General features: G+C 31.1%; 56 protein-coding genes and 1 tRNA gene (2 of these 57 cut by a window edge). 50 read left to right on the plus strand and 7 right to left on the minus strand.

Annotated features, from left to right (window positions below; translation table 11 throughout):
- The 11 genes from A7L45_RS01385 to A7L45_RS01435 form a co-directional block, all read left to right on the plus strand.
- Positions 1-74, plus strand: a tRNA-Trp gene (locus A7L45_RS01385); it begins 2 nt to the left of the window's first position.
- Between the two features lie 121 nt (positions 75-195).
- Positions 196-1,176 (plus strand): NAD(P)/FAD-dependent oxidoreductase, encoded by a 981-nt coding sequence (locus A7L45_RS01390; protein WP_071611110.1) that lies wholly within the window; start codon positions 196-198, stop codon positions 1,174-1,176.
- Positions 1,177-1,712: 536 nt separating this feature from the next.
- Complete coding sequence (cysK, locus tag A7L45_RS01395) at positions 1,713-2,624, plus strand: cysteine synthase A (protein ID WP_071611111.1); 912 nt, start codon at positions 1,713-1,715, stop codon at positions 2,622-2,624.
- A 150-nt stretch (positions 2,625-2,774) separates the two neighbouring features.
- Positions 2,775-3,359: a serine O-acetyltransferase EpsC gene (gene epsC / locus A7L45_RS01400; RefSeq protein ID WP_071611112.1), complete on the plus strand. Its 585-nt coding sequence runs from the start codon at positions 2,775-2,777 to the stop codon at positions 3,357-3,359.
- A gap of 13 nt (positions 3,360-3,372) precedes the next feature.
- Positions 3,373-4,365 (plus strand): tRNA epoxyqueuosine(34) reductase QueG, encoded by a 993-nt coding sequence (queG, locus tag A7L45_RS01405; protein ID WP_071611113.1) that lies wholly within the window; start codon positions 3,373-3,375, stop codon positions 4,363-4,365.
- 38 nt (positions 4,366-4,403) lie between these two features.
- Positions 4,404-5,111, plus strand: coding sequence for a lysophospholipid acyltransferase family protein (locus A7L45_RS01410; RefSeq protein ID WP_071611114.1), 708 nt, complete (start codon positions 4,404-4,406; stop codon positions 5,109-5,111).
- A 23-nt stretch (positions 5,112-5,134) separates the two neighbouring features.
- Positions 5,135-5,770 (plus strand): endonuclease III, encoded by a 636-nt coding sequence (gene nth, locus A7L45_RS01415; RefSeq protein ID WP_071614817.1) that lies wholly within the window; start codon positions 5,135-5,137, stop codon positions 5,768-5,770.
- A gap of 349 nt (positions 5,771-6,119) precedes the next feature.
- Positions 6,120-6,710 carry a DUF1836 domain-containing protein gene (locus A7L45_RS01420; protein ID WP_071611115.1) on the plus strand — a complete coding sequence of 197 codons (591 nt, stop codon included), beginning with the start codon at positions 6,120-6,122 and terminating at the stop codon, positions 6,708-6,710.
- 30 nt (positions 6,711-6,740) lie between these two features.
- The gene (gene pepT, locus A7L45_RS01425) at positions 6,741-7,967 is read left to right on the plus strand and encodes a peptidase T (protein WP_071611116.1); all 1,227 of its coding nucleotides are present in this window, start codon (positions 6,741-6,743) and stop codon (positions 7,965-7,967) included.
- Positions 7,968-8,157: 190 nt separating this feature from the next.
- Positions 8,158-9,462 (plus strand): S1C family serine protease, encoded by a 1,305-nt coding sequence (locus tag A7L45_RS01430; protein WP_071611117.1) that lies wholly within the window; start codon positions 8,158-8,160, stop codon positions 9,460-9,462.
- 131 nt (positions 9,463-9,593) lie between these two features.
- Positions 9,594-9,785, plus strand: a complete 192-nt coding sequence (locus A7L45_RS01435; protein WP_071611118.1) for a hypothetical protein — start codon at positions 9,594-9,596, stop codon at positions 9,783-9,785.
- Positions 9,786-9,898: 113 nt separating this feature from the next.
- On the opposite strand, the gene A7L45_RS01440 is transcribed toward A7L45_RS01435, so the two are convergent.
- The gene (locus A7L45_RS01440) at positions 9,899-11,890 is read right to left on the minus strand and encodes a fructose-bisphosphatase class III (RefSeq protein WP_071611119.1); all 1,992 of its coding nucleotides are present in this window, start codon (positions 11,888-11,890) and stop codon (positions 9,899-9,901) included.
- A gap of 308 nt (positions 11,891-12,198) precedes the next feature.
- Between A7L45_RS01440 and A7L45_RS01445 the strand changes: the two genes are divergently transcribed.
- The 10 genes from A7L45_RS01445 to glgP all read left to right on the plus strand — a co-directional run bounded on the left by A7L45_RS01445 (position 12,199) and on the right by glgP (position 24,086).
- Entirely contained in the window at positions 12,199-13,215 is a 1,017-nt protein-coding gene (locus A7L45_RS01445; protein WP_071611120.1) for a MarR family winged helix-turn-helix transcriptional regulator, read from the plus strand.
- Between the two features lie 250 nt (positions 13,216-13,465).
- Positions 13,466-14,035, plus strand: coding sequence for a LemA family protein (locus A7L45_RS01450; RefSeq protein ID WP_071611121.1), 570 nt, complete (start codon positions 13,466-13,468; stop codon positions 14,033-14,035).
- An 88-nt stretch (positions 14,036-14,123) separates the two neighbouring features.
- Entirely contained in the window at positions 14,124-14,921 is a 798-nt protein-coding gene (locus tag A7L45_RS01455) for a TPM domain-containing protein (RefSeq protein ID WP_420912638.1), read from the plus strand.
- 293 nt (positions 14,922-15,214) lie between these two features.
- On the plus strand, positions 15,215-16,990 hold the full coding sequence (locus tag A7L45_RS01460) for a proton-conducting transporter transmembrane domain-containing protein (RefSeq protein ID WP_071611123.1): 1,776 nt from the start codon (positions 15,215-15,217) through the stop codon (positions 16,988-16,990).
- A 12-nt stretch (positions 16,991-17,002) separates the two neighbouring features.
- A complete protein-coding gene (locus A7L45_RS01465) occupies positions 17,003-17,932 on the plus strand; it encodes a respiratory chain complex I subunit 1 family protein (RefSeq protein ID WP_071611124.1) in 930 nt (309 codons plus the stop codon).
- Between the two features lie 12 nt (positions 17,933-17,944).
- On the plus strand, positions 17,945-18,556 hold the full coding sequence (locus A7L45_RS01470) for a hydrogenase (RefSeq protein WP_071611125.1): 612 nt from the start codon (positions 17,945-17,947) through the stop codon (positions 18,554-18,556).
- A gap of 11 nt (positions 18,557-18,567) precedes the next feature.
- Positions 18,568-20,025 (plus strand): proton-conducting transporter transmembrane domain-containing protein, encoded by a 1,458-nt coding sequence (locus A7L45_RS01475; RefSeq protein WP_071611126.1) that lies wholly within the window; start codon positions 18,568-18,570, stop codon positions 20,023-20,025.
- An 11-nt stretch (positions 20,026-20,036) separates the two neighbouring features.
- Positions 20,037-21,473, plus strand: coding sequence for a hydrogenase large subunit (locus A7L45_RS01480; protein ID WP_071611127.1), 1,437 nt, complete (start codon positions 20,037-20,039; stop codon positions 21,471-21,473).
- Positions 21,474-21,484: 11 nt separating this feature from the next.
- The gene (locus tag A7L45_RS01485; protein WP_071611128.1) at positions 21,485-22,219 is read left to right on the plus strand and encodes an NADH-quinone oxidoreductase subunit B family protein; all 735 of its coding nucleotides are present in this window, start codon (positions 21,485-21,487) and stop codon (positions 22,217-22,219) included.
- 247 nt (positions 22,220-22,466) lie between these two features.
- Positions 22,467-24,086, plus strand: a complete 1,620-nt coding sequence (glgP, locus tag A7L45_RS01490; RefSeq protein WP_263496304.1) for an alpha-glucan family phosphorylase — start codon at positions 22,467-22,469, stop codon at positions 24,084-24,086.
- Positions 24,087-24,157: 71 nt separating this feature from the next.
- Here the strand turns inward: glgP and A7L45_RS01495 are convergent, their stop codons facing one another.
- The 3 genes from A7L45_RS01495 to A7L45_RS01500 form a co-directional block, all read right to left on the minus strand.
- Positions 24,158-25,186 (minus strand): branched-chain amino acid aminotransferase, encoded by a 1,029-nt coding sequence (locus A7L45_RS01495; RefSeq protein WP_071611129.1) that lies wholly within the window; start codon positions 25,184-25,186, stop codon positions 24,158-24,160.
- Positions 25,187-25,457: 271 nt separating this feature from the next.
- Positions 25,458-25,583 carry a hypothetical protein gene (locus tag A7L45_RS24015; RefSeq protein WP_257786560.1) on the minus strand — a complete coding sequence of 42 codons (126 nt, stop codon included), beginning with the start codon at positions 25,581-25,583 and terminating at the stop codon, positions 25,458-25,460.
- Positions 25,584-25,710: 127 nt separating this feature from the next.
- On the minus strand, positions 25,711-26,349 hold the full coding sequence (locus A7L45_RS01500; protein ID WP_071611130.1) for a RusA family crossover junction endodeoxyribonuclease: 639 nt from the start codon (positions 26,347-26,349) through the stop codon (positions 25,711-25,713).
- Between the two features lie 287 nt (positions 26,350-26,636).
- On the opposite strand from A7L45_RS01500, the gene A7L45_RS01505 reads away from it, so the two are divergent.
- From A7L45_RS01505 to A7L45_RS01555, 11 genes are all read left to right on the plus strand, one after another.
- On the plus strand, positions 26,637-27,455 hold the full coding sequence (locus A7L45_RS01505) for a sorbitol-6-phosphate dehydrogenase subunit (RefSeq protein ID WP_071611131.1): 819 nt from the start codon (positions 26,637-26,639) through the stop codon (positions 27,453-27,455).
- 16 nt (positions 27,456-27,471) lie between these two features.
- Positions 27,472-29,169, plus strand: coding sequence for a BglG family transcription antiterminator (locus A7L45_RS01510; RefSeq protein WP_071611132.1), 1,698 nt, complete (start codon positions 27,472-27,474; stop codon positions 29,167-29,169).
- 33 nt (positions 29,170-29,202) lie between these two features.
- A complete protein-coding gene (locus tag A7L45_RS01515; protein ID WP_084647315.1) occupies positions 29,203-29,649 on the plus strand; it encodes a transcriptional regulator GutM in 447 nt (148 codons plus the stop codon).
- A 49-nt stretch (positions 29,650-29,698) separates the two neighbouring features.
- Entirely contained in the window at positions 29,699-30,745 is a 1,047-nt protein-coding gene (locus A7L45_RS01520; RefSeq protein ID WP_071611133.1) for a glycerol-3-phosphate dehydrogenase, read from the plus strand.
- Positions 30,746-30,814: 69 nt separating this feature from the next.
- Positions 30,815-31,360: a PTS glucitol/sorbitol transporter subunit IIC gene (gene srlA, locus A7L45_RS01525; protein WP_071611134.1), complete on the plus strand. Its 546-nt coding sequence runs from the start codon at positions 30,815-30,817 to the stop codon at positions 31,358-31,360.
- A gap of 13 nt (positions 31,361-31,373) precedes the next feature.
- On the plus strand, positions 31,374-32,378 hold the full coding sequence (srlE, locus tag A7L45_RS01530; protein ID WP_071611135.1) for a PTS glucitol/sorbitol transporter subunit IIB: 1,005 nt from the start codon (positions 31,374-31,376) through the stop codon (positions 32,376-32,378).
- A 24-nt stretch (positions 32,379-32,402) separates the two neighbouring features.
- Positions 32,403-32,765, plus strand: a complete 363-nt coding sequence (locus A7L45_RS01535; RefSeq protein WP_071611136.1) for a PTS glucitol/sorbitol transporter subunit IIA — start codon at positions 32,403-32,405, stop codon at positions 32,763-32,765.
- 15 nt (positions 32,766-32,780) lie between these two features.
- Positions 32,781-33,440, plus strand: coding sequence for a transaldolase family protein (locus A7L45_RS01540; protein ID WP_071611137.1), 660 nt, complete (start codon positions 32,781-32,783; stop codon positions 33,438-33,440).
- Between the two features lie 321 nt (positions 33,441-33,761).
- Positions 33,762-35,114, plus strand: coding sequence for a glucose-6-phosphate isomerase (locus tag A7L45_RS01545; protein WP_071611138.1), 1,353 nt, complete (start codon positions 33,762-33,764; stop codon positions 35,112-35,114).
- A 229-nt stretch (positions 35,115-35,343) separates the two neighbouring features.
- Complete coding sequence (gene tsaD, locus A7L45_RS01550) at positions 35,344-36,366, plus strand: tRNA (adenosine(37)-N6)-threonylcarbamoyltransferase complex transferase subunit TsaD (RefSeq protein WP_076605246.1); 1,023 nt, start codon at positions 35,344-35,346, stop codon at positions 36,364-36,366.
- 19 nt (positions 36,367-36,385) lie between these two features.
- Positions 36,386-37,093 (plus strand): YoaK family protein, encoded by a 708-nt coding sequence (locus A7L45_RS01555; protein WP_071611140.1) that lies wholly within the window; start codon positions 36,386-36,388, stop codon positions 37,091-37,093.
- Positions 37,094-37,132: 39 nt separating this feature from the next.
- On the opposite strand, the gene A7L45_RS01560 is transcribed toward A7L45_RS01555, so the two are convergent.
- The gene (locus tag A7L45_RS01560) at positions 37,133-37,432 is read right to left on the minus strand and encodes a hypothetical protein (RefSeq protein ID WP_071611141.1); all 300 of its coding nucleotides are present in this window, start codon (positions 37,430-37,432) and stop codon (positions 37,133-37,135) included.
- A gap of 279 nt (positions 37,433-37,711) precedes the next feature.
- Between A7L45_RS01560 and A7L45_RS01565 the strand changes: the two genes are divergently transcribed.
- From A7L45_RS01565 to A7L45_RS01585, 5 genes are all read left to right on the plus strand, one after another.
- Positions 37,712-38,809, plus strand: coding sequence for a hypothetical protein (locus A7L45_RS01565; RefSeq protein WP_071611142.1), 1,098 nt, complete (start codon positions 37,712-37,714; stop codon positions 38,807-38,809).
- Positions 38,810-38,941: 132 nt separating this feature from the next.
- Complete coding sequence (locus A7L45_RS01570; protein ID WP_071611143.1) at positions 38,942-39,349, plus strand: hypothetical protein; 408 nt, start codon at positions 38,942-38,944, stop codon at positions 39,347-39,349.
- A gap of 12 nt (positions 39,350-39,361) precedes the next feature.
- Entirely contained in the window at positions 39,362-39,613 is a 252-nt protein-coding gene (locus tag A7L45_RS01575; RefSeq protein WP_071611144.1) for a cysteine-rich small domain-containing protein, read from the plus strand.
- Positions 39,614-39,911: 298 nt separating this feature from the next.
- Positions 39,912-41,162 (plus strand): lysine 2,3-aminomutase, encoded by a 1,251-nt coding sequence (gene kamA, locus A7L45_RS01580; protein ID WP_071611145.1) that lies wholly within the window; start codon positions 39,912-39,914, stop codon positions 41,160-41,162.
- A 138-nt stretch (positions 41,163-41,300) separates the two neighbouring features.
- Positions 41,301-42,572, plus strand: coding sequence for a M14 family metallopeptidase (locus A7L45_RS01585; protein ID WP_071611146.1), 1,272 nt, complete (start codon positions 41,301-41,303; stop codon positions 42,570-42,572).
- A 105-nt stretch (positions 42,573-42,677) separates the two neighbouring features.
- Here the strand turns inward: A7L45_RS01585 and A7L45_RS01590 are convergent, their stop codons facing one another.
- A complete protein-coding gene (locus tag A7L45_RS01590) occupies positions 42,678-44,603 on the minus strand; it encodes an ABC-F family ATP-binding cassette domain-containing protein (protein WP_071611147.1) in 1,926 nt (641 codons plus the stop codon).
- 264 nt (positions 44,604-44,867) lie between these two features.
- Between A7L45_RS01590 and A7L45_RS01595 the strand changes: the two genes are divergently transcribed.
- The 12 genes from A7L45_RS01595 (at position 44,868) to A7L45_RS01650 (ending at position 56,624) form a co-directional block, all read left to right on the plus strand.
- Positions 44,868-45,506 (plus strand): redox-sensing transcriptional repressor Rex, encoded by a 639-nt coding sequence (locus tag A7L45_RS01595; protein ID WP_071611148.1) that lies wholly within the window; start codon positions 44,868-44,870, stop codon positions 45,504-45,506.
- Between the two features lie 143 nt (positions 45,507-45,649).
- Positions 45,650-46,429, plus strand: coding sequence for a short-chain-enoyl-CoA hydratase (locus tag A7L45_RS01600; RefSeq protein WP_071611149.1), 780 nt, complete (start codon positions 45,650-45,652; stop codon positions 46,427-46,429).
- Positions 46,430-46,493: 64 nt separating this feature from the next.
- The gene (locus A7L45_RS01605) at positions 46,494-47,633 is read left to right on the plus strand and encodes an acyl-CoA dehydrogenase (protein ID WP_071611150.1); all 1,140 of its coding nucleotides are present in this window, start codon (positions 46,494-46,496) and stop codon (positions 47,631-47,633) included.
- 11 nt (positions 47,634-47,644) lie between these two features.
- Positions 47,645-48,427: an electron transfer flavoprotein subunit beta/FixA family protein gene (locus tag A7L45_RS01610; RefSeq protein ID WP_071611151.1), complete on the plus strand. Its 783-nt coding sequence runs from the start codon at positions 47,645-47,647 to the stop codon at positions 48,425-48,427.
- A gap of 20 nt (positions 48,428-48,447) precedes the next feature.
- Complete coding sequence (locus tag A7L45_RS01615) at positions 48,448-49,455, plus strand: electron transfer flavoprotein subunit alpha/FixB family protein (protein WP_071611152.1); 1,008 nt, start codon at positions 48,448-48,450, stop codon at positions 49,453-49,455.
- A 141-nt stretch (positions 49,456-49,596) separates the two neighbouring features.
- On the plus strand, positions 49,597-50,445 hold the full coding sequence (locus tag A7L45_RS01620) for a 3-hydroxybutyryl-CoA dehydrogenase (RefSeq protein ID WP_071611153.1): 849 nt from the start codon (positions 49,597-49,599) through the stop codon (positions 50,443-50,445).
- A gap of 254 nt (positions 50,446-50,699) precedes the next feature.
- Positions 50,700-51,866, plus strand: a complete 1,167-nt coding sequence (locus A7L45_RS01625) for an iron-containing alcohol dehydrogenase (RefSeq protein WP_071611154.1) — start codon at positions 50,700-50,702, stop codon at positions 51,864-51,866.
- 268 nt (positions 51,867-52,134) lie between these two features.
- On the plus strand, positions 52,135-53,004 hold the full coding sequence (locus A7L45_RS01630; RefSeq protein ID WP_071611155.1) for a sulfide/dihydroorotate dehydrogenase-like FAD/NAD-binding protein: 870 nt from the start codon (positions 52,135-52,137) through the stop codon (positions 53,002-53,004).
- Positions 53,004-54,386, plus strand: coding sequence for an NADPH-dependent glutamate synthase (gltA, locus tag A7L45_RS01635; protein WP_071611156.1), 1,383 nt, complete (start codon positions 53,004-53,006; stop codon positions 54,384-54,386). Before A7L45_RS01630 ends, gltA begins: the two co-directional genes overlap by 1 nt.
- Positions 54,387-54,506: 120 nt before the next feature.
- Complete coding sequence (locus tag A7L45_RS01640; protein WP_071611157.1) at positions 54,507-54,926, plus strand: C-GCAxxG-C-C family (seleno)protein; 420 nt, start codon at positions 54,507-54,509, stop codon at positions 54,924-54,926.
- Between the two features lie 15 nt (positions 54,927-54,941).
- Entirely contained in the window at positions 54,942-55,823 is an 882-nt protein-coding gene (locus tag A7L45_RS01645; RefSeq protein ID WP_071611158.1) for a DNA-3-methyladenine glycosylase family protein, read from the plus strand.
- Positions 55,824-55,910: 87 nt separating this feature from the next.
- On the plus strand, positions 55,911-56,624 hold the full coding sequence (locus A7L45_RS01650) for a TVP38/TMEM64 family protein (RefSeq protein ID WP_071611159.1): 714 nt from the start codon (positions 55,911-55,913) through the stop codon (positions 56,622-56,624).
- 20 nt (positions 56,625-56,644) lie between these two features.
- Here the strand turns inward: A7L45_RS01650 and A7L45_RS24255 are convergent, their stop codons facing one another.
- Complete coding sequence (locus A7L45_RS24255) at positions 56,645-57,652, minus strand: TIGR01906 family membrane protein (protein WP_084647316.1); 1,008 nt, start codon at positions 57,650-57,652, stop codon at positions 56,645-56,647.
- Here A7L45_RS24255 and groES point away from each other — a divergent pair.
- Positions 57,645-57,671 carry the start of a co-chaperone GroES gene (gene groES, locus A7L45_RS01660; RefSeq protein ID WP_071611160.1) on the plus strand. 261 nt of this gene lie beyond the right edge of the window, so 27 of the gene's 288 nt are visible here — the first part of the coding sequence; the start codon lies at positions 57,645-57,647; the stop codon falls past the right edge of the window. The genes A7L45_RS24255 and groES overlap by 8 nt on opposite strands.

Here is a 57,671-nt window from a genome sequence, read left to right on the forward strand (position 1 = left end):
GGGTATGGCTCAATTGGTAGAGTAGTGGTCTCCAAAACCATTGGTTGTAGGTTCGAGTCCTACTACCCCTGCCAGATAAAACCTGTGAAATTATTTTCACGGGTTTTTACGTTTTAATAACATGAATTATTAAATTTAATATTAGTTTTACAAAAATAAGAAACAGGTTAAGATGCCTGCAACCGGAGGTATATAATGCAACTATATGACATAGTAGTAATTGGAGGTGGTCCAGCGGGCCTTGCAGCTGCTATTTCAGCTAAAGAACATTATGAAGGAAAAGTTTTGATTTTAGAAAGAGAGAAACAATTAGGTGGAATCTTAAATCAGTGTATTCATAATGGATTTGGTAAAAATATTTTTAGTGAGGATTTGACGGGGCCAGAATTTGTTCAGAAGTTTATAGATAAAATAAAGAAACTAAATATTTCATATAAATTAAACACTACTGTTTTAAATTTAAGTGATACTAAAGAAATTAATGTTGTGAACTCTGAGATTGGAACTTTCAAAATTTGTGCAAAAACTATAATAATTGCTACAGGATGCAGAGAGAGGCCAAGGGGATTTTCAAATCTGCCAGGTAGCAGATGTGCAGGTATTTACACTGTAGGGTGTGCACAGAAATTTGTAAATATTGAGGGCTATATGCCAGGGAAAGAAATAGTTATATTGGGCACAGGAGACATTGCATTAACAGTAGCGAGAAGGCTAACAATTGAAGGTGCTAATGTTAAGGCAGTAATTGAGAGTAAAAATGTTATTGATGCAGTTGATAAAAAATTATGTGATTCACTAAAGGATTTCAATATACCATTAAAAATGAGGCATAAGATTGTTGATATTCAAGGGAAAGGTAGAATCGAAGGTATTACTTTAGTAAAGATAGATAGTAATAATGAAGTTATAAATGGCAGTGAGGAGCGTATTTCTTGTGATGCATTGCTTTTATCAGTAGATTTATATCCTGATAATGAACTGGCAAAGCAAGCTAGGATAGTAGTTAATTCATCAACAGGACGAATTAAATTGAATGAAAATTCACAAACAAATATAGGTGGTATTTTCGCGTGTGGAGGGGTAGTTCAGGGGTATAATTTTCATGAAAGTGTGGTAAAACAAAGCTATGCTATAGGCGAAAGTGCATCACTATATGCAAACAACTCTGAGATTTAATAAAACAACAAAAATACTATTGACATATTTTAATCTTAAGAATATAATAAAGAAAAGTAATTCATACTGAAATACTAGGAAATACTAAGAAGAAGGAAAGTAATATAGGAAGAATTTACAGAGAGAGAGTCCAAAGTTGAGAAGACTCTTATAGGAAAATTATATGAAGTGCCCTTTGGAGTTATGTACCGAACAAGTCATGCAATAGTCTATAACAAGTAAAAGATGTTGTTATTTATTATTGAATGCCTCTGGTAGGCTGCATCGGGACTCACCCGTTATAGTGATAGAGCATAACGTTGTGCTTGAAAAAGTGGCGTTATAATCATTTTGGTGATTATAACTTAGAGTGGGACCACGAAGTAAAACTTCGTCTCTAATAATAGAGGAAGTTTTTTTTGTACCCAAAAACATATGAAATATTACAAAAATAAACAAATATGTGTCACTTTTTCATATTATGAGATTATACAAATGCGAAAATATGGATAGCTTTTAAAGGAAAATTATTTAGTTTAAATTGGAGGGGTATTATTATGATGTATAACAATGTTTTAGATATGATAGGTGGAACACCAGTTTTAAAGTTGAATAAACTAGTGAGTGTTGACACGGCCGATGTATATGTGAAATTAGAAAAATATAATCCAGCTGGAAGTATAAAAGATAGGGCAGCTCTTGGTATGATAGAAAAAGCTGAAAAATTAGGATTACTAAAGGAAGGTTTTACGATAGTTGAACCAACTAGTGGCAATATGGGAATAGCTTTAGCAATGATTGGTAGAATTAAGGGATATGATGTAATTATTGTAATGCCAGATAGCATGAGTGTTGAAAGACGTAGCTTAATAAAAGCATATGGCGCACAACTTGTCCTTACGGATGGTTCAAAGGGAATGAAGGGTGCTATAAATAAAGCAAAAGAAATATCAGACGGAGATTCTAAATTCTTTTTACCACAACAATTTGTTAATATAGCAAATCCAGAAAAACATTATGAAACTACTGCAGAAGAAATTTTTAGTGATATATCAGATTTAGATGTTTTTGTAGCAGGAGTCGGAACTGGCGGAACAATTACTGGAGTAGGAAGAAGATTAAAAGAATTTAATAAGGAAATTAAAATTGTTGCAGTTGAACCAGCAAAATCCCCAGTATTATCTGGTGGCGAACCAGGACCACATAAAATCCAAGGTATAGGAGCAGGTTTTACACCAGATATTTATGATAGTAGTGTTATTGATGAAATAATGCAAATAACTGATGAAGAGGCTTTCGATATAGCAAAAAGGCTTGCAAAAGAGGAAGGTATATTAGTAGGAATTTCAACAGGAGCTAATGTTGCAGCAGCAATAAAAATTGCTAAAAAATTAGGCAAAGGCAAAAAAGTTGTTACAGTTGCTCCAGACGGCGGAGAAAAGTATATTTCAATGGGTATTTATGACTAATTAGGGTAAGATCTAAACATTTATTTCTACTCTATAGATAAAAAGCACATAGAAATAGACTAATGTGAGGGTTTAAGAACATAGAAATTCATATTTTAAAATATGGATTTCTATGTTTACAAACTATAATTCTATAGGAGGAATTAATGTATGTTTAAAACTTTACGATATGATATAAATAATATATTAGAAAAGGACCCAGCGGCTAAAAATTGGGCTGAAGTAATATTATTATATCCATGTATTCATGCTGTAATAATATATAGAATAGCCCATATGTTATATAATCATAAAATATTTTTTTTAGCTAGAGCTATATCTCAAATAGCTAGATTTTTTACTGGAATAGAAATTCATCCAGGGGCTAAGATTGGAAAAGGATTTTTTATAGATCATGGAACGGGAGTAGTCATCGGGGAAACTACGGAAATTGGAAACAATGTAACTTTGTACCAAGGGGTTACTTTAGGTGGAACAGGTAAGGACACTGGTAAAAGACATCCTACTTTAGGAAATGATGTTATAGTTGGCGCTGGTGCAAAGATTCTTGGTCCCATTAAGATCGGTACAGGGAGCAAAGTTGGTGCAAATGCTGTAGTATTAAAAGATGTATTACCAAAGGCAACTGCTGTAGGGATACCTGCTAGAGTTATTTTTGTAAATGAATTAACAATAATTGAGATTAAAGATCACGCAGGCAATACTAAAAGAATGTACAATGATATGGTGATATAAAGGAAATGAAAATATGAGTATTAAAGATGATATAATTGAGTTTTGCAGTATAAATGGTTTAGATGTTATAGGGTTTAGCGAATGTAGAATTTTTCATGAGCTAAATCCTTATTTTGATAAGAGAAAAAAACTAGGTCTAGAAAATGAGTTTGAAGAGAAAGAGTTAGATAAAAAGATAAATCCATTTATATATATGGAAGACGGGAAAACTATAATTTCTATTGCATTTCCATATCTATATAATAATGATATAAGTGGAAAGGTATATTTTTCAAATTATACTATGGGAAGGGACTATCACCTTGTATTAATAGAATACATGAAAAAGATTTGTACATATATTGAGGAACTTGGTGCAAAAGCTATGTATTTTGTAGACAGTAATGCACTACCGGAGAGGTATATCGCAAGTCTTTGTGGATTAGGATTCATAGGAAAAAACAATATGTTAATAACAAAAAGGTATGGATCATATGTTTTTTTAGGAGAAATTATAACGGATTTAATGATAGAGCCAGATAAAAGCGTTACGCAAAAATGTGGTGATTGTGAAATATGTCTGTCATCGTGTCCTACAAGTGCTATAGTTAAAGGGAAAGTTGGAATAAATAATAACTCTAATATATGTTTGTCCTATATAACTCAGAAAAAAGATATAGAGGATTTATGGTTTGAAAAACTAGGTGGAAGACTATTTGGTTGTGATACTTGCCAGAAAGTTTGCCCATACAATAAAAAAGTTGAATGGAGTGTTATTAAAGAATTTAAACCTTATGAACATATGAAAACACCTGAGCTTAAGGTATTAATGAATATTGATAATAAATTATTTAAAGATATGTACAAAATAACTTCTTGTGGATGGAGAGGTAAAAATATTATTAAAAGGAATGCAATTATTAATGCGTTTATTATTGAAAAAGTTGAAATTATAGCCCTGCAGAAAGATACATCACCTTATATAAGAGATTATTATTATAGACTTTTAAAGTTTTTCAAATTATAATATTTCTATAGTCATTATTTATGAAAGGTGGAATTTAGATGCTTTCGAAATCTATGTTAGGAATAATAAATATTTTGCCAGATAAGGTTGTAGCATTTATAGCAAAATATTTATTAGATTCATATATTAACAAATATGCAAATATTAAAACGCACGGAATGGAGAAAATCAAGGATATAAAGGCGCCCATAATTTTCATATGCAATCATTTAAGTAATGCAGATGGCATAATTATGAACAGGCTATTAAAGGATAATAATGTAACTTTTGTTGCAGGGGTAAAGCTAACAGATAATAGGCTTACTAAGTTAGGCTTTTTTGTAGCGAAAACTATACAAGTACATCCTAATTCGCCAGATAAAGACGCTATATCTAAAATAGTTAATACGCTAAAACAAGGTAATAATATTATGATGTTTCCAGAAGGAACTAGAAGCAGAAGTGGAAAGATGATAGAGGGTAAGCGAGGTCTTATATTAATGGCTAAATTATCAAAGGCAACAATCCTTCCAATGGGTATTTGGGGAACAGAAAAGTTATTACCAATTGATGAAAGTGATATGGCGTTAGAAAGATTTCATCATGCTGATGTAAATATTAGTATTGGTGATTCTATTATGATTCCAAGTAAAAATAAAGATGAAGCTCGCGATGAATACTATGATAGAGTTATGAATGAAATAATGTCGGGTATAGCGGTACTTCTTCCTGAGCAGTATAGGGGAGTATATTCACAAAATAAATAGAGAAAAATAAGTAGGTGATTTATATAAATAAAAAAACTATTAAAGTAGTTCTTGAAATTCTTAACGAAACATATACAGGCGTAAAGTGTGGACTTGATTTTACAAACCATTATGAACTTTTAGTATCAACAATATTATCAGCACAATGTACAGATGTAAGGGTTAATGTTGTTGCAAAGAAGCTATATGCAAAATATAATACTCCAGAGGCTATGATTACATTATCAAAAGAAGAACTAGGAGAAAAAATTAAGAGCTGTGGTTTTTATAACAATAAGAGCAAAAACATTTTGGGTGCTACAAAACTTTTATTAGAAAAATATGGAGGTGTAGTGCCTAGAACTATGGAAGAATTAATACAGCTTCCGGGAGTTGGGAGAAAAACTGCTAATGTAGTCCTATCAAATGCATTCGGAATCCCAGCTATTGCTGTAGACACTCATGTTTTTAGAGTTTCAAAAAGAATTGGGCTTGCATCGGGGAAAAATGTTGAAATTGTAGAACAAGAGCTTATGAAAAATATTCCAAGAAAAATGTGGAGTGATGCTCATCATTTTATTATATGGCATGGGCGAGAAATATGTAAGGCTAGGAAACCTAATTGTGAGGTGTGTCCTATAGCACCTTATTGCGAATTTTTAAATGGGAAATCTAAGTGATTATTATATTTACATATAATAAGGAGCTTTCTTAACGACATTTCAGAAGGAGAGTCTCCCACTTCTATAAGTGGGAGTTATATACCCTAACAAATAGAAAACTTTAGTGGGAATATAAATCTCCTTCTGAAGTCGTTAATATTTCAGCGACCCAGGAGATGATTTAATATCAGTGAAAGAAGAATAGTTAAGGATACATAAGGAAAGTATATATTGGTTAAAATGTTTTAAAATCTTTTATCAAAGATTTATGCATTTATGCTAATATGTGCTTTCTTTTTATATAATTATACTGGTAATTATAGATTCAGTGTAATTAATGCTATATAATGAAGGGGAGGTGGAGCGAATGAATTATAATGAGGAAACTTTAAGTAAACTAGTTGAGGAAATTGTAGGTGCAAAAGATATTAGTTTAGTAGAAATACCATGTGTGGACTTATATATGGATCAGGTTACAACCTTTTTTAATGAAAAGCTTGGAAGTCTTAAAAGAAATGAAGAGGATAAAATCCTTACAAAAACAATGATTAACAACTACACTAAAGGTAAGGTTTTGATGCCAGCGAAAAATAAAAAATATACTAATGAGCATATTATTTTACTTACACTTATTTATAATTTGAAACAAACTATATCAATTAGTGATATTAATACTTTATTTGATCCTATTATTGATATAAAAGCCCCACAAAGCATAAGTGTACCATTAGGTGATTTATATAATGATTTTTTGGATATTAAGGAAGTGCAAAATAAAGAATTTGCACGAGATATAGATAAAGATGCTAAATTTATAAAAGAAAAAATTAAAGAAATGGGAAAAGAAGGCGGAGAGTTATTAGAATTAATATTAATGATCCTGTTGCTTACAAATAAAGCAAATATGCAAAAGAGAATGGCAGAAAAATTGATTGATAATTTTTTAAAAAAAAAATAATAAATCATTATAAAATAGGGAGATGGCAATATGTCAAAAGTTGTAGAAAATTTTCTAAAGTATATAAGTTATGATACTAAATCTGATGAGGAATCGATAACTGTTCCAAGTACAATTGGACAAATGGTACTTGCTAAAGAACTAGTTACGTCGTTAAAAGCAATGGGACTAAAGGAGGCAAGCGTAGATGATAATGGTTACGTAATGGCAACTATTGAATCTAATGTAGAAAAAATAGTACCGACTATAGGATTTATAGCTCATATGGATACTGCGCCAGATATCTCTGGTAAAGACGTTAAGCCTAAATTTGTTTACAATTATGATGGAGGAGATGTTATATTAAATAAAGAAAAGAATATAGTATTATCTCCAAAGGATTTCCCGGAACTCAAGAATTACATAGGGGAAACTATTATTACAACCGATGGAACAACACTTCTAGGGGCTGATGATAAAGCGGGAATTGCAGAGATAATGGCAGCAACAGAGCATTTAATGCAGAATCCTAATATTAAGCATGGTAAAATTCGTATTGGATTTACACCAGATGAAGAAGTTGGTCGAGGTGCGGATATTTTTGATGTGAAAAAATTTGGTGCAGACTTTGCATATACAATGGACGGTGGACTTATTGGTGAACTAGAGTACGAAAATTTTAATGCTGCAGGAGTAAAAATCTCTATTCACGGAAGAAACGTTCATCCAGGCTCAGCAAAGGGGAAAATGATTCATTCATCGCTTATTGCAAATGAGTTTATAAACTCAATGCCACAAAATGAGACTCCAGCTACTACAGAAGGTTACGAGGGATTCTATCACTTGATTAGTATTAATGGTGAGGTTGAGGAAACAAAACTTCAGTATATTATAAGAGATTTTGATAGTGAAAATTTTGAAAATAGGAAGATATTTATTAAAAACATAGCTGATAAATTAAATGATAAATATGGTAGCGTAGCGGTTGAATTAGAAATTAAGGATCAATATTTTAACATGAAGGAAAAAATAGAACCAGTAAAGCATATAGTAGATACAGCATTTTTGGCCTTGAAGGAAGTGGGGGTAAATCCTATAATGCAACCTATTAGAGGTGGAACAGACGGTGCAAGGCTTTCATTTATGGGACTACCTACACCTAATATATTTGCTGGTGGCCATAATTTCCATGGCAAATATGAATTTATACCTACATTTGCTATGGAAAAGGCTGTTGATGTAATATTAAAAATAATTGAGTTGTATGCTAGCAAATAATAGGAGTGAATATCGATTAGTTAAAAGTTTGTTCACAAATTTGTCACCAAATTGCTATATAGATGTTTTAAAATATAATTATAGACAAAACATAATTTGGTCTATAATAAGATACAAATAAGTCATATTTTATATGATGATAATAGTTAATAGCTGATTTACCCTGGAAAATAAATAAGGAGGGAAAAGTATGAATGATGATTTAAATAATAATGAAGTTAGTAAAACAAATGAAACAACTGATAATATAATAGATAGTGAAAGTAATAATAAAGATCTTACAATGGAAATGCAAGTGCCTAGTGAAGATTATAAAGAAAAAGAAAGCAAAGAGACTCCGCCTATACTAGAAAATAATAATTACAGTTCTATAAATGACAACAAAGTTAAAAAAAATAAAGGTGGTATGAGAAAAAGAATAGTTGCCTACATTATAGTAGGTGTAATATGTTCTGCACTTGGAGGCGCTGGATCAGCTATTGTAACAATGAATATAATGAAAGACACAAATGTGGCAGCTACACCTAAAGCATCTGATACAAAAGTTGCTAGCACTGCAAAAGCAAAACTTATAGCTAGTACTAGTACAGATATTTTAACTGTACCTCAAATTGTGAAAAAAGTTAGCTCTTCTGTAGTTGCAATTTCTACCAAGACCACTGCTGTAAGTAACGATCTAAGCGGTCAGACTGCTCAGCAAGAAGGTGTTGGTACTGGGGTAATTTTCAATAAAGATGGATATATTTTGACCAATTATCATGTTGTAAGTGGAGCTCAAAATGTAAAAGTTACGCTTAGTGATGGAAAAGAAGTTTCTGCAAAAGTAATAAATTATGATTCTGCATCTGACGTGGCCGTAATTAAGTTAGCCGATAATGCTGTAGTACCTGGTGTAGCTGAATTTGGAGATTCAGCTAAGATTGAAGTAGGAGAATCAGTAGTTGCAATAGGAAACCCTTTAGGAAAAGAATTTTTGGGATCTGTAACTACAGGCGTCGTAAGTGCACTTAATAGGCAAGTAAGTATTGAAAATAAAAACCTTAAATTTATTCAAACAGATGCTGCTATTAATGCGGGAAATAGTGGTGGACCACTTGTAAATTCTAAGGGCCAAGTTATAGGGATAAATACCGCAAAAATAGGTGAAGCAGGGGTAGAGGGGTTAGGGTTTTCAATACCTATTAATACAATAACTCCTAAAATAGAGAATTTGATTAAACCGATTCTTACTATAGGTATTTCATGTAGAGATATTGATGGAGGAGATGCTAATTCAACTGCAGGAATAGGCGTTATAGAAGTCCAAAAATCTAGTCCGGCAGAAAAAGCTGGTATATTGCCTAGTGATATTATTATTAAATTCGATGGCAAAAAAGTTAAAACTGTGGATGAATTAAATAAGCTTAAAGCTACACATAAAGCAGGTGATGTAGTTAAAACAGAAATAGTTAGAGACGGAAAGACAATAAGAGTAAATATAACACTTTCTGTGTAAATTAAACGTATATAATAAAGGAGAGTAAGAGTTGTACAATTCTTACTCTCCTTTATTTATTAACATATTTCTAATTTAAAATACATAAAAAATATCTTTAGTGGGAAAATACTTCTGAAGGAGTGATAAAAATGGAAATGAATACTAGAGATACTATTATGAAAAAGTTATTAGATGCACAAGAAGATACTAGGGATTATCAATCATTTGCAAGAGAAGTATCAGAAGAGACAGTTAGTAATACATTTAAGGAATTTGCAGAACAATCTGCAATGCAGGCTCATAAACTACAAGAATTGTTAAGTGTATATGATGAAAAGTAGATATAGGTTAAGCAATATTATGTAACATAGTCTTGTATATTAAAGGATTTAAAGTCACTTGGTATGTTGAGGCCAAGTAACTTTAAATCCTTTTTAAAACAGTTTTTATAAGGTTAGCGTTGTTCTTTAATAAAACCCTTCCTATAGGCTGTAAGAAGCGACTCTAAATTTTTAATTTGATCTTTAATATCAAGTCCTATATCAGTATCCACTACACGTATGCGATTTGTAGATTTTTCTAGAACAATAGTAGAGGATAGAATATCCTTTCCTTCGTCAATCGCTTTTTGGGTAGATTCAAATGGTGCATGGGAGGTTAAGAGCAGTCCGTAGGAGTTATAAATAAGAGTATATCCAGCTATTCCTGTTTCTGGCTGATATGCTTTAGAAAAACCACCGTCAATAACTAATAATTTGCCATTAGCTTTTATTGGACTCTCACCTTGCTTAGTCTTTACCGGAACATGACCATTTATAATGTGTGAATCGTTAGTGTTTAATCCAAATTCAGATAATATGTTATTGCAGGTGGTTTCATCATCCCTATATTTATAATATGAATTCTTAACTTCTTTATGAGTACTCTTATCATCTATAAAATATCTCTCAAAAGTAGTCATTTTATCTTTACCAAAAAGTGGAGAATTTGAACCGCACCACAAATACCATATGGTATCTAGTGCATAAAGTTTAGATTCCGAACTTTCTTTACCAAAATAGGCTTCTCTGGCTAGTCGCTCAGTTCTATCTATATAGGACTTTCCACTGTAAATAGTGTTATCTATTTTCATTTTTTTAAAACTGCCATCCTCGCTTAGTGAAATGCATCCATGATAAAGCAAATTTGAGTTGTACTTCAAGTACATACTACCTTTAGAGTATAAAAAACGTATATGCTGTTGGAGTTTCTCACTATTTAAGAAAGAAGATCTAAGTTTATCAATAAGTTGTTTTTCACCTTCGTTTAATTTATAAGGATCACTTGGGTCTATAGTTGGGAAATTAAGATCATTTAGGACATATTCTTTTCCATCAATATTGATGGTACCCTTTTCATAATCTATCTTACTAAGAAGCAATCTGGAATTCATATCATAATGAGGACGCCTCTTTATTATTGAAGCTTCAAGTTTAAATTGAATTATAGTTATAGCTTTATGCATTTTTGATATTAAATTAAGGTCTTTATCTGCATAATTGTTTTCTGGAAAAACCTTAGGTTTAAATGCTGTGCATGGGTCATCATTATAAAAATCTTGAGCGAAAGTTGCTAGTGGTAATAAGTTAATACCATAACCTTCTTCAATTGTATCTAAATTTGCATATCTTGTTGAAATCCTAAGAACAGTAGCAATAGAACTTTCACAGCCAGATGCAGCTCCCATCCAAAGTATGTCATGGTTACCCCATTGTATATCAATAGAGTGGTAGTTTATTAGTGCATCTAAGATTATATGGGCCCCTGGACCTCTATCATAAATATCTCCTAGAATATGAAGCCTATCTATAGTAAGCCTTTGAATTAGATTTGAAATAGCAACTATAAATTCCTTAGCTCTCCCAATTTTAATTATGGTTTGAATGATACCGTTGTAATATTCTTGTTTATCAAAGGTGCTTTGTTGTTCATGAAGTAATTCCTCAATAATATATGAAAAATCTGGCGGTAGTGCTTTTCGGACTTTAGATATAGTATATTTAGATGAGATGGTTCTACAAATCTTAATTAGTTTATGAAAAGTGATTTTGTACCAATCGTCTATATCATCCTCTTCTCTAAGTGCTATATCTAACTTTTGTTCTGGATAATATATAATGGTAGCGAGTTCTTTTTTTTCGCTATCTCTAAGTGAGTTACCAAAAATGTCGTTAATCTTTCTTTTGATTACGCCGGAAGCATTCCTAAGAACATGAGAAAATGATTCGTATTCACCATGAATATCTGTAAGAAAATGCTCAGTTCCTTTAGGTAGATTTAAGATAGCTTGTAGATTTATGATTTCGGTACAAGCATCTGGAATTGTAGGATACTTGCTAGCTAGTAGCTTAAGATATCTCAAATCTTCTTCTATAGTTTCAATTGGTGTCTCACTAGAAAATATCATTTTTGAATCTCCTTTATAATTGCATAAATTTTATTGATGTAGCTATTTAATATAAGACTACAATTAATAGTATAATACATTATTATAAGGCATTGTATTATAAAAACAAAATATTATTTACTATGTTATATTTTATGCGTAGATTAGCTTGAATATAAATATGTTTTATAATTAATTAATACATCTAGAATTAGGCGAAAATCATTTTGTTGATTTGATATAATATTTTTGATACAATGTTTTATGGTGCTAAGGTACATGTAAATTATAATTCATATAAAAACAAGCAACATATAAGGGGAAATTCTATGAAGCAAAATGATTATTTGCTAAGCATACATTCATTATATAATCTAGCAAGATATGCTTTCTTAAAAATTGAATCTAATTATGCAAGGACTGTTGAGATTTCAGGTATAACGCTGCCACAGCTTCGAGTTTTATGGATTGTTAAAGTGTTTCCAGGAATCTCGCTTAGTAACATTGCAAGGATTGGCTGTTGGAGTACGCCTACAGTTAGCAATATTATTAAAATTCTAATGAATAAAAAGTTAATATTTAAGGAAGAAACAATTAATAGAAAGCTATATAAACTTCAATTAACGGATTTAGGTAATTGGTATATTAATGTGAATAAACAAGGTAAGGAGAACAAGGTTTACCTTTTTGATTTAATAGGTTTATTTTCAAGTGAAGAATTAGATTTTATTATACATATTTTTACGAAAATTATAATAAAAGAAAAAAAAGAATTTATTTTTGATTATATCCATAAGATAAATGAACTCAATTTAAAAATTGATGCATCGGATCTGGACATTAAAACAATCGGTATTATAAGAAAAACAATTTCTTTATATAATTTGCTAAGAATATTTATTTTAACAATCAAAAGCAATCATAGTGAACCACTAAAGGAGTTTAATGTAACATATGCCCAACTTAGAGCTTTGTGGATAATTGCTGCATTCCCAGGGGTTACATCGCGTGAATTAAGTGAAATTAGCTTTTGGTCACCATCTACTGTTCATGTAATAGTAAAAAATTTATATAGTAAATCCTTCATTCATAAAGAAAAAGCTTTAATTAAAAATGCCCATTATTTAGATATATCAAAAAAAGGTTGGGATTTGATAATAGATGATTATAATAAAAATCAAAAGACTTTATTAATATTTAAAGAGTTGGAAGGAATAAGTTACAGAGATATTTTAAAATTAAATGATCTTTTACTACGTATGAATAATAAATTAGGTAATTATAAAACAGAAGAATATATAAAAAAAACTATTATTATAATTAAAAGTAGAGTCTTTGAAGAGTAGAAGTATAACTCATACTTTGTATAATATAGTGTAGAATCCTTATATTTAATTATAGGGATTTTTTTTACGTGATAATAAAATATTTTTTTAGATAATACATAATTTCATATAATAAACAGCAAATTAGTATAGTAGTATGATTAAATTCATAGAATATGATATAAGAATAAGTTTGATTTAATAATTATATGGTTAATGGTTATTATATTAAAAAATTCAGTACAATACAAAATAAAAAGGTGGTAAAGAAATGAGTAAAAAAGTAAGAACGATTGCAATTGTTGTGGCGATATTTCTTGTAATAATAATGCCTATTATTGGGGGTTACAATAAGATAGTAAGCTTAGAGCAAAGGGTAACTGTGACAGAGGGGAATATAGATACACAACTACAAAGAAGATCTGATCTAATTCCTAATTTAGTAGAAACGGTTAAAGGTTATGCTTCTCAGGAAAAAGATATTTTTATAAAAGTTGCCGAGGCTAGGGCAAAACTTGCAGGTGCTACAAATGTAACAGATAAAGCTAAAGCGGATAGTGAACTTGGGAGTGCAGTTTCGAGGCTTTTAGTAATAGTTGAGAAATATCCGGATTTAAAATCTAGTGCTAATTTTAAGGATTTAACAGTAGCACTGGAAGGCAGCGAAAATAGAATAGGTACTGCAAGGCAGGACTATAACACAAGTGTTGGGGAGTACAACACTACAATAAAACATTTCCCTAACAATATCTTTTCAAGGATATTTGGTTTTGATAAAAAGCCACTTTATAAAGCTAGTGAATCGGCTAAAGTAGTACCTAAAGTTAATTTTACTAAATAGGAGCTAAAATATGAAAGATTATATAATAAAATTTATTAGAAAAAGTTGTGATTTTTCATGGGGTATATCAACAAAAACAAAGATGGGAATGATGATTTTATTTGTAGGTATGATTTTTGTAAGTCAAATAATAGCTGTGAATATAGCAAATGCACAAACAAAAAAAATATACCCTGTCGCATCACAGTTAAAATATGTTAATGATTATGCTAAAGTGTTAGATAGTGAATCAACACAATATATTCTATCCGTTGGCAAGGAACTAGAAGCTAAAACAGGAGCTCAGGCTATTGTTGTGGTTATAGATTCACTAAAAGATGTACCTATAGAAACCTATGCTACAGGTATTTTTAGAGAATGGGGTATTGGCCAAAAGGGTAAAAATAATGGACTGCTAATTTTATTATCAGTAAAAGAAAAACAGTGGAGAGTAGAGGTAGGTACAGGTCTAGAAGGTGCCGTTACTGATATATACTCCTCAAGGGTTATGAATGACTATGCGGTTCCAAAATTTAAACAAGGTTTATATGGAGAGGGACTCCGTGCATCATATTCGCTTCTTTGTGATAGTGTAGCTAAAGAATACAATGTAAAACTAGATAAGAATATTAATGTTCCAAAACAGGTTCAAACACAAAATATTCCTAGAAAGGGTAATGGTATAGTGTTAATAGGATTTATTGTGTTAATTTTTCTAGACTTTATTTTTAATAGAGGAAGAGTAACAAGGTTTATGGCGACATTGCTATTTTGGAGTTCTATTGGTAGACGCGGTGGAGGAAATGGTGGTGGATTTGGAGGCTCCGGAGGCGGTGGTTTCGGGGGTGGCTCTGGAGGTTTTGGAGGTGGTTCATCAAGTGGTGGAGGTTCCTCGGGCGGATATTAATATTGCAGCGACCCAGGAGATGATTTAATCGTGTAAGTATAATAAAAAATCACACTTTAAGCTTATTAAGGCTATAAGTCTAAAGTGTGATTTTTCTTTTCTTATTAATAGGCTCGAGAAGGCACACTTGATATAATATTTTGAAAAAGATAGCAAAATTTAGGAGTATTAACCAATACATAACACGAACAATCAATTAAATATAGTTGTTAACATTCGAAAAATAAGGTATAATTAAGTGTCACATTCCAACATTCGAATGTTAACTAAATTTAACTAGGAGTTGATAACAAGTGTTACCATTAATCAATTTTCAAAAAGACTGGCTTTCAACATACTTTGTATTTATTATAATATTAATATTTATACCAGTAGCAATTTATACTAAGGGCTACATAATGGAATATAAAAAACATTACTCGGTAAACTATATGTTATTTTTAATAATATTATTCGTAGCATCAATGATAGGCGTTGTAGTTTCTAATAATGCTATAAGTTTTCTTGTTTTTTGGGAAATGATGTCTATATCGTCGTTTTTCTTAGTAATTTATGAGTATATGCATAAGGAAAATTTGAAAGCAGGAATATTTTATTTTGTTATGACACACATAAGTGGATTATTCTTAATGATAATGTTTGCTTTCTTGTATAAATACAGTGGTAGTTTTGATTTTAATGAGATTCTTAAGGTTTCTGGGAATTTTCAGGCGAAGCAAAAGTACATAATATTCATACTTGCATTATTTGGATTCGGAGCAAAAATGGGCATAGTTCCACTTCATGCATGGCTTCCAAAGGCACATCCAACAGCACCATCTAATGTTTCGGCCTTGATGTCAGGCGTAATGCTTAAAGTTGCTTTATATGGCTTTATAAGGGTAATATTTATTTTCCTTAGAGGAGTGCCTTTAAAGTGTGGAGTGATAGTAATTATAATTGGAACTATTACCGCTATCTTTTCAATTCTAAATGCTTTATTGCAAAACAACATAAAAAAATTATTAGCATATTCTAGTGCAGAAAATGTGGGACTAATTTTTGCTGCCCTTGGGATGTCTATGATACTTATAAATTATAATTTAAAAGTATTAGCTTCACTAGCACTAACTGCAGCTTTACTTCACTGCTTAAACCATGCAATTTTTAAAAGTCTTTTGTTCCTAAATGCAGGAAGTGTTTTGTACGCAACTGGTACTAAAAATATGAATGAACTTGGTGGACTACACCGTGAAATGAAGTTTACAACAATCTGTACATTTATTGCAACCTGTGCAATCTCCGCAGTGCCACCTTTTAATGGCTTTGCAAGTGAGATACTTATTCTTAGAAGTTTCATTGAATCGATAACTAAGGTAAGCAATATATGGGTTATAATATTGATTTTTTGTTGCGGTGTTATCATAGCAATAACAAGCGGAGCGGCTTTTTATGCTACTGCAAAATCTTTTGGAATCACTTTTCTTGGAAAACCAAGAACTAAAAAAGCAGAGCACGTTAAAAACATTCCAATATCAATGAATATTGGGCAAGGGTTACTTGCTATGCTTACTATAGTTACTGGGATATTTTCACCATATATAATAAATAAAATATCCTATTTTACTAATGATTTATTAGGTATTAAGGTAAAAGGACCTGGATTCAAAAATGAAACGGAGATAATAGTGTTTACCTTAATATTAATTAGTATCACATTTATTGTTTATATGTTTAATAAAATAAATTCATTAAACAAAAAGCAAGAAATTAGTGATACCTGGGCATGCGGCTTCACAAGTGATAAACCTTATATTCAGTACACAGGAAGCGGATTTGTTCAGCCTGCCGCAAAAACATTTGGATCTATTGCAAATTATAACAAAAAAGTAAGTTACAAACAAAAGATTCATATAAGTCAAACTACTAGTGATGTAGTAGAGGATTGTTTTTACAAAACAAGTTTAAAAGCAGTCAGTTACTTAACAACAAAAATATTAAAGATTAATTATGGGAAAATTCAATTGCATATTTTATATATATTCATATCGGTAATAATTGCACTTGTTTTAGTCTTAAAATTTGTGTAAGGAGGTTTTCATTTGAAATATAATTTGATTTATTTTATTCAGAGTTTATTGATTATAGTGTTATCACCATTATTTATAGGAATTTTAAAAAAGATGAAGGCACATCTTCGGGGGTATATTGGTTCATCTATAATTCAACCGTATTATGATCTAAGTAAGCTATTAAAAAAAGGAAGAATAGTATCAAATAGAAGTTCATTTATAACAACTATTGGACCAATAGTTATACTTGCAGCGACTATAACAACTGCATTTTTTGTACCAGTTTTTTATACGAGTATGCAGGAAAGTATCGGAAATTTATTTATTCTTATGTTTTCATTTGGAATAGTAAAAATGTTCACAGTGCTAATTGGACTTGATAGTTCAAGTACATTTGGTGGAATGGGATCAAGTCGTGAGTCGTTTATTTCAATGATGGCAGAACCTCTAATATTGTTTCTGATGATATTTTTATATATAGAGACAAATGATTTTAACATATTTCATATTTCATTTATCAATAGCAAAAGCGTACATTATGATACTGCATACCTTATAACAATGGTAACTTTTATTGTTGCAATACTTGCTGAAAATGCTCGAATACCTTTCGATAATCCAGAAACACATTTAGAACTTACAATGATGCATGAAGCAATGATCTTAGACTTATCAGGTAGTGATTTAGCGTATGTTGAACTATCGTCTTATATTAAACTAATTGTATACTTGATTGTTTTGATTAATTGTTTTGTACCTATTGGAATTGCAACAACAATTTCGATTTCGGCTATTCTTATAGGACTCGTAACATTTATATTTAAACTCTTAATTTGTTTACTGGGAATCGCTATAATAGAAACAACTTTCGCTAAATCTAGATTATTTAAAGGGGCAGAATTGTTTCCAGCTATGATATCTCTAGGAATAGTTGCAATTACTTTAATTTATATTTTATAAGGGAGAGAAATTATGATAGAAGCTTTACTTACAATTATATTAATATCTAGTATATTTATGTCTGGAGTAAGGAGAATAAAACTTATTACAGCAGGATTTATATTTCAGTCAGCGGCTATTGGACTTATAGTCTTAAAGCTGGGTTACCAGACAGGAAAAGTGGATTATTATATTTTAGGAATTTTAACAATAGTTACTAAAGTTATTATAATACCAATAATAATAAATAGATCTGTAGAAAAGTTAAAGATAAAAAGAGAAATGGAGTTAATAGTAAATGCTTTTGTTTCGTATCTTATAACGGGACTTGGCATAATGATAGCTTTTGGTCTTTTAAACAAGAGCCAAGATAACTTTTTAAAGACTGGAATTGCACTATTTATTATAGGCATTTTGCTATTGGTTGCAAGGAAAAAAGCTATTACGCAAATGATAGGATTTCTAATATTTGAAAATGGTATTGTACTTTTTGAAACATCTTTATCTAAAATGTCTCTTGTAATTGAGGCAGGAATAGTTTTTGAAACATTAATGCTTGCACTTATTATGGGAATAATGATTTTCCGTATTAATAAAACTTTTGATTCAATAAATACAGACTTTTTCGAAAATCTAAAAGAATAGTTGGTGAAATAATGTATATTACAGTACTTGGTATTTTGTTCTTATTTTTAATAGTTACACCCTTACTCTTTAAAAACATAAAAACTACTGGATTTGTTACAATATTTGGAGCCGTGTTAATTTTGGGTATTGTACTAAAAATTATTACGATGGTTTCAGTAGGTTATTCCATTAGTTATTTTAATGAATTTTTTTATATTGATAGTTTGAGTACTGTACAGATTTTGATTATATCTTGTATAAATATAATCGTAAGTATTTACTCATATAGGTATATCTCAGATGAGATAGAGGGGAAAATAATTACGCTTAAAATGGGTAAAATTTATTATTTTCTATTTAATTTCTTTGTGTTTTTTATGATATTTATTTCACTAACTAATAATATTGTTGCAATGTGGATTGGACTAGAAGGAACAACGCTTACAACTACATTCCTGTTTGGTTTCAACATTAATAAAAATTCATTAGAATCCGCTTGGAAGTATGTAATTATTTGTTCGATTGGAATAGGTATTGGATTAATCGGCATATTAATCTTTGTTAATGCTTATAGTAATCAAGATACTGACGGGATACTAAAATGGTCTCATCTTGTAAATAACCAAAACCCACAAAGTACATATGCTATTAAAATAGCTTTCACCTTAATATTTGTAGGACTTGGTACAAAAGCAGGACTCGCACCTATGCATACATGGCTGCCAGATGCCTATAGTGACTCACCATCCCCAGTTAGTGCTATGTCTGGGGTTCTTTTGAATCTTGCGCTGTATGTTATTTTAAGATTCTATATTATAACGAAACATATACCAGGACTCGAAAATACCAAGTGGTTATTTATAGTTTTTGGTTGTGTGTCTCTTATAATTTCATCTTTTAGTATTTTAAGACAACTTAATTATAAAAGAGTGCTTGCATTCTCATCGGTTGAAAATATGGGAATTATAGCACTAGGATTTGGAGTTGGAAGTAAAATTGCAGTTTTCGGTGCAATACTTCACTCTTTAGTGCATGCCTTTGTAAAGTCTATGTTGTTTTTAACTGCAGGAAATTTATTAAATGCATATAAAACAAAACGTATAGACAAGATTGATGCTTTAATAAAGACTATGCCAATAAATGCAGTATTTTTTATTATAGGTATGCTTGTTATTACCGGGGCACCACCATTCCCAGCTTTTTTTAGTGAATACTATATAATTGTAGGAACTGTCCAGAGTGGAAATTACATTGTTACTGCAATATATGCGTTTTGTCTCCTGTTAGTTTTTGCAGGATTCCTACGAGTATTCATTAAGATAGTCTTCAACACTGAACCAGGTGTAAAATATGTTAGAATGAAAGAAGATAAAAAAAATATATTGCCACTGGCTTTATGTTTTATTTCAATTATTATTATTAGCTTAACTATGAATGGTTATTTGGCAAATATGATAAATAATGCAGTTTTAATTATATGTGATTAGGAAGTGAAGATATGAAAATAACAGATATTATAAATAGTCTACAAGAATTAAATTTTGATTTAAAATATGAAGTTAAAAATGATAATGAGTTATACGTTAGAATAAAAGCAGACCAAATTAGAAAAATTGTGCTTATTTGCGTTGATTTATATAAATTCAATTATATTTGTGAGTTTACTGTAGCTGAAAAAGAAACTACAGTAAATTGTGTGTTTTCAAATAGTAAGCGAGGTTATTATGTAATATGTAGTTATGTTACTGATAAGGAACCAATTGATCTTAGCAATATAATTTACCAAAGCAAATTATTTCATAGAGAAATTAATAAAGATTATGATTACAAGATTAAAGAGGTATCAGGGACAGGGGCATATCAAGTTGCAGTAGGACCCGTACATGCAGGAATTATTGAACCGGGTCATTTTAGGTTTAGTGTTATGGGAGAACCAATAGAGAATCTTGAAATAAAACTTATGTACAAATATAGGGGAATAGAGAAATTATGTAAGGATATAAATGCAAATACATTGAATCTTATGTTTGAGCGTGTGTCTGGAGAATCCAGCGTAGCTTATGGAGAAGCTTATGCTATGCTAGTAGAAAAACTTTTAGGAGCAGATGTTAGCATCGAAGTTAAGGCTTTTAGAGTTGTTCTTTTAGAACTTGAACGAATGTATAATTATATGGATGATTTAGGTGGAGTAGGTAATGATATTGGTTATAGTTATGTAGCTAAAAAATTTGGATATTTTTCAGAAGTAGTCCATCAGCTATGTGAGAGGATAAGTGGAAGTAGGTATATGAGAAATGCCATTGTTCCTCTTGGAATAAATATAGATTTTGATGAAAAGAAAAAGAAAGATGTTTTAGATACATTAAAAGGTCTTAAAGCACGGGTACTTAGCATAATAAAAATGAGTGTAAATTCAGTTTCATTTTTAGATAGAGTAGAAGATACAGGAATGGTTAGTCGCTCTATGGCTAAAAAATTATGTATGACAGGTGTTGTAGCAAGGGCATGCAATTTGAAATATGATGTTAGAGTCTCATTTCCATATGAATTATATAAGGAAATAAAAAGAGATATAAATATAGAAACAAAGGGCGGAGTTTTTGAAAGGTATAAATTAAAAGCTCGTGAGCTTAAGGATGCTTTTGGTTTTATAGAAAAAGCACTCTCATATATAAATGTTGATATAAGGAGAGAAAAAAATGAATTCTATTTAAAAGAGGGGTTAGAGGCAATAACTTCAGTTGAAACAGTAAAGGGAGAACTTGTAGTTTATGGTTTAACAGGAAAAGATAATAAGTTTGACCGAATCTACTTTAAAACTCCTTCCTTTACTAATTGGACAGGTATGAGTGAAGCGGTTCTTGAGGAAATTATTCCTGATTTTCCTCTTATTAATAAAAGCTTTAATATGTCTTATTCTGAGAATGATAAGTAGGGAGTATTAAAATGAATAATATAATTGATAGAATAAAATATGGAACAGAAACAATAAAAGATCCAATTAAAAATAATGAATTCTCTTATGGGGAAATAATTGCAGAGCGAAATGTATGTGATAATTGCGGAGAATGCATGAGTGTATGTCCAGTGAATGCCATTAAGATAAATACTATTACAAATGCAGAGCATCTAGTAAGTGTAGATTATAAAAAATGTATTTATTGTAGGAATTGCGTTGATATTTGTCCCAAATCCGTTTTGAAAATGACATCTGATTATAAAATGGCGCAGTTAGAACTTGCAGGTGATAAACTTAGGGAAAAAATATATAAGACATTCAGGAGATCACTTGTACTAAGAGTAGTAGATACTGGTTCTTGTAATGCCTGTATGTCAGAACTTAATGCACTTTCAAACACGTTTTATGATATTTCAAGATTTGGAATTAATGTATCTCCATCTCCAAGGCATGCAGATGGACTAGTGGTAACGGGGCCTGTTACTATAAATATGAAAGAAGCTTTAGAGAAGACTTACCACGCGATGGCTGAACCTAAAATAGTCATAGCTGTTGGTAGTTGCGCTTATAACGGTGGAGTATTTAAAGAGGGTGATGGAGTGTATGGTACACTTAATGATATACTACCAGTAGATCTTGTAATTCCAGGTTGTCCTCCATCTCCACAGGCTATTATTTTTGGGCTTCTTAAAATAATGGATAAAATTAAAAAAACAGACTAAAATCAATAGGCAAAAGTTAGGTACCGGTAGGAAGTGATAGTTTGAGTTTAAAAACTTCTTATGGGTACTTTTGTTATTTAATATTGCAATGAACCAGGAGATGATTTAATAAAATAGTTTAAGAGAAAAATATTTGTGCAAACGCTTGCATTAAATTAGATAATTATGTATAATAAACATAAAAGGTAGAGTTATAATATAATTGTAAATTATTTTATATTAACAAGAAATATAGGAGGGAAATCTATTGGATACTAATAATCTTCCAAGAGTTGCTTATTTTTGTATGGAGTATGGACTAAGCTCAGATTTTAAAACTTATGCAGGGGGACTAGGAATACTTGCAGGGGATCATTTGAAAGGTGCTAAAGATCTAAATCTACCACTTGTTGGAATAGGACTTAAATGGAAACAAGGGTATACAGAACAGATTATAGATGAAAATGGTGAAGTATATGATACATATCATAACTATCATTATGAATTTTTAAAAGACACGGGAGTAAAAGTAACTGTTAATATCAGAAATTTAAAAGTAGTATGTAAGGTTTGGAAATTAGAAGAGTTCGGAAACAACCCAATATATCTTTTAGATACTGATATACCGGAAAATGGTGATAGGTGGATAACAGGACAATTGTATGGTTGGTTTGGAGAAGAAAGAATAGCTCAAGAAATAGTCTTAGGTATTGGTGGGGTAAAAGCTTTAAGAGCTTTAAATATACCAATTGATGTATATCATTTTAATGAAGGACATGCTGTACTTGCGGCAACAGAGCTTATAAAAGAAAAAATGCAATCAGGATATAGTTTTGAAAATTCTTGGGCGAAAACTCGTGATGAAGTAGTATTTACAACTCATACTCCAATAGTTGAAGGTAATGAATCTCATCCTATTGATAAATTAGAGTATATGGGAGCATTTAATGAATTGACTAGGCAGCAAATGATTAGACTTGGGGGAGAACCATTTAACATGACTGTAGCAGGACTTAGACTCTCAAGGAAAGCTAACGCCGTAGCAAAACTTCACATGTTAACTGCAAATAAAATGTGGAAAACTGTTGCTGACAGGCCTGAAATTATTGGTATAACTAATGGAATTCATAAACCAACTTGGGTAGACGAGCGAATAACCAAGGCGTGCGATAATAATGGCGACCTTTGGGGAACTCATATAACTATTAAAAAAGAACTAATAGAATTTATTAAAGAAAGAACTGGGACCAAACTTTGCGTAGATAAGTTACTTATCGGATTTTCAAGAAGGGCTGCACAATATAAGAGAAGTGACTTAATATTTACTAGTGAGGAGATTATTTCTCCTCTACTTAAAAGTGGAAAAGTTCAAATTGTATTCTCAGGGAAAGCTCATCCTCTTGATGACATAGGTAAAGAAATAGTAGCGAAACTCATAAAAATGATGAAAAAATATCCTAGTAGCGTAGTATTCCTTGAAAATTATGATATGAATATAGGGAGAATGTTAACTAGAGGTTCAGACATTTGGCTAAACAATCCTAGAAGACCTCTTGAGGCTAGTGGAACATCGGGAATGAAAGCTGCAATGAATGGTGTATTAAACTGTTCTATTTTAGATGGTTGGTGGCCAGAAGCTTGCAACGATGGCATAAATGGATGGCAGTTTGGAGACGGGGTAGGTCTTGACGATTTAACAGAAGTAGAATTAGATAAACATGATACGATTGCTCTTTATGATACTTTAATTAATAGAGTTATGGCTACTTATTATGGAAATAGAGAAAAGTGGGTAGAAATGATGAGAGAAAGTATTAGAACTACAAGTTATGAATTTTCAGTTGAGAGAATGCTTAACGAATATTATAACAAAATGTATATAAAATAATTATAAATATAAAAAAAACAAAAACAACTTCAAAGTATAAATTTTGAAGTTGTTTTTATTATATATAATATTTATTTAACTTTTACAATCCAACCTTCTGGTGCTAATACATCACCAAATTGAATCCCGTAAAGAGTATCATAAAGTTTTCTAGTAACTGGGCCAACTTCTGTTTCGCTGTGAAAAACATGAAGCTTACCTTTATGTTCAATACCACCAATAGGTGTAATTACAGCAGCAGTTCCACATGCACCTGTTTCTTTAAAATCAGAAAGACTATCTATTGGAACATCTCTTTCTTGTACATCCATTTTTAAATACTCTTTTGCAATATAAATTAATGATTTTTTAGTTATACTAGGAAGTATTGATGGTGATTTTGGAGTTACAAATACATTATCTTTTGTAATACCAAAAAAGTTTGCAGCACCAACTTCTTCAATTTTAGTGTGAGTTGCAGGATCAAGGTATATACAGTCTGCAAAACCTTTTGATGCAGCGTGTTCATGAGCAAGAAGACTTGCGGCATAGTTTCCTCCAACCTTTACGTCGCCAGTACCAAATGGTGCAGCTCTATCATATTCATCTGATGTCATAAAATTTACTGGAGATAAACCAGATTTAAAATAAGCACCTACTGGGCAACAGAATAGACCAAATAAAAATTCTGGTGCTGGGCCTACTCCGAGGTTGTCCCCAATACCTATTACATAAGGTCTTAGATAAAGTGTTGCCCCAGTTCCGTATGGTGCGACGAAAGCTTCATTTGCTTTAACAACTTGTAAACATGCATCAAGAAATTTTTCATCTGAAATTTCAGGTATTAAAACACGTGAACAACTGTTTCTCAAACGTTTTGCATTCTCCAAAGGTCTAAATAATTGAATACTTCCGTCCTTTGTGCGATAAGCTTTTAAACCCTCAAAACACTGCTGACCATAATGAAGAGATGTTGAGGCTTCACTTATAGAAAGATTGTTATCTTTAACTAGTTTCCCATCATCCCATTTACCGTTTTTCCATATTGAGATATACCTAAGATCTGTCTTGCTATAAGCAAAACCTAATTTGCTCCAATCGATGTTAACATTTGTGCTCATATTTATCCCTCCTATAATTTTTAAAACTAAATTATAATTAAAATATATTTTGTACATCATTAGAAAGATGACATTATATTCTAAATGTTGTAAAAATTCGTACAATATAAGATATAGGTTCTATTATAACATATAATATGTATAACAATGGTATTATCAGTATTTTAATAAATTGAATTCAAAATAGTTTTATAACGAATAAAAAAATTGCATTAATAAGGTAGGGATACCCTTAATGCAATTTTTTATTCAGTTTCATGTATTTGACTTATTACTTTAACCCTTCATGACTATTTTTTTTATCTTTATTTTTCAAAGATTCAAAACTTGTACTATTTCCCATGTTATTTATAGCGTCATTAACCTTTTTAATTTTAGTCTTTTTATTTTTATTCACCAGGTATATCTCCTTTCATATTTTAATGTTTATATTAATAGCATAGCCAGATTTATTTGTAATATGTATACATAAAAAGTAACAGTCAAATCATTTTGTGATTTATAAAATGGTTTGACTGTTACAATTAAAATAATTTCTTAAAACAATGTTTGCAAAGGGAGGCTTTACCCTTATTAGCCGAAATGCACTCATCCTTTGGTACTACTTTCCCACATATTTCACAAATTGAATTTGAGGTAGAATTCTTAATTATCCCGGATTTAGGTTTATTTAGTTTAGATCCAATTGTGTTTTTCTTATTTGATGGTGGATCATAATTTATAGGTGGATTTTTTTCTTCTCTTTCAACTATTGAATACTTCATAGCATATATACTTTCACCAAAAAGTTCTAGTTCAAATCTAGGATTTTCGGCATCGTAAAATTCCTCAATAATAAGTCTTGTAACTTGAGCATCGTTAACTATAAGACCGCTTTTTTCTATGCCATCAAAAATGCTTTTGGTTATGTTGTTTGTATCAGGATGTCTTTTGATACTTTTATAATATACCTTTAAAACGGCGATAAGAGATTCTGTTAAAAAAATGCTGGGATTCTGGCTTCTACATTGATAAGCAATTTCTTCTTCATATAAAGCATACCTATCGTGGTATTTTCCAGAATTATAAGGTAAAATGGCTCTCCCATTTGTGTTAAAAAGTTTGAAATTAGATTTTGAAATGGGTGAGCCCTTTATAATGACTTTTGCATAAGTGTTATTCATATGTTCCCCCTAGGATCTATCTTTTTAATAAACCTGCGTATATCAGTATAGCATAGAAATATAGATATATAAGTGACATGTTTTAAAGTGATTGTCTTATTTATTATTTAGATATAATTTCTTATTTTTTAATTTTGTGTTAGTATAAGGTAGTTTATTTGTCAGTATATTCTTATGTTTAGGTTTGATTAGTACAAAGAATTTATGAATTTATGAATTTATTCTTGTATTAATTCTACTCACTTTATGAGATATAATAAAAACAAGATATAGAGGGAGGTTTTTATATGAATAACAAGTTGAGTGAATCTAAAAATTGGTTAAATATTGACGGAAAGACTATTATAGTAACTGGTGGAAACTCTGGTATTGGATTACATATAGTAAATGAACTTAAAGAAAACGGTGCCAACGTTGTTGTTGCTGATATGAATGTGGAAACTGGAAAAAAAGATGGTGTATACAATATTAAGACTAATGTTACATCAATTGATAGTATAAATGCCATGGTCTTAGAAACGGTGAAGGAGTATGGTAAGATTGACGTGTTAGTTAACAATGCTGGAATTAATCTACCAAGATTGCTTGTTGATGTATATAGTGATGAAAAAAAATATGAAATTAACGAAGAATCATTTAACAAGATGACTGCAGTAAACCAAAAGGGTATTGTGTTTGTAACTCAAGCTGTAGTAAGAGACATGCTAGCAAGAAAAATACAAGGAGTTATAATAAATATTTCTTCTGAATCAGGTATGGAAGGTTCGGTAGGACAAAGTCTATATTCTGCAACAAAGGGTGCTGTAAATTCTTATACTAGATCTTGGGCAAAGGAACTTGGGAAATTTGGTATAAAAGTAGTTGCTATAGCCCCTGGAATTAATGAGAAGACTGGACTTACAACACCTGCATATAACGAAGCATTAGCTTATACAAGAAATATAAATGTAGATCAGTTAGACACAGGGTACGAAAAGAGTATTCCGCTTGGACGTGTTGGAAAACTAGATGAAATAGCATATTTAGTAACTTTCCTTGCATCTGGAAAGTCTGGCTATATTACTGGAACAGTAATCAACATTTCTGGAGGAAAATCAAGAGGTTAAACAGGAGGAGTTTGGTTTGATAGATAAGAAAAATGAAGTCTTGGAGTGTAATAGAGTAGTTAATAATTGTGACCAAGATAACAGCTATAGACATCTAAGTAATCCTACAACTCCCACTGATTTTAATGATTTTCATTGTAGGATTGCGTATTTATTAGATCAATTAATAAATACGGAAAATTACCTAAATATCATGGATCTTTCAGAGGAAATGAATGTTAGTAGAGGTACAGTCAATAATGATCTAAAAAAAACAAAAGATCTTTTAAGAAAATATGATGCTGAAATTTTGGGAGTTACAAACAAGGGTATTAAGTTAAAATGCAATGAATTTAGTAAACGTTTAATTCTTATTTATGAAGTGTTTGATTACTTTAAATGTGATGTCGATATAGACAATAAAACCATTGACCTTTTAGAAGCACTAGCTAAGCATTATAAGTTTAATGACCAAATGGAGCTACTTTTTTATAAGTCAACATTAGTAACTATTGATAGAATAAAAAAAGGTAGGAATCTAAAAACGTCTATTCCTATGTACAAAAACTTTGAAATTAACAGTAAAACACTTAATGATTTTATTACAGAAATTGAAAATATTTATAAAATAAAACTAAATCATGAAGATATTGATTTTATATCGTTCCCTATTAATACAAGAAACTCTGCACATACTAAAAGTATAGAAAATACTGTAAATCAAGAAATATTACTGCAGATTGTTAAACAAATGCTTGTTAGCATAAGGGAACGTTTTATGATTGATATTAATGAGAAAACTTTTTATAATAAGGTAAGGCATCATTTATTATTTTTAATTAACAGATTAATATTTAGAATTCCTGTAAACGATATTTTTTCAGACCAAATTAAAATTAGATTTCCACTAGCTTTCGAATTGGCGAAAATATCAATGAGTGTTCTTCAAAAACAATATCATCTGATGGGTACAGAAATTGACATAAGTTATCTCGCAGTATATTTTGCTCTAATATTGGATGACAGGAAGGTTGATTATAAAAGTAAGAATAGTGACGGAAATATTGCCGTTGTGACTAATAATGGCAGAGGCACTTTTGAACTGATAAGAAAGCAGTTGCAAGAAATAGTTGGATTAAACTCTAACATTGATTTATTGACTGTTTCAGAGTTGAAAATTAAGGATGTATCCAATTATGGAATGATTTTTAGCACAGAAAATATTATAAATGATAGGCACTTTCCTATTATAAAAATAGATGGAATTATCGATCAAGATTCTATTACCCAAAAGCTCAAAGAGCTTAAAAAGAAAAATTTAGAACCAATTGCAAACATAATGAAACTAGAAAATCTTAAAATATTATATCTAGATGGCTCTGTAAGCTACAGAGATAATGTAAAAATAATTACGAGTAAGCTTATTGATGAAGAGTATGTTTCTAGTGATATTTACAGTATATTTGAGAAAAAAGACAACTTGAGTTCGATGATTTATGAAAATGGAGTAGCATTTCCTCATTTAATAGATAAAAAAATAAATAACTTTAGTCTAACTATAGGTATCATAAAGCCTAACACGGACAAATTAAAAATTATATTATTTTTGTTAATACCAGAAAATATGGATAATCAGCAAGAAGGGGCATTGCTGAAAATTTATGATGAAATATTCACCATAATAAGTGACAAAGAACTTGTTTTCAAACTTCAAGATATAGAAGATATTTATTGATTTACAATTATTTAATGAAAGGAAGTTGATAAGATGACGTTTAAATATATGCTTATACTCGGTGTGGTTGTAATGTTATCCTTTGCCTTGCAATATTTTTTAGGATTCAAGCAAATCAAACATTTTAATGATGAATATATAAGACTAAGAAAGGAGGGCAGAGTATCTATAGGAAGGCGTGCTGGTAAAATCCAATCAGGTACTATAATACTTTTTGCACTTGATAAAAATGATAGAATAAGGTATGGAAGAAAAATACAGGGAACTACAATATTAGCTAAGTTTAAGGATTTCAACACATTTAATGGTAGAGAAATTGGCAAAATCACATTGAAAGATGAAGAAATGAAGAAAGAGATAAAAATAACTCGTAAAGCAGTATTAGATGCTGTTAATAGTTATAACATTGTAAAAAATGGAGAAATTGTTCCTGAAAAGAAATCACCATTCGGAAAAGTATATGAAAAATTGGTTCATTGATATTTCAATTTATAATTAATTTTATGAATACTTTAATAGGAGGTACATTATGAAAATTATAACAGTTATTGGAGCCGGTCAGATGGCCTCTGCTTTATCATTTCCTGCAATTGAAAACGGTAACAAGGTGCGATTAGTTGGTACGCCACTGGATAGAAGTGTTATCGATTCTGTAAAGACTATAGGTTTTCATCCTACATTAAAACGTCAATTGCCTAAAACAGGAATTGAGTGTTATCAAATCGAAGAAGTAAATAAAGCATTAGAGGGAGCTGATGTTGTTATATGTGGGGTTAGTAGTTTTGGTGTTGATTGGTTTGCAGAGAATATATTGCCTATCATACCTGAAAATATTCCTATTCTTTCAATAACAAAAGGAATGATTGACTTAGAGGATGGAAGTATGATTACTTATCCACAGTACTTTGAAAGTAAGCTTCCAGCTAATAAGAAACTTTCTATTAATGCTATAGGTGGTCCATGTACTAGTTATGAACTTGCTGATAAAGATCATTCTGTCGTTGCATTTTGTGGACATGATATAGAAATACTTAGAATGCTTAAGAGCTTATTTGAATCTCCATACTATCATATAAGTCTTTCTACAGATGTTGTAGGTGTTGAGTGTGCAGTAGCACTAAAAAATGCCTATGCATTGGGTGTATCACTCGCTATTGGACTGGCTATTGGACCTGATGGCTTAGGCCATGAGCATTATAATTCTCAGGCTGGACTTTTCGGACAAAGCGTAAAGGAAATGAAACATCTTCTTGAAATAGTTGGTGGTGGTGACGAAAATATTATATTATCTGCTGGTGACCTTTATGTAACTGTTTTTGGTGGACGTACTCGTAAAGTCGGAACCCTGCTTGGGCAAGGTTTCTCAATTGAAGAATCTATTAAACGATTAGAAGGCGTAACACTTGAATCAATAGTTATTGCCACTCGTACTGCACGAGGGGTGCGTGCTCTTGCCAAAAGAGGGGTCGTGAAGCTCAGTGATTTTCCACTGCTAATACATGTTGATAATATCATAAATGCAGGTGCTACTGCAGTTGATATTCCATGGTCATCTTTTGAATCAGAAAAAATATAATGGTGAAAAATTAATCACCTTATAAATAATACTTATATAAAAATATAATAAAAAAAAGGGGTGCATAAAATGGATTTAACTATTAAGATTGCAGAAGGATTTATAGGATTGTTTAAAATAGGATCAAAAACCTTTCTAAGCTGGATGACAGGTATTGTACCATTAGTATTGTTATTACTCGTATTTATGAATACCGTAATTAATTTAATTGGTCAAGAGAGAGTTAATAGGTTTGCGCAATGGGCTTCAAAGTATTCTTTAATGAGAAATATGGTGTTACCTTTTGTTGCAGCGTTTACGTTATGTAATCCAGCAGCATTTACTTTAGGAAAATTTTTACCTGAATTTTATAAACCTAGTTATTATGCAGCTGTTGCACAATATTGTCACACAAGTAGTGGTATATTCCCACATATTAATCCGGGTGAGTTATTTCTTTATCTAGGAGTTTCAGCTGGCATTACAACCCTTGGTTTAAGTGTTACTCCACTCGCAATACGATATCTTCTTGTTGGACTTGTAATGAATGCTGTAGGTGCATATGTTACTGATTTTACAACAGCATATGTTTGCAGAAAATCTGGTATTAAATTAAGTAAAATAGCTAAAGTATAAGGGGGGTAAAATAATGAGTAAATATAATAGTATAAGAATTGAAAAAGGTCAAGGTGGATGGGGTGGTCCCTTTGTAGTGACACCTACCGACCAAAAGAATAAATTCGTATATATTGTTGGTGGAGGAGAAAAACCAGCAATTGTAGATAAAATAGTTGAATTAACAGGAATGGAAGCAGTAAATGGATTTAAAACTTCGATTCCTGATAATGAGACAGCTTTAGTAGTCATTGACTGTGGTGGAACATTAAGATGTGGAGTTTATCCACAAAAGGGCATACCTACTATAAACATTATTCCAACAGGAAAATCAGGTCCTTTGGCAAAATATATTACTGAAGAGCTTTATGTATCTAATGTTGGACTAGACCAAATTACATTAACAGATGAAACAGCAAAAGCAAGCACTTCGTCTGCTAGTAAAAATGAAGCACCTAAGACATCGGGATACTCGACTGACAAGAAACTAACTGCACAAAACGCTGAAAAGGGAAGTATTGTTGCTAAGTTCGGTATGGGAGCTGGTAAAGCAATTGCTATAATGTTACAAGCTTCAAGGGAAGCTGTTCAAACAATGATTAACACAATTATACCTTTCATGGCATTTGTTGCAATGTTGATTGGTATCATACAAGGAAGCGGAATTGGTAATCTTTTTGCAAAGGTTATGTCACCACTCGCTGGTAATGTATGGGGCTTAATGCTTATTGGATTCATATGTTCATTGCCTGTCCTTTCACCATTACTAGGACCGGGTGCTGTTATTGCTCAGGTAATAGGAACTCTAATTGGTGTTGAAATAGGAAAAGGAAATATAAATCCAAACTTAGCATTACCCGCATTGTTTGCTATAAATACCCAGAATGCATGTGACTTTATTCCAGTTGGATTAGGGCTAGAGGAAGCTGATCCTGAGACAGTCGAAGTAGGAGTACCATCAGTATTATACTCAAGATTCTTAAATGGAGTACCTCGTGTATTCGTAGCTTGGGTAGCAAGTTTCGGTTTGTATCGATAAATTGAACAAAAGGAGGATTAAACAATGATTTATGCTACAGAAATTCAAGAAATTGGTCTAAGTGCAAAAGAATTTTTAAATGAAGAAATTATAGTTTTATTTGGATTTAATGCTCCACCTGACTTAAGACCATATTGCTTTCTTATTGAACAAAATAAGTTAGACGATTCCATAGAAGTTGACGATACACTTTATATAAACGATGATAGTTATAAAATTATAGCGGTTGGGGACCAGGTCAACAAAAACTTGAAGGATTTGGGACATATTACAATAAATTTCAAAGGTGATACAAGCAATTTGATGGCAGGTTCCTTATATGTTGAAAAGAAAGCAATAAGTAATATTGAGGTAGGAACAAAAATTATTATTGAAAAAAACAACTAGAGAGGAATGGTTACTATGTTTTTAGATACAGCTAATATTAATGACATAAATGAATGTATGAAGACAGGAGTATTAAAAGGGATAACTACAAATCCTACAATTCTTCTTAAAGAAAATGTAAATAGATTTAAGCAGATAGAAAATATTCTTGGAACTAATACAGAACTACTATTTGTTCAACTCATTGGTGATACAATAGAAGAACTTTATGATGATTATGAAAAACTTAATAATATTAAGGGCTGTAAAAAAATTGCTTACAAGGTACCTATAAATCTTATAGGATTAGAAGTTGTAAATAAAATTAAATCTAATAATCCTAAAACTATTGTATTAGGTACAGCCATTTACTCAGCTGATCAAGGGATTCTAGCTGCATTAGCTGGGTGTGATTATGTAGCACCTTATGTTAATAGGATGTCAAATAATAATATAAACCCATTTGATGCGATTTCAAAAATGAGGTTGTTCTACGATGATAGAGAACTTGAATGTAAAATTTTGGCTGCAAGCTTCAAGAACACTAACCAAATACTAGATGCATTAGAAGCTGGAGCGCATACATGTACTATTCCAACTGACCTCTTTAAGCAGATGGTTAACAAGGAATTAGCATTAAATGCTATTAAAGTATTTAATCATGATGGACAAAAGCTTGATGAAATGACGAAATAAGTATAAACATTTATGTTTTCTCCTTAGTTATAATAGGAGATTGCATAGGTGTTTTTCTTTTCCTTGATATACGAAAATCAATAAATTATTTTGTTAATGTATAGAGTTTAGGAATAACAACGAGTTTTGTTGAAACAATTAATAGAGTATTGTATAATTAACTAAAGAAAACTTATTTTGATATTGTATGAGCATAATTTTCTTGAAATATTTTTTGTAGAATTGAGTAAAATACATAGTAGTAACTACTATAACATTTATAATACGGACACTTGATAGAATTATAAAAACACTATTTAATTTTTTTAGGGAGGTATATTTATGACAAAAGGCTTATCTTTAAATTTAACTAAGGTGGCTTCTTTTTTAGAAGAACATGAAATTAAATATCTACAACCGATGGTAACAGCAGCACACGATATGTTACATAATAAAACAGGACAGGGGAATGATTTCTTAGGTTGGATTGATCTTCCAGTGGATTATAACAAAGAGGAATTTGCAAGAATACAAAAAGCATCAGAAAAGATAAGAAATAATTCAGATGTGCTTATAGTAATTGGAATTGGTGGTTCTTACTTAGGATCTAGAGCTGCAATAGAAATGTTATCTCATACATTTCATTCTAATCTTTCAAAAGATAAAAGAAAATCGCCAATCATATACTATGTTGGTAATAATTTAAGTTCAACATATATGGCTGATTTACTTGAAGTTATTGAAGGAAAAGACATTTCGGTTAATGTTATATCAAAATCTGGAACTACAACTGAACCAGCTGTAGCTTTTAGAATTTTTAAAGCTTATTTGGAAAAGAAATATGGAAAAGATGGAGCAAAAGAAAGAATATATGCAACTACGGATAAAGCAAAAGGTGCTTTGAAAACTCTTGCAGATGCAGAAGGATATGAAACTTTTGTTATTCCAGATGATGTTGGAGGAAGATTTACGGTCTTAACACCTGTTGGATTATTACCTATTGCAACAGCAGGCATCGACATAGAAGAAATGATGAAAGGCGCTGCAGCTGCAAGACAGGCATACAGTATGCCAGAATTAGAAAAAAATGATGCCTATAAATATGCAGTGACTAGAAATATTCTTTACCGAAAGGGCAAAACTACAGAAATATTAGTGAATTATGAACCATGTATGCACTATTTTGGTGAGTGGTGGAAGCAATTATATGGTGAAAGTGAAGGTAAAGATGGTAAGGGAATATTCCCAGCAGCAGTTGATTTTTCAACGGATTTGCATTCTATGGGACAATATATCCAAGAGGGATTAAGAAATATATCTGAGACAGTAATTAATGTTGAAAAACCTAGAAAGAATATTGTAATTGAAGAAAATGCTGAAAACATAGATGGATTAAATTTCTTAGCAGGAAATACATTGGATTATGTAAATAAGAAAGCATTTGAAGGTACTATCTTAGCACATAATGATGGCGGGGTACCTAATATGGTAGTTGAAGTACCAGAATTAAATGCTTATTATTTCGGATATTTAGTCTATTTCTTTGAAAAGGCTTGTGGAATTAGCGGTTACTTATTAGGAATAAATCCATTTAATCAACCAGGAGTTGAAGCATACAAGAAAAACATGTTTGCGCTTCTTGGAAAAACTGGATATGAGTCTCTGAAAACAGAATTAGAAAAAAGATTAGATTAACAAATATACAGAAAGAGTGATTGAATAAATCGCTCTTTCTGTTTTTTTTTCAACTCTAACTATGAAAACTTGAGATATATATAAATTTGATATGATAAAGCTAATAAAGTATAATTATTAGATGTAAACTTTTTTAGAATAGAAAATTTATAGAACATTAAATTATTATAATATTTTTATGGATATAAATAAAAAGTCATATAAATTACGTCAAAGGTGGGTAAAAACAATGGAAAAGGATATTAAAATACTTGCAATAGAATCAAGTTGTGATGAAACAGCGGCTGCAGTAGTAGTAAATGGTAGGGATGTTTTATCTAACATAATTGCATCGCAAATAGATATACATGAAAAGTTTGGAGGCGTTGTGCCAGAAGTAGCGTCTAGAAAGCACATAGAAGCAATAAGTGCTGTGGTTCAAGAAGCACTAGATGAAGCTAATGTTACTTTAGATGATATAGATGCAATAGGAGTAACTTATGGACCCGGACTAGTTGGTGCATTGCTTGTAGGTGTTCAATACGCTAAGGGCCTGGCATATGCGACCCATAAACCTTTAATTGGAGTTAATCATATAGAGGGGCATATAAGCGCTAACTTTATTCAATATAAGGAGCTTGAGCCACCATTTATGTGTTTGGTAGTTTCAGGCGGACATACATTTATTGTATACATGAAGGATCACGGTGAATTTGAAGTTATGGCTGAAACTAGAGATGATGCAGCAGGAGAAGCATTTGATAAGGTAGCTCGTGCAATAGGCCTTGGGTATCCAGGTGGACCTAAAATAGATAAAATATCAAAAGAGGGTAATGCAGATGCTATAAAATTTCCAAAAGCTAAATTTCATGATGTTACTTTAGACTTTTCATTTAGTGGAGTCAAATCTTCTGTATTAAATTATTTAAATAAAATGAATATGAAAAATGAGACAATTAATATACCTGACGTAGCTGCATCTTTCCAAAAGGCAGTGGTTAATGTTTTGGTAGAGAATGCATTTGAAGCATGTAAAATTAAAGGGGTAGATAAAATAACAATAGCAGGTGGCGTGGCTTCAAACTCTTGCCTTAGGGAGACAATGATAAAAGAAGGGCAAAAGAAAAATATAAAAGTTATGTTCCCGGAGATGATTCTTTGTACTGATAACGCAGCTATGATTGGAAGTGCGGCTTATTTTGAATTAATAAAGGGAAGAGTTTCACCATTAACACTAAATGCAATACCAAACCTAAAGCTTGGAGAAAGATAATAAAAGGAGTCCTTAAATTTTGATCAAAATTAACTTGAATTTAATGCAAAGAAGAATTAGAAAACTACATTCACAACATGTTATACATGAGTCCTTTAGATTTGGCATACTTCTTGCAATTGCGGGAGGGTTTTTGGATTCTTATACATTTATAGGAAGGGGCGGTGTTTTCGCTAATGCTCAAACTGGAAATATTGTACTACTTGCCATATATGCCTCAAAAGGAGAGTGGATGCATGCATTTGCTAATATTCCATCTATTGTAGCTTTTGTAACTGGAGTAATTGTTGTTCAAACAATAAAAAATGATTCATCCTGTTTATTTATAAATGACTGGCCACGGGTAGTTTTGATTTTTGAAATCATAGTCCTTTTTGTAATAGGATTTATACCTAGTACCATTCCTAATATTATTGTAAATGTTACAATTTCATTTGTTGCTTCCATTCAAGTGTGCTCATTTTCGAAAATTGCGGATTCTCCATATAGCTCCACCATGTCCACAGGTAACTTACGATCAGCTGCAAGGGAGGCATATATTGCTTTTACACAAAAGGATCATGAGGCAGCTATTCGTACTATTCGTCTTTTTACAGTTGTTTTTTCATTTTTAGTAGGTTCATTTTTGGGAGGTATATTAACATTAAATATTGGTGTTAAAGCAATATGGGGCGCTGCGATTATAATATTCAGTGCTTTGGTGTTATATAACATTAATAATTCATAAACACAGCGTATGTTTAAATATGATAATTTTATATATTTGTTAACAAATATTATTATCTCCGAATTTCTTTATAAGATTCTTAAGTTCATCTATCTGTTTTTGCAAATCCTTATTCGTATTATTTGAATTGGTATTCGCATTACTTGCATTTTGGGCTTCTTCTTTTGCGTTAAGATTAGAAATTTGAGCTGCTATTATAAACATGGTCTGAGCTATACTGAATAAAAAATTAGCTACTACATTTTGTTGGTCAACATCGAACTTAGAAGCAATAATAATTCCTAGTATTGTTGCGAGTGTTGCCAATTCGGTAGGACTGTACTCTTCTAGTTTTTTCATATAATGCCTCATCATAATATTGTTATATTATAGTATATTCATTTAATTAATATTGGGTAGATTATATTTTGAAAATAATTATTTAAACAATGTGAAATATTTAAATAAATAATTTTTAGTGATTATGTATACCCCCAAAATGAAGGAATATAATAATAAAAAGCAAGTTTAAAAACAAAATTCCCAGTTGATACAATAATATAAGTAGAGTATACTTATCTGAGTTTCGATTATTTAAAATAACGATTATTCTTACGAATTTAAACGAGGAGCAATATTATGACAAACCACCCCAAAATAACAAAAACTTTGTTTAGGCTACTAATTATATCAATTTGTTTATGTATAAGCATATTTGCAGTGGTGTCATGTTCAAATAGAATTAAAAAAAACAATGAAAATAAAGATAATGCATCTAATAAAAGCACGAACAATAAGGGTAAAGAGAAAAACATAAAGAATATTAAGTTAACAAAAGTAGCATTTGAAAAAGGTAATAATATATATCTTTATGATGAAATAAGTAAACAAATTAAGTCTCTTGGAGATATTACAAAATCGAAAGATTTGTTACAACTTTCTCCTGATAAAACAAAAATTGTATTTAGGTATTTTAATGATGGGGAACCTATATATCCACCGCATGTAATTATTTATGATATTAAATCTGAAAAATTAACAGATATTGTTATCAACAATAAAAATGTACAACAAATTCTTGAACTCAAATGGATAGATAATGAAGATATTTTGGTTACAGGGCATATTAATCCATCAGTTTCAGGTTATAGCGTATATAATATAAAAAGCAAAACGGAGTTAATATCCTGTGTTGGTACTATACGCGATGTTAATTTAGGTAAAAAAAATATTCTTTATAGCAATACGCCTCACATATTTCCTCAGCCAAAAGCTAATTTATATATTAATGGGAAGCAAATTTTTGAAATTAACAATAATAAGGAACAAATACTTGATGGTGTAATATCTAATGATGGCAAAGTAATTGCATTTAGAAGTTCGGTGACAGGTGAAAAGGATTTAAATGGTAAAGCAGTTGCATATATTAACTTAGGCCAAATTAGTAGTAACGGAAATGCTATAAACGATCTAAAGAGGATAGTAATAAGCGGTGATATCGCTGGGAAATTGAAATTTGATGATAATAAGTTAAGTATTGTTGAGGATAAATTCATATATAAGTTAAATGATGGAAAGCTTATTAAGGTAGAAAATACATTGCCAAAGCAAAAAAAACTTACGGCAGTTCAGCTTAAAGAATTTAGGCAAACTTTAGCTAAACAATTTCCTAAAGAGATTATTTCAGATCAAACAGTATTAGAAGATATAGATATATATAATATGGTAGCCTTTTAGGATTTAGAACAAATATAGGATTAGTAAAATATAGTTAATATTTATGGAATTTATTATAATTATGTTAACAAACAATTGAAAATTTGGTATAATGACCTTATGTTTATAAAAAATTATGGAAGAAGGGTTATTATGAAAAAGGAAAATTCTTATAGGCCTCAGAAAACAAAAATCCATGTAAAGACAATATCAGAATTAATAGTTAGCAAATTACTTATGTTACTAGGTTCTATTATACCAATATCTATATTTATAGCCTATACTATGAAGCTGAACTTTTTCTCTATTACAAGAATTCTATCAGTATTTATTTTAATTATAAGCATAGCTGCATACTTAAAAAGTGAAATTATGTATCCTCATCCTAAGGTACTACATAAAGGTGTTACTTTAGGTGGTAAAAAAAATGTGGTTTACAAAAAACATAAAATAAACTTTTCTTTTTCTCTAAAAAAAGGTCCGCTTCAAGTGGTGTTATCAATGTTAATAATTATATTATTAACTTATTTAGGACAAGGTGTCTATAGATTAATTGAGTAAGGAGTATTAAATATGGATAATAATTATAAGTTTTTTAGAAATAAAGAATGCGAATATTTTCCGTGCCATGAGGTTAAAAATGATGAAAAATTTAATTGCCTGTTTTGTTATTGTCCACTGTATTTTCTTGAGGACTGTGGTGGAAATGGAAAATTTGTAAATGGTATTAAAGATTGCTCATCTTGTTTGATACCACACTCTGAAAATGGCTATGAATATATTGTAGGTAAAATTAAGGAAGTGAATAAAACAAAAAGAAAATAATAAAAACAGAACAAAAAAAGTTATAATTGTTTATAAAAACTTATAATAACCCATGAAAAACAAAAAGATGCTAATGGTAACATTGTGTTTTAGTGATTTATGGGTTATAGTTAGAGCATTAATTAAAAAAAGTTAACAACTTAACATAAAAAAATACGTTTATTAAAAAGGCACTGTCAATTCAGCGCCTTTTTTTTACCCCCAAATATGGTGATAAGAACATTATTATATTCGTAGTAAGTGGATACACTAAAGAGCATAAAGAAATTAAAAAATATTATAAGTCGGAGGTACAAATGTGAAAGTAAATAGAAGATTAGAGTTATTTAAAAATGTGACGGATAAGGAATGGAATGATTGGGAATGGCAAGTTAAAAATAGAATTGAAACTGTAGAAGAACTTAAGAAATATATTCCATTAACTCTTGAGGAAGAAGAGGGAGCTAAAAAATGTCTTCAAACATTGAGGATGGCTATTACTCCATATTATTTAGCATTGATAGATCCCAGTGACCCATATGATCCAATAAGGAAACAAGCTATACCGACGGCTCTAGAATTACACAAAGCGGAGGCTGATCTATTGGATCCATTGCATGAAGACACGGATTCTCCAGTGCCAGGACTAACTCATAGATACCCAGATAGAGTATTATTACTAATAACCGATATGTGCTCAATGTACTGTAGGCATTGTACAAGAAGAAGGTTTGCAGGTCAAAATGATAATTCTATGCCAATTGATAAAATAGATAAAGCAATTGAGTATATAAGAAATACCGTGCAAGTTAGGGACGTACTATTATCAGGTGGCGATGCGCTACTTGTAACAGACGATAAATTAGAATATATAATAAAAAAATTAAGAGAGATTCCGCACGTTGAAATAATAAGAATAGGTTCAAGAGTGCCTGTAGTTCTTCCACAAAGAATTACTCCAAAACTAGTTGACATGTTAAAGAAGTATCACCCTATTTGGTTAAATACACATTTTAATCATCCGAATGAAATTACGCAGGAAGCGAAACTTGCTTGCGAAAGACTTGCAAATGCAGGAATACCTTTAGGGAATCAATCAGTCCTTCTAAGAGGAGTTAATGACTGCTCGAATATAATGATGCAACTAGTGCATGAACTTGTTAAAATTAGGGTAAGGCCTTACTACATATATCAATGTGACCTTTCAATGGGGCTTGAACACTTTAGAACACCTGTATCTAAAGGAATAGAAATAATTGAAGGATTAAGAGGTCATACCTCAGGATTTTGTGTACCCACATTTGTTGTCGATGCGCCAGGTGGCGGTGGGAAAATCCCAGTAATGCCAGGATACATTATATCTCAAAGCCCTGAGAAAATAGTTCTTAGGAACTTTGAAGGAGTTATAACTACTTATGAGCAACCGACTAGTTATACTTCTATTTGTCACTGCGATGTTTGCGAAGGAAAGAAAAAGATTCACAAGGTAGGTGTAGCAGGGTTATTAAATAATGAGAAAATGTCTATGGAACCAGTTGGACTAGAGAGAAATTTAAGAGGACAAGAATAGTAAAACTAAAATATATTAAGGATAAGCTTAGAGATTAAATCTTTAGGCATATTATTTTCTATATTTATTGTCCGAAGTTGTAACAGTTTTTGAGAAATTGAATAAAATGGTATCATAAGTAATTTTAGGAGGGTAAATTTGCAAACCCTAAAAATAGGTTCAAAAGGAACGGTGGTATCGGAAATACAAGCATTGCTTAATAAGTTAGGTTATGTTGTTGGAGAAGTAGATGGAATATATGGACCTAAAACTGCAGGTGCAGTAAGGAAGTTTCAGAAATATTTTGGATTATTACCTACAGGCGATGTGGATGATGATACTTATAAACTTATGAACAGATTTTTATTAGGTTATGATACTTATAGAATTAAATCAGGTGACACTCTATACCTTATAGCAAAACGTTATTACACACCACTTGAAAGTATAATTACAGCTAACCCACAAATTAATGCAAATAGATTGAGGGTTGGTGATGTAATTATAGTTCCTTACTCGTTAGATGTGGTTTATACAAATATTGATTATACTTATGAGATTATGAAAAAAGATTTAGAAGGGTTAAAAGCTAGATATCCATTTATTGAAGTTGAGAGTGCTGGCAGGAGTGAACTTGGGAAAGAACTTTATTATGTAAAATTGGGTAATGGACCAAACAAAGTATTTTATAATGGCGCGCATCATGGTATTGAATGGATAACCTCTGTACTTTTAATGAAGTTTATTGAAAATTTTGCTAAAGCCTATGCGATGGGTCAGGATATGGAAGGTTATAATGTGCGTGATATTTTTAAAAAAAGTACTATATATGTTATGCCCATGGTTAATCCAGATGGAGTGGACTTAGTCCTTAATGGTCTAGAAAAAAGTAACCCGTATTACAATGATTTAATTAAGTGGAATAATGGAAGTTTAGATTTTTCTGAAAATTGGAGTGCTAATATTCGAGGAGTAGATCTTAATCATAACTATGATGCTATGTGGCAAGAATCAAAGAATGCAGAGGCGAGTTATGGAATATATGGACCAGGACCTACAAGATATTCAGGTACCTCGCCAGAATCAGAATCAGAGTCTAAAGCTGTAGCAAATTTAACAAGAACTAATAATTTTAGATTAGTAATAGCATATCATACCCAAGGTGAACTAATATACTGGAATTTTCAAAATTTAGCAAGCTCTGAAGCTAAAGCAATAGCAATAATATTTTCACAATTAAGTGGTTATAATCTAGGTGAAACAACTGGAATTACCAGTTATGCAGGATATAAAGATTGGTTCATAGGAAAATTTAGAAGGCCGGGCTACACTATTGAAGTTGGGCTTGGAAAAAATCCTCTTCCTATAAGTCAATTTAATAAGATTTATAGCGACAACATTAAAGTTTTATTAGAGGGGGCAACGATTTAATAGTTTAATAGTAAATATGATCTTTCTCCGAAGTGACTTGCAACAAGAAACGAACAAATTATTGGAGTTCGGTTGCAAGGCACACAGGAGAAATCTTATATTTGTTTATTCTTCTTCGGAGACTGCCAATTCCCATGCTGCGTAAAGTTCTTCAAGTTCCTTTTTCACACTTAAAAGTTGATTGTTTGTTTCGACACTTCTACTTGGACTTGAATAAACTTCTTCAAGGCATAGGTCGTTGTTTAATTTTTCTAATTCTTTTTCAAGTGATGCAATTTTATCTTCTAGTTCTTTAAAATCTAGTTTCTTTTGTTTCTCAAGTTTATCTTCTTCACGCTTCTTTTTTTTATCAAAATTAATCTGAGTTTTTGACATTCCTTCTTGCTCTTCTTCTAACTTAAATCTTAGAGGATTTTTCTTTTTTTCTATATAATAACTATAATTTCCTAAATACTCTTTGAGTCCATTTTGATTTAATTCGAGTATTCTAGTAATTACCTTGTTTAAGAAATATCTATCATGTGATATTACGACAACGGTGCCATCATATCCGAGTATTGAATCTTCTAAGGCCTCACGGGACATAATATCTAAGTGGTTTGTTGGTTCATCTAGCAATAAGAAGTTTGCCTTAGATAACATTATTTTTAGAAGATTAATCCTACACCTTTCTCCACCACTTAAAGTGGATATAACCTTGAATACATCTTCTCCTATGAATAGAAATGCAGCCAGTGCAGTACGGACCTCTGTGGTAGTAAGTTTTGGAAATTCATCCCAAACTTCATCTATTATAGTTTTTTCTGGATTTAAATTTGATTGTTCTTGGTCATAATATCCAACAAAAATATTTTTACCCAATATTTTTATGCCTGTATCACTTGGTATCTGATCCATTATAATTTTAAAAAGGGTGGTTTTACCTCGCCCATTTTCACCAATAAGAGCAAATTTTTCTGACCTTTTTATGTCTAAATTTAGATGCTCAAACAATAGGTTATCTCCAAATCGTTTTGATAGATCCTCTATGTGAAGAACATCATTTCCACTTTTAATTTCTGTTTCAAATTTGATTTTAGTGTCGCGCGGATCTCGATCTGGAGAGTGAATTCGGTCAATTTTGTCCAGAGATTTTTGTCTGCTATCTGCAGCTCTTACACTTTTTTCTCTATTAAAGGATCTATATTTAGTTATAATATCCTCTTGCCTTTTTATTTCTGACTGTTGCACATTGTATGCTTTTAATTGAATTTCAAAATTTATTTTTTTTAATTCAATAAAATTTGTATAACTTCCATTATAACAATCTACATGTCCATTAATAAGTTCAAAAGTTTTATTGGTAATAGTATCTAAAAAGAACCTATCATGAGAAATTATAAACATTGTTCCTTTATATGATTTAAGGTAATCTTCCAGCCATTCTATGGCGTCTAAGTCTAAGTGATTAGTAGGCTCATCCAGTAATAGTATATCAGGGTTCTTAAGTAATAACTTGCAAAGTGCAACCCTGGTTTTTTGACCTCCACTTAATATGTTTATTGGTTTATTATAATCATCTTCTAAAAAGCCAAGGCCTTTAAGAACTCTACTTATCTTAGCCTTATAGGTGTAGCCGCCTCTGTTATTATAAAGTTCAGAGGTTAATGTGTATTCTTTAATTATCTTATTTTGATAGTCTTCCTTTGAAGCATCATAAGGTAAACTCATTTTTATTTCCAGAGCTTTAAGATTTTTTTCGAGGTTTAATAAATTGTCGAATACTAAAAGTGTTTCCTCATATATAGTATTAGTTATATCTAATGATAAATTTTGGGATAAATAACCTAGTTTTTTATTTTTATCTATAAATAATTCACCAGCATCATGGTCCAATTGTGAGGTAAGTATTTTGAAAAGTGTAGACTTGCCAGCGCCATTAGCACCAATAAAACCAATTCTTTCACCTTCATTTATACTTAAAGTTATTTTGTCTAAAATAACATCTATACCATAACTTTTGTGAATATCTTTGCAACTTAGAACTATCATCATTTTCACCTTCCCTGTAGCGTAGTCTTAAATTAATAAATATTAATTAAATCTGTTCATATATTATTGTACTATTTATATTAAAGTTATTGTAGTAAAAAGCAAATATATATAACATTAATTTTAAATAATAGTATAAAAAAGGTATAAATGGTTAATAGTGCTTAATATCTATTAAATTTGAAACAAAAGGTGATATTAACCTATAATGTGTGTTAAGATTGGTAGTATGAAATTTATGATATTCACAGAGGAGTGTAAGTCGTGGAAAGAAAAAAAAATATATCGATGGCAGTTATTCGAAGATTGCCTAAATACAATAGATATTTAAAAGAACTTTTAAGGACTGATGTAGATAGAATATCCTCAAAAGAGCTAGGAGAGAGAATTGGCTTTACGGCATCTCAAATTAGACAAGACTTGAACTGCTTTGGGGATTTTGGACAACAGGGATACGGTTATAATGTTAAAGAATTATTAAATGAAATTAATGGCATATTGGGGCTAGCAAAAGAATATAAAATGATAATAATAGGTGCTGGTAACATTGGGCAGGCTATTGCCAATTATACCAATTTTGAAAGGTTAGCTTTTAATTTGGCAGGTATTTTTGATGTTAATCCAAAGCTAATAGGACTTAAAATTAGAGATGTCGAAGTAAAAGACATAGATGAATTAGCAGGTTTTCTCAAAGCTACGCCAATAGATATAGGAGTAATCTGTGTTTCGGAAAATAGTGCTCAAACAGTTTGCGACATGATGGTGTCAAATGGGGTTAAGGGAATATGGAATTTTGCACCTGTGGATTTAGAAGTACCTAAAGAAATAATTGTTGAAAATGTACATTTGAGTGAGAGTCTCTTAACGCTCAGTTGTTTAATGAATGATAGGACATATTCTTAAAAAATAATTATTTCTTGTTGATATAATTATCACAAAGATATATAATGTAATTGAGGCAAATGGCCTCATATTCATTTAGGTGTATTTGTTATATTATTAACAAATAGTTAATAAATAGATTAATTCGTAAGGAGTGGATTGTTGTGGAATACAAAAATATTGTTCTTCAAATGGAAGACAAAGTTGCAGTACTTACAATTAGTAGACCAAAAGCTCTAAATGCATTAAACTCAGAAACATTAAAAGAGCTAGATTTAGCAATAGATGAAATTGCTAATGACGATAAGATTTACGCAGTAATTATAACAGGAGCTGGAAAAGCATTTGTTGCAGGTGCTGATATCACCGAAATGAAAGATCTTGATGTAATGGGTGGTAGAAGATTTGGAAATTTAGGAAATAAAGTGTTTAGAAAATTAGAAACACTAGAAAAACCAGTAATCGCAGCAGTAAATGGTTTTGCTTTAGGTGGAGGATGCGAGCTTTCTATGGCTTGTGATATTAGAATAGCATCTGTAAAGGCAAAATTTGGTCAACCTGAAGTAGGACTTGGAATAACACCTGGTTTTGGAGGGACTCAAAGACTTTCTAGACTTGTAGGACTTGGAATGGCTAAAGAATTAATATACACAGCTAAGATTATTAATGCGGAAGAAGCATTAAGAATTGGACTTGTTAATAAAGTAGTTGCGCTTGAAGATCTATTAGTAGAAGCTAAAGCACTTGCAAATACAATTGCAGGACAAGCACCTATTGCTGTAAGTCTTTGTAAAGCAGCAATTAATAAGGGAATGCAATTAGACATAGATTCAGCACTTTCATATGAATCAGAGATATTCGGAGAATGTTTCTCGACTGAGGATCAAAGTAGTGGAATGACAGCATTTATCGAGAAAACTGAAAAATGCTTTAAAAATAAGTAATTTAAGTACTTTGTTAAAATACAGGTAGCTTAGCTACCCCAGAGAATAGCGAGGAGGAAGGTTCATGAATTTTACATTGACAAAAGAACAAGAATTTGTAAAACAGATGGTAAGTGAATTCGCATTAAACGAAGTTAAACCTTTAGCTGCGGAAATAGATGTTACAGAAAGATTTCCTAGCGAAACAGTAGAAAAAATGGCTAGATACCATATGATGGGTATTCCAATAGCAACTAAATATGGTGGCGCCGGCGGAAACAATTTATCATATATTATTGCTGTTGAAGAATTATCAAAAGCATGTGCAACAACAGGAGTTATATTATCAGCTCATACATCATTATGTGCAGGTCCAATAGATGCTTTTGGAACAGAAGATCAAAAAATGAAATATTTAGTACCACTTGCAACTGGCGAAAAATTAGGAGCTTTTGGATTAACTGAGCCTAATGCTGGTACAGATGCGTCTGGGCAACAGACTACAGCAACTTTAGACGGTGATAACTATATATTAAATGGTTCAAAAATATTTATCACAAATGGTGGAGTAGCAGATACATTTGTAGTTTTTGCTATGACTGATAAAACTAAGGGAACAAGAGGAATTACAGCTTTTATAGTTGAAAAAGATTTCCCTGGATTCTCAATAGGTAAACATGAAGATAAATTAGGAATAAGAGCATCATCAACAACTGAGCTTGTATTTGAGAACTGTATAGTTCCAAAAGAAAACATGCTTGGAAAAGAAGGAAGAGGTTTCGGTATTGCAATGAAAACTCTTGATGGTGGAAGAATTGGAGTAGCTGCTCAAGCTCTAGGAATCGCTGAAGGAGCATTAGACGAAGCTACTAAATACATGAAAGAAAGAAAACAATTTGGAAAACCACTTGCAGCATTCCAAGGACTTCAATGGATGGTTGCAGAACTTGATGTTAAAATTGAAGCTGCTAAACTTTTAGTTTATAAAGCTGCATTTAATAAAGATGCTGGTTTATCATATACAGTAGAAGCTGCAAGAGCAAAATTATTTGCATCAGAAACTGCTATGGAAGTTACAACAAAAGCTGTTCAAATCTTCGGAGGATATGGATATACTAAAGAATATCCATTAGAAAGAATGATGAGAGATGCTAAGATAACTGAAATATATGAAGGAACTTCAGAAGTTCAAAGAATGGTTATAGCTGGAAATCTATTAAAGTAGGAGGAAATTAAATGAATATAGTTGTATGTTTAAAACAAGTTCCGGATACAAACGAAGTTAAAATAGATCCTAAAACAGGAACCCTTATAAGAGAAGGAGTTCCATCAATAATAAATCCAGATGATAAAAATGCATTAGAAGAATCATTAAGATTAAAAGATGAACATGGTGCGCACGTGACTGTAATTAGCATGGGACCACCTCAGGCAGAAAAAGCATTAAGAGAAGCTTTAGCTATGGGTGCTGATGAAGCAATACTTGTATCAGATCGTGCATTTGCAGGAGCAGATACTTTAGCTACATCACATGCACTTGCTGCAACTTTAAAGAAATTAGACTACGATGTAGTATTTGCTGGAAGACAAGCAATTGATGGAGATACAGCGCAAGTTGGACCAGAAATTGCAGAACATTTAAATCTTGCACAAATAACATACGTTGAAAAAGTTAACGTAATTAAGGGCGGATTAAAAGTTAGAAGAGCTTGGGAAGATGGATATGAAGATATAGAAGTTAAAACTCCTGTTCTTTTAACAGCTATAAAAGAATTAAATGAACCAAGATATATGAACATAAAAAACATTTTTGAAATGTTCCAAACTAAAGAAGTAAAAGTTTGGAATGCAGCAGATATCGGAGCAGACATAGCTGTTCTCGGACTTAAAGGTTCACCAACAAAGGTTAAAAAGTCAATGACTAAAGAACCTAAGGGAAAAGGCGAATTAATACAATTACCAGCAGCAGAAGCTGCGTTATATGCAGTTTCTAAATTAAAAGAAAATCACTTTATCTAAAATGTAGGAGGGAGCAATCAATGAATATAGCAGATTACAAAGGCGTATGGGTCTTCGCTGAACAAAGAGACGGAGAACTTCAAAAAATTTCTTTCGAACTTTTAGGTAAGGGACGAGAAATTGCAGATAAATTAGGAGAAGAATTAACAGCTGTACTACTTGGCGATAAAACAGATGATATGGTTAAAGAACTTGTAGCATTTGGAGCTGATAAGGTAATAGTTGCGAGTTCTCCACTACTAGGTCATTTTACAACTGATGCATATGCAAAAGTTATATGTGATTTAGCAAATGAGAGAAAACCAGGAGTAATATTTGTTGGAGCAACTTATTTAGGAAGAGATTTAGGACCAAGAATATCAGCAAGACTTTCAACAGGTTTAACTGCTGATTGTACTTCATTAGATATAGATACAGAAAACAATAATTTAATGATGACAAGACCAGCATTTGGTGGAAACCTAATGGCTACTATAGTTTGTGCAGATCATAGACCACAAATGGCTACTATTAGACCAGGAGTTTTCGAAAAATTAGCTAGAGATGCTTCTAGAACTTGCCCAGTTGAAAAAGTTACTGTAAATTTAAAAGAATCAGATATCAGAACTAAGACTATTGAAGTTGTAAAAGTTGCTTCAGTTTTAGCTGATATCGGAGAAGCTAATATTATAGTATCTGGTGGTCGTGGAGTTGGAAGTAAAGAGAATTTTGCTTTACTTGAAAGACTTGCAGCTACTTTAGATGGTGTAGTCGGAGCATCAAGAGCAGCAGTTGAAAATGGTTGGATAGATAAAGCAGTACAAGTAGGTCAAACAGGAAAAACTGTAAGACCAACTGTATATATAGCTTGCGGTATTTCAGGAGCAATTCAGCATTTAGCTGGTATGCAAGATTCTGATTTCATAATAGCTATAAATAAAGACGCAACTGCACCTATCATGAAAGCTGCTGATGTAGCAATAGCTGGAGATTTCCTTAAAGTAATCCCAGAAATGATAGCTCAAATTAATACATTAAAAAATAAATAGGTTTATTTTATAATAGTAATTTAGGAAAACTTGCTTTAATGCTAAAAAGTAGTATTAAAGTAAGTTTTAAAAAAGTATACTACGTCTTGTTGTAACTAAAATAAGATTTTTAAAATAATAAAATTTAAGGGGTGTGTTTTTATGAAAAAGATTTTTGTACTTGGCGCTGGAACTATGGGAGCAGGTATCGTTCAAACATTTGCAGCTAATGGATGCGAAGTAATAATGAGAGATATTAAAGATGAATTCGTTGATAGAGGACTTGCTACAATTAAAAAGAACTTAGAAAGATCAGTTAAAAAAGAAAAAATAACTGAAGCACAAATGGAAGAAATACTTTCAAGAGTTACAGGAACTACTGATATGAAATTAGCAGCAGACTGTGATTTAGTAGTTGAAGCAGCTGTAGAAATTATGAAAATAAAGAAAGAAATTTTTGCAGAACTTGATTCAATCTGTAAACCAGAAACTATTTTAGCATCAAACACATCATCACTATCTATAACTGAAGTAGGAGCTGCTACAAAGAGACCTGATAAAGTTATAGGAATGCATTTCTTTAATCCAGCTCCAATGATGAAACTTGTAGAAATAATCAAAGGAATGGCTACATCAACTGAAACTTTTGATGCAGTTAAAGAAATTGCAATTGCTATAGGTAAGGATCCAGTAGAAGTTGCTGAAGCTCCTGGTTTTGTTGTAAATAGAATATTAATTCCAATGATCAACGAAGCTGTAGGAATTATGGCAGAAGGTATAGCATCTGCAGAAGACATAGATAAAGCAATGAAACTTGGCGCTAATCATCCAATGGGACCTCTAGCACTAGGAGATCTTATAGGTCTTGATGTATGTCTTGCTATTATGGATGTTTTATATACTGAGACTGGAGATACTAAGTACAGAGCTCATAGCCTTCTAAGAAAATATGTTAGAGGCGGATTACTTGGAAGAAAAACTAAAAAAGGTATCTTTGATTATTCAAAATAAGATATTAATTTAAACAAATAAGATAGAAGGCATTATAACCTAAAAATGGTTATAATGCCTTTTTTACTATTTTTATATATAATATAGAGAAATATAAACAAAATGTAAATGATTTCAAAAGTTAACAAATAGGATATTGACTTTATACTAAAAGTGATATATTATTAACAATATAAAGTATAAATATAAAAAAGTGGTACAAGCTTTATATGTAAAAATACATATGATTACATTTAAAAATGGAGGGATATATAATGAATAGATTTACATTGCCAAGAGACATTTATTTTGGAGAAAATTCTTTAGAGGTATTAAAAACCATAAAAGGTAAAAAAGCTGTAATAGTTACTGGTGGAAGTTCTATGAAAAAATTTGGATTTTTAGATAAGGTTGAAGCTTATTTAAATGAAGCCGGAATCGAAGTTAAACATATTACTGGAGTGGAACCAGATCCTTCAGTAGATACAGTTATGAACGGCGCAGCAGTTATGAGAGAATTTGAGCCAGACTTAATAATTTCAATCGGTGGTGGTTCACCAATTGATGCAGCAAAAGCTATGTGGATTTTCTATGAATATCCAGAATTCACTTTTGAGCAAGCAGTTATACCATTTGGTATTCCAGACTTAAGACAAAAGGCTAAATTTATAGCTATACCATCAACTAGTGGAACAGCATCAGAAGTTACAGCATTTTCAGTAATTACTGACTATAAAGCTAAGATAAAATATCCTTTAGCAGATTTCAATTTAACTCCAGATGTAGCTATAATTGATCCATCACTAGCTCAAACAATGCCAGCGAAATTAACAGCGCACACAGGCATGGATGCATTAACTCATGCACTTGAGGCTTATGTTGCAGGACTTCATTCTTATTTCTCAGACCCACTTGCAATGCAAGCCATAACTATGATTAAGGATAATTTAGTAAAATCATTTGAAGGTAATGTAGAAGCAAGAAATGAGATGCATATGGCACAATGCCTTGCTGGAATGGCATTTTCAAATGCATTACTAGGAATATCTCATAGTATGGCGCATAAAATAGGTGGTGTATTCCACGTTGAACATGGTCTTGCAAATGCAATATTACTTCCACATGTTATAGATTTTAATAAAAAATCTTGTGGAGATAGATATGCTACAATCGCTAGAACATTAAAACTTGCTGGGAATACAGATGATGAATTAATAAATTCATTAACTGATATGATAAGAGATTTAAATAAGACTCTAAATATACCATTATCTTTTTCTGAAAATGGTATGACTAAAGAAGAATTTGATGCTAATTTAGACTTTATAGCTGAGAATGCTTTAAAAGATGCATGTACAGGATCAAATCCAAGACCAATAAATTTAGATGAGATGAAAAAAGTATTAACATGTTCATTTACTGGTGAAAAAGTTAATTTCTAATATGAAATTAAATAATTATTGTAAAAGTTTTGTAAATGTACATTAGTTAATAATTAATAATAGACAGATAGTAATAGCATTGGTAAGCTATGATCTTCACTATCTGTCTATTATAATATAAAATTTTATTATAAATTAAATTTAACGTTTTAATATATTTTAGATTTTTGTGGTAAAATAAAGATAGTATAAATATATTAACATAATTAAAATTTCAATGTGGTACATAAGTAGGATAAAGTAATAAAAAGATGTGGGGGGTAAGTAAATGTATAAAATAGTTGGAAAGAAAGCATTAGCACCACAAATATTTTTAATGGATATAGCGGCGCCAAGAGTCGCTAAATCAGCACAACCTGGTCAGTTTATAATAATAAAAATGGATGAAAAAGGCGAGAGGATACCTTTAACAATAAGTGATTTTGATGCCGAAAGAGGTACAGTTACTATAGTTGTTCAAACTATAGGTTGCTCAACAAAAGAAATGGAAAACTATGAAATTGGGGATTCATTTTCAGATTTCGTAGGACCACTTGGACAAGCATCAGAATTAATGAGTGAAAGTATTGAAGAGTTAAAGAAAAAGAAAATTGTATTTGTAGCAGGAGGTCTTGGAACTGCTCCAGTTTATCCTCAGGTTAAATGGCTTAACTCTCAAGGTGTAAAAGCAGATGTAATAATAGGCGCTAAAGCTAAAGAATATGTAATTATGGAAGAAGAAATGAAGAAAGTTGCGGGAAATGTATATCCATGTACAGATGACGGTTCTTATGGATATAAGGGACTTGTTACAAATAAATTAAAAGAATTAGTTCAAAATGAAGGTAAAAAATATGATTTAGTTGTTGCTATTGGACCAATGATAATGATGAAATTTGTTTGCAAATTAACTGAAGAACTTGGTATATCAACTATTGTAAGTATGAATCCTATTATGGTAGATGGAACAGGAATGTGTGGAGCCTGCAGGATTACTGTAGATGGCAAAACTAAGTTCGCCTGCGTTGATGGACCAGAATTTGATGGTCATAAGGTTAATTTTGAAGAAGCAATGAGAAGACAAGCGATGTACAAAACACAAGAAGTTTCTAAAAATGAAGGCATTAAAGCCGGATGTGGTTTAGGAGGTACTAAATAATGGATAAAATGAAGAGAGTCCCAATAGAAGAGCAAGATCCGAAAATAAGAGCTACTAATTTTGCAGAGGTATGTTTAGGATATACAGAGGATGAAGCGGTTACTGAAGCTACAAGATGTTTAAATTGTAAAAAACCAATGTGTGTTAGTAAATGTCCGGTTGCAATAGATATTCCGGGTTTTATTAAACATGTTAAGAATAAAGAATTTGTAGAGGCAGTTAAGGTGATAGCTAAATATAGTTCACTTCCTGCGGTTTGTGGTAGAGTCTGTCCACAAGAAACTCAATGTGAGAGCAAGTGTATCCTAGGAATAAAAGGAGACGCAATAGCTATAGGTAAACTTGAAAGATTTGTAGGGGACTACTCAAGGGTACATAATGTCGATCTTTCAGAAACTAAACCTAAAAATGGTATTAAGGTTGCAGTGGTAGGAAGTGGTCCATCAGGACTTACTTGTGCAGGAGATTTAGCAAAAGCTGGATACGATGTAACTATTTTCGAGGCACTTCATGAAGCTGGTGGAGTTTTGGTATATGGTATACCAGAATTTAGGCTTCCAAAAGAAACAGTAGTAAAACATGAAGTTGAAAATGTTAAAAAATTAGGCGTCAAATTAGAAACAAATGTTATTGTGGGACGAACTGTAACAATAGACCAATTGATGGAAGATGAAGATTTTAAAGCTGTATTTATTGGTTCGGGTGCAGGACTTCCAATGTTTATGGGAATACCAGGAGAAAATTTGAATGGAGTATTTTCCGCTAATGAGTATTTAACTAGAAATAATTTAATGAAAGCATATAAAGAAGGATATCAGACACCTATAAGAACAGGCGAAAAGGTTGCTGTTGTAGGTGGAGGAAATGTTGCTATGGACTCTGTGCGTACAGCAGTGAGACTTGGAGCAGAAGGACACATAGTATACAGAAGATCAGAATCAGAACTTCCTGCAAGAGTTGAGGAAGTACATCATGCAAAAGAAGAAGGGGTTATAATGGATCTACTTGTTAACCCAATTGAAATCCTAGGTGATGAAAAAGGTAATGTTACAGGAATGAAGTGCATAAGAATGGAGTTAGGTGAGCCTGATGCCTCGGGAAGAAGAAGACCTATGGCTATTGAGGGTTCGGAATTTATAATGGATGTTAATACAGTTATAATGTCTCTAGGGACATCACCAAATCCATTAATACCTTTGACAACAGAAGGGTTAGATATTAACAAACGTAAGTGCATAATTGCAGAGGATGAAACTGGATTAACATCTAAAAAGAATGTATATGCTGGTGGAGATGCAGTTTCAGGAGCAGCTACAGTTATACTAGCTATGGAAGCAGGTAAAAAAGCTGCTAAAGCTATAGATGAAATGTTAACAAACTAATAAACTCAATTTAAATAACTCCATAAACAAAGGTTTATGGAGTTGTTTTTTTTAAAATAATAAATTTTATTACCATTTTCTGAAATACTATAATAAGGCTAAATAGTAGGAGGTTAATGTATGTTAATTAATAAAATAAATAAATATCATACTAAGGAATATAATCTTAACTGTGCTGAGGTAATGATTTATTCTGCTAGTGAGGAATATAATTTAAATTTAAATAGCGAAACATTTAAAACTATGTCATCTTTTGGTGGTGGAATGGGTATTGAAAGCGTATGTGGAGCAATAACAGGTTCTTTAGCTGTTATAGGTATATTATTTACTAAAGTAAAAGCACATGAAGGAGATAGAGTTAAAAAGCTATGTCAGGAATTCTTTAAAAAGTTTGAGGCTAAGCTCACCTCGAATAATTGTACAACACTTAAGGCAAAATATAGAAAAGAAGACGTTGGTTGTATAGTTATGATTGAAACAGCAGCGCAAATATTAGATGAAATTGTGATTCGTGAATTACAGCTTAATAATAAGGCTTAAGGAAAGGAAAAAACTATGGATTATAAAAAGGTTGAATCATTTGATAAGGGTATTATCATAAAAGGTGTAGATAACTTCGAATTAGCCCATATATTCGAATGTGGGCAATGTTTTAGATGGAACAAACAAGAAAGCGGTAACTATATAGGTGTGGCATATGGAAAGGTAATAGAAATAGAAAAAAATGAGATGGAAGTAAAAATATACAATATAAATGGGGAAGAATTTGAAAAAATTTGGTGTGATTATTTTGATCTTAAAAGAGAGTATACGGTTATTAAGGAAAAATTTCGAAAAGATCCACTTCTTGAAAGATCAGTTAACTTTGGTTATGGGATTAGACTACTTCAGCAGGAACCATTTGAACTTACAATATCATTTATAATTTCTTCGAATAATAGAATACCTATGATAAAAAGAGCTATAAACAGGTTAAGCGAAAAATGGGGAAAAGCAATAGAGTATAAAGGCGAAACTTACTATACATTCCCAACAGCAGAAGAATTAGATAAAGCATCTATAGAGGAAATTCAAAGCTGTGGTCTTGGTTTTAGATCTAAATATGTAAAGGATGCAGTGCATAGAATATATGAAGGTGAAATAAACTTGGAATTTATTAAATCATGTGATGATGATATTTGTCACCAAGAATTACAAAAACTAAGTGGTATTGGACCAAAGGTTTCTGATTGTATCATGTTGTTTTCCATGCAAAAATATTCTGCTTTTCCAGTGGACGTATGGGTTAAGAGAGCAATGCAGTTTTTTTATTTAGCACCAGATGTGTCACTGCCTAAAATAAGAATTTTTGCTAGAGATAAGTTTGAAAACTTAGCAGGTTTTGCACAACAGTATTTATTTTATTATGCGAGGGAAAATAATATTAAAATAGAATAAATTAATGAAAATTAAGCAAAATAACAAATGAGATATAAAGGTATGGACTACTATTGAACCTTATAAAAATGAAGAGGATGGAGAACTATGAAAAGAGCATGGGATTATATAAGGATAAAGCTGTTAAGACATAAACAACATATAGTAATAATAGCGATTTTGTTGATTTTCATATATTTAGGGTATGAGTATTCTTTTAAGTACTCGTATATAATAAAAAATCCTAATATGATGAAAGAAATTGTTCTTTCTTACGGTAATTTCAGTGTTTTAGTCTTTATACTTATGCAGGTTTTACAAGTAGTAGTTTTTTTTATTCCAGGAGAATTTATACAAATTGCTGGGGGATATATTTTTGGTGCTTTTTGGGGTGGAATGATATCCCTAATTGGGATTACTTTAGGAAGCATAATAGTATATCTTATTGCTAAGGGCTATGGCAAACCATTAGTAGAAAAATTGATGTTAAAAAAGGAAATAAAATTTTTTAAAAAAATATTAGATGCGGGAAGTAAAAAGATTGTTGTATTAATGTTTTATTTAATTCCTGGAATACCTAAGGATGCACTAGCGTATATATGTGGAGTATCAAATATTTCTTTTAAAGATTTCTGTATATATTCAACACTAGGCAGAATTCCAGGAATTTTTATATCAGCTTATTTTGGGGGAAAAATATATTCAAAAGATGTTAGAAGTTTAATAACTATAGGCGTAATAATGAGTTTTTTATTCTTAATAGGAATTTTAAAAGGTAATGTTATAATTAAAAATATTATTAAAAAGAAAAAAATATATTAAAATCACATCCCTTATCAATATTATAAAGAATGTGATTTTTTAGTTTTTTTATATATAAAACTTAACGTTATACTGCATATGGTGATTAAAAAAATCATTAATATAGCACAGTGAAAGAAAAAACTCTGCGGTAGGATTGTTATTATCGGGTCTGATTTGATATCAAAGAGCCAGTAATTATTGTTAAAGAAGATGTGGTGAAAAGTTGTAAAACTTTTATCGAAATTAACTAGGAATGGTATAAGTAATAGCATCGGTATGACGATAAGTGAAATGGAACTAGTTAATAGATATCTTATTGTTTTTAGTTTTTTATTTATAAGTATTCCTATAATACTTACTAATAGTGAGAAAAATAGCATTATTTTGAGTTTATCAAAGATTAACTTAACTTCTTTAAAATGAATTTTACCATGAATAGATGATGGCAGTGTTGGAAGATTAAATTCTTCGTTTGTATTTTGAGTTATATATGTGATAACATAATTATAATTTGATTTTAATTCGCTTTTATTTAAGCCCGAAGAATTTTCGATATTTAGTATTCCAATATCCATATAATACAAGGGTTTAAAAAGCAAAGTAAAATATACACTCAAAATTAAAAAAGAAAATATAAAACTCGAAATAAAAACCGCCTTAGATAAGGACTTAATAAAGGACTTTATGTTCTTAATAATAAAGGTTACAGAAAAGCAGTTAATAATCGATCTGTTTAAAACATTCACAAAATCACCTCTATTAGTAAGTATAACTGATATACATAAATGTATACAAGAATAAATAAATTCATAAAAATCGCATAAATTGGGATGGATAAAGCAAATGAGAGAATAACTGTGAAATACGGTGGTTATAAAACATAATTTCTTTGTATGGTTATAAATGGAATAATATGTAGACTGATTGAAGTTGCTATTATACTGAATATTAATTATCATATAAGTTATAGAACATATTAGCACTCGGATACACTGAGTGCTAACAAAAGGAATAAAAATATAAAAGGAGGGGTTTAAAATGAACATTAGACCACTTAGTGATAGG

Origin of the sequence: Clostridium estertheticum subsp. estertheticum, assembly GCF_001877035.1 — a bacterium.
In the GTDB taxonomy this organism is placed as follows: domain Bacteria; phylum Bacillota; class Clostridia; order Clostridiales; family Clostridiaceae; genus Clostridium_AD; species Clostridium_AD estertheticum.

Coding starts and splice junctions, on each gene's coding strand:
- A7L45_RS01390 (WP_071611110.1), top strand. CDS start 196: ATGCAACTATATGACATAGTAGTAATTGGAGGTGGTCCAGCGGGCCTT.
- cysK (WP_071611111.1), top strand. CDS start 1,713: ATGATGTATAACAATGTTTTAGATATGATAGGTGGAACACCAGTTTTA.
- epsC (WP_071611112.1), top strand. CDS start 2,775: ATGTTTAAAACTTTACGATATGATATAAATAATATATTAGAAAAGGAC.
- queG (WP_071611113.1), top strand. CDS start 3,373: ATGAGTATTAAAGATGATATAATTGAGTTTTGCAGTATAAATGGTTTA.
- A7L45_RS01410 (WP_071611114.1), top strand. CDS start 4,404: ATGCTTTCGAAATCTATGTTAGGAATAATAAATATTTTGCCAGATAAG.
- A7L45_RS01420 (WP_071611115.1), top strand. CDS start 6,120: ATGAATTATAATGAGGAAACTTTAAGTAAACTAGTTGAGGAAATTGTA.
- pepT (WP_071611116.1), top strand. CDS start 6,741: ATGTCAAAAGTTGTAGAAAATTTTCTAAAGTATATAAGTTATGATACT.
- A7L45_RS01430 (WP_071611117.1), top strand. CDS start 8,158: ATGAATGATGATTTAAATAATAATGAAGTTAGTAAAACAAATGAAACA.
- A7L45_RS01435 (WP_071611118.1), top strand. CDS start 9,594: ATGGAAATGAATACTAGAGATACTATTATGAAAAAGTTATTAGATGCA.
- A7L45_RS01440 (WP_071611119.1), bottom strand. CDS start 11,890: ATGATATTTTCTAGTGAGACACCAATTGAAACTATAGAAGAAGATTTG.
- A7L45_RS01445 (WP_071611120.1), top strand. CDS start 12,199: ATGAAGCAAAATGATTATTTGCTAAGCATACATTCATTATATAATCTA.
- A7L45_RS01450 (WP_071611121.1), top strand. CDS start 13,466: ATGAGTAAAAAAGTAAGAACGATTGCAATTGTTGTGGCGATATTTCTT.
- A7L45_RS01455 (WP_420912638.1), top strand. CDS start 14,124: ATGATGATTTTATTTGTAGGTATGATTTTTGTAAGTCAAATAATAGCT.
- A7L45_RS01470 (WP_071611125.1), top strand. CDS start 17,945: ATGATAGAAGCTTTACTTACAATTATATTAATATCTAGTATATTTATG.
- A7L45_RS01475 (WP_071611126.1), top strand. CDS start 18,568: ATGTATATTACAGTACTTGGTATTTTGTTCTTATTTTTAATAGTTACA.
- A7L45_RS01480 (WP_071611127.1), top strand. CDS start 20,037: ATGAAAATAACAGATATTATAAATAGTCTACAAGAATTAAATTTTGAT.
- A7L45_RS01485 (WP_071611128.1), top strand. CDS start 21,485: ATGAATAATATAATTGATAGAATAAAATATGGAACAGAAACAATAAAA.
- A7L45_RS01495 (WP_071611129.1), bottom strand. CDS start 25,186: ATGAGCACAAATGTTAACATCGATTGGAGCAAATTAGGTTTTGCTTAT.
- A7L45_RS01500 (WP_071611130.1), bottom strand. CDS start 26,349: ATGAATAACACTTATGCAAAAGTCATTATAAAGGGCTCACCCATTTCA.
- A7L45_RS01505 (WP_071611131.1), top strand. CDS start 26,637: ATGAATAACAAGTTGAGTGAATCTAAAAATTGGTTAAATATTGACGGA.
- A7L45_RS01515 (WP_084647315.1), top strand. CDS start 29,203: ATGACGTTTAAATATATGCTTATACTCGGTGTGGTTGTAATGTTATCC.
- A7L45_RS01520 (WP_071611133.1), top strand. CDS start 29,699: ATGAAAATTATAACAGTTATTGGAGCCGGTCAGATGGCCTCTGCTTTA.
- srlA (WP_071611134.1), top strand. CDS start 30,815: ATGGATTTAACTATTAAGATTGCAGAAGGATTTATAGGATTGTTTAAA.
- srlE (WP_071611135.1), top strand. CDS start 31,374: ATGAGTAAATATAATAGTATAAGAATTGAAAAAGGTCAAGGTGGATGG.
- A7L45_RS01535 (WP_071611136.1), top strand. CDS start 32,403: ATGATTTATGCTACAGAAATTCAAGAAATTGGTCTAAGTGCAAAAGAA.
- A7L45_RS01540 (WP_071611137.1), top strand. CDS start 32,781: ATGTTTTTAGATACAGCTAATATTAATGACATAAATGAATGTATGAAG.
- A7L45_RS01545 (WP_071611138.1), top strand. CDS start 33,762: ATGACAAAAGGCTTATCTTTAAATTTAACTAAGGTGGCTTCTTTTTTA.
- tsaD (WP_076605246.1), top strand. CDS start 35,344: ATGGAAAAGGATATTAAAATACTTGCAATAGAATCAAGTTGTGATGAA.
- A7L45_RS01560 (WP_071611141.1), bottom strand. CDS start 37,432: ATGAAAAAACTAGAAGAGTACAGTCCTACCGAATTGGCAACACTCGCA.
- A7L45_RS01565 (WP_071611142.1), top strand. CDS start 37,712: ATGACAAACCACCCCAAAATAACAAAAACTTTGTTTAGGCTACTAATT.
- A7L45_RS01570 (WP_071611143.1), top strand. CDS start 38,942: ATGAAAAAGGAAAATTCTTATAGGCCTCAGAAAACAAAAATCCATGTA.
- A7L45_RS01575 (WP_071611144.1), top strand. CDS start 39,362: ATGGATAATAATTATAAGTTTTTTAGAAATAAAGAATGCGAATATTTT.
- A7L45_RS01590 (WP_071611147.1), bottom strand. CDS start 44,603: ATGATAGTTCTAAGTTGCAAAGATATTCACAAAAGTTATGGTATAGAT.
- A7L45_RS01605 (WP_071611150.1), top strand. CDS start 46,494: ATGAATTTTACATTGACAAAAGAACAAGAATTTGTAAAACAGATGGTA.
- A7L45_RS01610 (WP_071611151.1), top strand. CDS start 47,645: ATGAATATAGTTGTATGTTTAAAACAAGTTCCGGATACAAACGAAGTT.
- A7L45_RS01615 (WP_071611152.1), top strand. CDS start 48,448: ATGAATATAGCAGATTACAAAGGCGTATGGGTCTTCGCTGAACAAAGA.
- A7L45_RS01620 (WP_071611153.1), top strand. CDS start 49,597: ATGAAAAAGATTTTTGTACTTGGCGCTGGAACTATGGGAGCAGGTATC.
- A7L45_RS01625 (WP_071611154.1), top strand. CDS start 50,700: ATGAATAGATTTACATTGCCAAGAGACATTTATTTTGGAGAAAATTCT.
- A7L45_RS01630 (WP_071611155.1), top strand. CDS start 52,135: ATGTATAAAATAGTTGGAAAGAAAGCATTAGCACCACAAATATTTTTA.
- gltA (WP_071611156.1), top strand. CDS start 53,004: ATGGATAAAATGAAGAGAGTCCCAATAGAAGAGCAAGATCCGAAAATA.
- A7L45_RS01640 (WP_071611157.1), top strand. CDS start 54,507: ATGTTAATTAATAAAATAAATAAATATCATACTAAGGAATATAATCTT.
- A7L45_RS01645 (WP_071611158.1), top strand. CDS start 54,942: ATGGATTATAAAAAGGTTGAATCATTTGATAAGGGTATTATCATAAAA.
- A7L45_RS01650 (WP_071611159.1), top strand. CDS start 55,911: ATGAAAAGAGCATGGGATTATATAAGGATAAAGCTGTTAAGACATAAA.
- A7L45_RS24255 (WP_084647316.1), bottom strand. CDS start 57,652: ATGTTCATTTTAAACCCCTCCTTTTATATTTTTATTCCTTTTGTTAGC.